This window comes from Buttiauxella gaviniae, from assembly GCF_040786275.1.
GTDB classification, from domain to species: domain Bacteria; phylum Pseudomonadota; class Gammaproteobacteria; order Enterobacterales; family Enterobacteriaceae; genus Buttiauxella; species Buttiauxella gaviniae_A.
Genome location: NZ_JBFMVT010000002.1, coordinates 3,108,326 through 3,165,996 on the forward strand (window position 1 = coordinate 3,108,326; position 57,671 = coordinate 3,165,996).

Annotated in this window: 45 protein-coding genes and 3 pseudogenes (2 of these 48 running past the window's edge); 28 read left to right on the forward strand and 20 right to left on the reverse strand. The window is 47.7% G+C overall.

The window, feature by feature from the left end:
* The 6 genes from AB1E22_RS15010 to AB1E22_RS15035 form a co-directional block, all read right to left on the reverse strand.
* Positions 1-211 carry the start of a helix-turn-helix transcriptional regulator gene (locus tag AB1E22_RS15010; RefSeq protein WP_367596037.1) on the reverse strand. Its footprint begins 449 nt before the window's first position, so the window shows 211 of its 660 coding nt (coding positions 1-211); it begins with the start codon at positions 209-211; its stop codon lies beyond the left edge, outside the window.
* Entirely contained in the window at positions 204-587 is a 384-nt protein-coding gene (locus AB1E22_RS15015) for a RidA family protein (RefSeq protein ID WP_367596038.1), read from the reverse strand. The genes AB1E22_RS15010 and AB1E22_RS15015 overlap by 8 nt, the downstream gene beginning before the upstream one ends.
* Before the next feature lie 119 nt (positions 588-706).
* Positions 707-1,369 (reverse strand): YitT family protein, encoded by a 663-nt coding sequence (locus tag AB1E22_RS15020; RefSeq protein ID WP_367596039.1) that lies wholly within the window; start codon positions 1,367-1,369, stop codon positions 707-709.
* A 252-nt stretch (positions 1,370-1,621) separates the two neighbouring features.
* Positions 1,622-3,058, reverse strand: a complete 1,437-nt coding sequence (locus tag AB1E22_RS15025; protein WP_367596040.1) for a TolC family protein — start codon at positions 3,056-3,058, stop codon at positions 1,622-1,624.
* Complete coding sequence (locus AB1E22_RS15030) at positions 3,048-4,445, reverse strand: HlyD family type I secretion periplasmic adaptor subunit (protein WP_367596041.1); 1,398 nt, start codon at positions 4,443-4,445, stop codon at positions 3,048-3,050. The genes AB1E22_RS15025 and AB1E22_RS15030 overlap by 11 nt, the downstream gene beginning before the upstream one ends.
* Complete coding sequence (locus AB1E22_RS15035; RefSeq protein ID WP_367596042.1) at positions 4,442-6,610, reverse strand: type I secretion system permease/ATPase; 2,169 nt, start codon at positions 6,608-6,610, stop codon at positions 4,442-4,444. The genes AB1E22_RS15030 and AB1E22_RS15035 overlap by 4 nt, the downstream gene beginning before the upstream one ends.
* Before the next feature lie 573 nt (positions 6,611-7,183).
* Between AB1E22_RS15035 and AB1E22_RS15040 the strand changes: the two genes are divergently transcribed.
* Together AB1E22_RS15040 and AB1E22_RS15045 are read left to right on the forward strand one after the other, a co-directional pair.
* On the forward strand, positions 7,184-10,666 hold the full coding sequence (locus AB1E22_RS15040; RefSeq protein WP_367596043.1) for a C2 family cysteine protease: 3,483 nt from the start codon (positions 7,184-7,186) through the stop codon (positions 10,664-10,666).
* 364 nt (positions 10,667-11,030) lie between these two features.
* Positions 11,031-12,584, forward strand: coding sequence for an EAL domain-containing protein (locus tag AB1E22_RS15045; protein WP_367596044.1), 1,554 nt, complete (start codon positions 11,031-11,033; stop codon positions 12,582-12,584).
* Between the two features lie 66 nt (positions 12,585-12,650).
* On the opposite strand, the gene AB1E22_RS15050 is transcribed toward AB1E22_RS15045, so the two are convergent.
* A complete protein-coding gene (locus AB1E22_RS15050) occupies positions 12,651-13,601 on the reverse strand; it encodes a LysR family transcriptional regulator (protein WP_367596045.1) in 951 nt (316 codons plus the stop codon).
* Between the two features lie 98 nt (positions 13,602-13,699).
* On the opposite strand from AB1E22_RS15050, the gene AB1E22_RS15055 reads away from it, so the two are divergent.
* Positions 13,700-14,134 carry a DMT family transporter gene (locus AB1E22_RS15055; RefSeq protein ID WP_367596046.1) on the forward strand — a complete coding sequence of 145 codons (435 nt, stop codon included), beginning with the start codon at positions 13,700-13,702 and terminating at the stop codon, positions 14,132-14,134.
* A 9-nt stretch (positions 14,135-14,143) separates the two neighbouring features.
* Positions 14,144-14,632 carry a DMT family transporter gene (locus AB1E22_RS15060; RefSeq protein ID WP_367596047.1) on the forward strand — a complete coding sequence of 163 codons (489 nt, stop codon included), beginning with the start codon at positions 14,144-14,146 and terminating at the stop codon, positions 14,630-14,632.
* A gap of 63 nt (positions 14,633-14,695) precedes the next feature.
* Here the strand turns inward: AB1E22_RS15060 and AB1E22_RS15065 are convergent, their stop codons facing one another.
* Positions 14,696-15,394 (reverse strand): hypothetical protein, encoded by a 699-nt coding sequence (locus AB1E22_RS15065; protein WP_367596048.1) that lies wholly within the window; start codon positions 15,392-15,394, stop codon positions 14,696-14,698.
* 122 nt (positions 15,395-15,516) lie between these two features.
* On the opposite strand from AB1E22_RS15065, the pseudogene AB1E22_RS15070 reads away from it, so the two are divergent.
* From AB1E22_RS15070 to AB1E22_RS15085, 4 genes and pseudogenes are all read left to right on the forward strand, one after another.
* A pseudogene (locus tag AB1E22_RS15070) lies at positions 15,517-15,826 on the forward strand (hypothetical protein); the annotation flags it as partial.
* A gap of 197 nt (positions 15,827-16,023) precedes the next feature.
* Positions 16,024-16,973, forward strand: a pseudogene (locus AB1E22_RS15075) (bifunctional helix-turn-helix transcriptional regulator/GNAT family N-acetyltransferase).
* 298 nt (positions 16,974-17,271) lie between these two features.
* Positions 17,272-17,484: a helix-turn-helix domain-containing protein gene (locus tag AB1E22_RS15080; RefSeq protein ID WP_367596049.1), complete on the forward strand. Its 213-nt coding sequence runs from the start codon at positions 17,272-17,274 to the stop codon at positions 17,482-17,484.
* Entirely contained in the window at positions 17,481-18,347 is an 867-nt protein-coding gene (locus AB1E22_RS15085; RefSeq protein WP_367596050.1) for a hypothetical protein, read from the forward strand. Before AB1E22_RS15080 ends, AB1E22_RS15085 begins: the two co-directional genes overlap by 4 nt.
* 29 nt (positions 18,348-18,376) lie before the next feature.
* Here the strand turns inward: AB1E22_RS15085 and AB1E22_RS15090 are convergent, their stop codons facing one another.
* Positions 18,377-19,837, reverse strand: a complete 1,461-nt coding sequence (locus AB1E22_RS15090; RefSeq protein ID WP_367596051.1) for an Eco57I restriction-modification methylase domain-containing protein — start codon at positions 19,835-19,837, stop codon at positions 18,377-18,379.
* A 652-nt stretch (positions 19,838-20,489) separates the two neighbouring features.
* On the opposite strand from AB1E22_RS15090, the gene AB1E22_RS15095 reads away from it, so the two are divergent.
* From AB1E22_RS15095 to AB1E22_RS15130, 8 genes and pseudogenes are all read left to right on the forward strand, one after another.
* Positions 20,490-21,341, forward strand: a complete 852-nt coding sequence (locus AB1E22_RS15095; protein WP_367596052.1) for an aldo/keto reductase — start codon at positions 20,490-20,492, stop codon at positions 21,339-21,341.
* A gap of 39 nt (positions 21,342-21,380) precedes the next feature.
* Positions 21,381-21,485: pseudogene (locus AB1E22_RS15100) on the forward strand (aldo/keto reductase); the annotation flags it as partial.
* Positions 21,486-21,692: 207 nt separating this feature from the next.
* A complete protein-coding gene (locus AB1E22_RS15105) occupies positions 21,693-22,379 on the forward strand; it encodes an RraA family protein (RefSeq protein WP_367596053.1) in 687 nt (228 codons plus the stop codon).
* Positions 22,380-22,412: 33 nt separating this feature from the next.
* The gene (locus tag AB1E22_RS15110; RefSeq protein ID WP_367596054.1) at positions 22,413-23,699 is read left to right on the forward strand and encodes an MFS transporter; all 1,287 of its coding nucleotides are present in this window, start codon (positions 22,413-22,415) and stop codon (positions 23,697-23,699) included.
* A 10-nt stretch (positions 23,700-23,709) separates the two neighbouring features.
* Complete coding sequence (locus tag AB1E22_RS15115; protein WP_367596055.1) at positions 23,710-24,723, forward strand: zinc-binding alcohol dehydrogenase family protein; 1,014 nt, start codon at positions 23,710-23,712, stop codon at positions 24,721-24,723.
* 16 nt (positions 24,724-24,739) lie between these two features.
* Positions 24,740-25,504: an SDR family NAD(P)-dependent oxidoreductase gene (locus AB1E22_RS15120; protein WP_367596056.1), complete on the forward strand. Its 765-nt coding sequence runs from the start codon at positions 24,740-24,742 to the stop codon at positions 25,502-25,504.
* Between the two features lie 23 nt (positions 25,505-25,527).
* Positions 25,528-25,845, forward strand: a complete 318-nt coding sequence (locus AB1E22_RS15125; RefSeq protein WP_367596057.1) for a UxaA family hydrolase — start codon at positions 25,528-25,530, stop codon at positions 25,843-25,845.
* On the forward strand, positions 25,842-27,029 hold the full coding sequence (locus tag AB1E22_RS15130) for a UxaA family hydrolase (protein ID WP_367596058.1): 1,188 nt from the start codon (positions 25,842-25,844) through the stop codon (positions 27,027-27,029). Before AB1E22_RS15125 ends, AB1E22_RS15130 begins: the two co-directional genes overlap by 4 nt.
* Positions 27,030-27,110: 81 nt before the next feature.
* Here the strand turns inward: AB1E22_RS15130 and AB1E22_RS15135 are convergent, their stop codons facing one another.
* The gene (locus AB1E22_RS15135; protein WP_367596059.1) at positions 27,111-27,830 is read right to left on the reverse strand and encodes a FadR/GntR family transcriptional regulator; all 720 of its coding nucleotides are present in this window, start codon (positions 27,828-27,830) and stop codon (positions 27,111-27,113) included.
* Positions 27,831-28,194: 364 nt separating this feature from the next.
* On the opposite strand from AB1E22_RS15135, the gene AB1E22_RS15140 reads away from it, so the two are divergent.
* From AB1E22_RS15140 to AB1E22_RS15175, 8 genes are all read left to right on the forward strand, one after another.
* A complete protein-coding gene (locus AB1E22_RS15140; RefSeq protein WP_367596060.1) occupies positions 28,195-28,659 on the forward strand; it encodes an SgcJ/EcaC family oxidoreductase in 465 nt (154 codons plus the stop codon).
* 945 nt (positions 28,660-29,604) lie between these two features.
* Positions 29,605-30,501, forward strand: a complete 897-nt coding sequence (locus tag AB1E22_RS15145; protein ID WP_367596061.1) for a helix-turn-helix transcriptional regulator — start codon at positions 29,605-29,607, stop codon at positions 30,499-30,501.
* Between the two features lie 9 nt (positions 30,502-30,510).
* Positions 30,511-31,485 carry a dynamin family protein gene (locus AB1E22_RS15150; RefSeq protein ID WP_367596062.1) on the forward strand — a complete coding sequence of 325 codons (975 nt, stop codon included), beginning with the start codon at positions 30,511-30,513 and terminating at the stop codon, positions 31,483-31,485.
* A 14-nt stretch (positions 31,486-31,499) separates the two neighbouring features.
* A complete protein-coding gene (locus AB1E22_RS15155; RefSeq protein ID WP_367596063.1) occupies positions 31,500-33,758 on the forward strand; it encodes a dynamin family protein in 2,259 nt (752 codons plus the stop codon).
* Between the two features lie 14 nt (positions 33,759-33,772).
* Positions 33,773-34,636, forward strand: a complete 864-nt coding sequence (locus tag AB1E22_RS15160; protein ID WP_367596064.1) for a hypothetical protein — start codon at positions 33,773-33,775, stop codon at positions 34,634-34,636.
* A gap of 10 nt (positions 34,637-34,646) precedes the next feature.
* A complete protein-coding gene (locus AB1E22_RS15165) occupies positions 34,647-37,901 on the forward strand; it encodes an ATP-binding protein (protein WP_367596065.1) in 3,255 nt (1,084 codons plus the stop codon).
* On the forward strand, positions 37,898-38,497 hold the full coding sequence (locus tag AB1E22_RS15170) for an HNH/ENDO VII family nuclease (RefSeq protein ID WP_367596066.1): 600 nt from the start codon (positions 37,898-37,900) through the stop codon (positions 38,495-38,497). The genes AB1E22_RS15165 and AB1E22_RS15170 overlap by 4 nt, the downstream gene beginning before the upstream one ends.
* On the forward strand, positions 38,494-38,901 hold the full coding sequence (locus AB1E22_RS15175; RefSeq protein ID WP_367596067.1) for an SMI1/KNR4 family protein: 408 nt from the start codon (positions 38,494-38,496) through the stop codon (positions 38,899-38,901). The genes AB1E22_RS15170 and AB1E22_RS15175 overlap by 4 nt, the downstream gene beginning before the upstream one ends.
* A 137-nt stretch (positions 38,902-39,038) precedes the next feature.
* On the opposite strand, the gene AB1E22_RS15180 is transcribed toward AB1E22_RS15175, so the two are convergent.
* The 9 genes from AB1E22_RS15180 to AB1E22_RS15220 all read right to left on the reverse strand — a co-directional run bounded on the left by AB1E22_RS15180 (position 39,039) and on the right by AB1E22_RS15220 (position 47,835).
* Positions 39,039-39,359, reverse strand: coding sequence for a TA system toxin CbtA family protein (locus tag AB1E22_RS15180; protein WP_367596069.1), 321 nt, complete (start codon positions 39,357-39,359; stop codon positions 39,039-39,041).
* 66 nt (positions 39,360-39,425) lie between these two features.
* Positions 39,426-39,761 (reverse strand): type IV toxin-antitoxin system YeeU family antitoxin, encoded by a 336-nt coding sequence (locus tag AB1E22_RS15185; protein WP_367597382.1) that lies wholly within the window; start codon positions 39,759-39,761, stop codon positions 39,426-39,428.
* Between the two features lie 13 nt (positions 39,762-39,774).
* Entirely contained in the window at positions 39,775-40,239 is a 465-nt protein-coding gene (radC, locus tag AB1E22_RS15190) for a RadC family protein (protein WP_437178418.1), read from the reverse strand.
* Positions 40,240-40,265: 26 nt separating this feature from the next.
* A complete protein-coding gene (locus AB1E22_RS15195) occupies positions 40,266-40,682 on the reverse strand; it encodes an antirestriction protein (RefSeq protein WP_437178419.1) in 417 nt (138 codons plus the stop codon).
* Between the two features lie 246 nt (positions 40,683-40,928).
* Positions 40,929-44,075, reverse strand: a complete 3,147-nt coding sequence (locus AB1E22_RS15200) for an AIDA repeat-containing protein (protein ID WP_367596072.1) — start codon at positions 44,073-44,075, stop codon at positions 40,929-40,931.
* A 70-nt stretch (positions 44,076-44,145) separates the two neighbouring features.
* On the reverse strand, positions 44,146-44,832 hold the full coding sequence (locus AB1E22_RS15205) for a helix-turn-helix transcriptional regulator (RefSeq protein WP_367596073.1): 687 nt from the start codon (positions 44,830-44,832) through the stop codon (positions 44,146-44,148).
* 226 nt (positions 44,833-45,058) lie between these two features.
* On the reverse strand, positions 45,059-45,886 hold the full coding sequence (locus AB1E22_RS15210; protein WP_367596074.1) for a DUF932 domain-containing protein: 828 nt from the start codon (positions 45,884-45,886) through the stop codon (positions 45,059-45,061).
* Positions 45,887-45,935: 49 nt separating this feature from the next.
* Positions 45,936-46,802 carry a GTPase family protein gene (locus tag AB1E22_RS15215; protein ID WP_367596075.1) on the reverse strand — a complete coding sequence of 289 codons (867 nt, stop codon included), beginning with the start codon at positions 46,800-46,802 and terminating at the stop codon, positions 45,936-45,938.
* Between the two features lie 115 nt (positions 46,803-46,917).
* Positions 46,918-47,835, reverse strand: a complete 918-nt coding sequence (locus tag AB1E22_RS15220; RefSeq protein WP_367596076.1) for a hypothetical protein — start codon at positions 47,833-47,835, stop codon at positions 46,918-46,920.
* Between the two features lie 453 nt (positions 47,836-48,288).
* On the opposite strand from AB1E22_RS15220, the gene AB1E22_RS15225 reads away from it, so the two are divergent.
* From AB1E22_RS15225 to AB1E22_RS15240, 4 genes are all read left to right on the forward strand, one after another.
* Positions 48,289-48,867 (forward strand): YagK/YfjJ domain-containing protein, encoded by a 579-nt coding sequence (locus AB1E22_RS15225; RefSeq protein WP_367596077.1) that lies wholly within the window; start codon positions 48,289-48,291, stop codon positions 48,865-48,867.
* A gap of 106 nt (positions 48,868-48,973) precedes the next feature.
* Positions 48,974-49,180: a helix-turn-helix transcriptional regulator gene (locus AB1E22_RS15230; RefSeq protein ID WP_367596078.1), complete on the forward strand. Its 207-nt coding sequence runs from the start codon at positions 48,974-48,976 to the stop codon at positions 49,178-49,180.
* Positions 49,181-49,555: 375 nt separating this feature from the next.
* Positions 49,556-53,365: an SIR2 family protein gene (locus AB1E22_RS15235; RefSeq protein ID WP_367596079.1), complete on the forward strand. Its 3,810-nt coding sequence runs from the start codon at positions 49,556-49,558 to the stop codon at positions 53,363-53,365.
* A 121-nt stretch (positions 53,366-53,486) separates the two neighbouring features.
* Positions 53,487-53,948 carry a hypothetical protein gene (locus AB1E22_RS15240; protein WP_367596080.1) on the forward strand — a complete coding sequence of 154 codons (462 nt, stop codon included), beginning with the start codon at positions 53,487-53,489 and terminating at the stop codon, positions 53,946-53,948.
* 452 nt (positions 53,949-54,400) lie between these two features.
* Here the strand turns inward: AB1E22_RS15240 and AB1E22_RS15245 are convergent, their stop codons facing one another.
* On the reverse strand, positions 54,401-57,671 hold the 3' portion of the coding sequence (locus AB1E22_RS15245; RefSeq protein WP_367596081.1) for an AAA family ATPase. It continues 1,304 nt past the right edge of the window; 3,271 of the gene's 4,575 nt are visible here — the last part of the coding sequence; its start codon lies off the right edge, out of view; it ends in the stop codon at positions 54,401-54,403.

The following is a 57,671-nucleotide window of genomic DNA, read 5'->3' on the forward strand; positions in this document are numbered from 1 at the left end:
AACCTAAAAACCCATCGTCTTCTTCAGGGCCTGCCAGGAGCGCATCGCCTTTTTTCCGCCCGCTAACATGGCCGTTAACGATGCTGATAACCGAAGCTTCTGGCCGGGTGAGATCATGTAATACCGCTTCGGTATTGGCGGGAAGCGTTGCCGCCAGTGTCTCAATTGACGCTGAGAGAACCGTAATCAGCCTTTCACGTTCATTAATCATGGGAACGCTCTGCCCGGCAGACGGCTTGAACTTCAATCTCTACATCCAGACCAAACGCCAGTTGGCTTGTGGTGACCGAACGCGCCGGGAACCCCTGGGGGAATGCCTCGCGGTAAGCGGCATTAAACTCGGCAAAATTTTCCATGCTGCTCAGCCAGACCTGCACGCGAACCACATCTTCCATCGTTGAACCGGCACGCGCTAAAACATCACGAATTGATTCCAGGGCGCGATTCGTTTGCTCAGTTACCGTTCCATAGATGGGCTGCCCATCCGCGCTCATGGACACCTGTCCTGACAGGAAAATAAAGCCATTGGCTTTAACGGCGTCAGAAAAAGGGAAGGGCTTGCTGGTGGGGTAACGAGTGATTGTCATAGCGGAATATCCTGGTTGCCGTTGATGGAAAATGAGGCATTCACGGTAGCATTGCCTCTGGGTATGTTCAACAAAATTAAACTAATCAACAAGTGTTGATTTTGCCGTAAAGATGCGGTCTATTTTGCGACGTACCACTCCTTCCGGTGGTTCCACGCCACCAAAAAATTGAGTAGCGCGGCGCCGATCAGGGAATAGAACACTAGCTGAGGTTTTAAGAAGAAAAGCGAGGAGGAGAAGAGAACCAGATCAAAGGCCAACTGGAACCAGCCCGCTTTAAGCCCAGTCTTTTCCTGAATATAAAGGGCTAATATTCCAATGCCCCCGCAGCTAGATTTATGTCTGAATAACCCTAATAAACCGATACCAATGCATAGCCCGGCTAAAACAGCGCCAACCAGAGGGTTAAAGTGGCTGTAGGAAATAAAGGAAGGTAATACCCCCGTAAGAAGAGATATTAACGTTACGGCGAGCAAGGTATTTATCGTGAATGCAAAACCTAATCTCATCGCCGCAAGCAGATAAAAAGGGACGTTAATAAGAAAGAAAACAATGCCGAAACTTGTGCCAGTGGCATAGGTTATGAGAAACGCGAGCCCTGCGGTCTGGCCGGTGATGAGCCCAAGACTGTGCAACATGGACATGCCAAACGAAATAATAATAATGCCAAAGAGTTGCCCCTGGATATTATCGATAAGGTTATGTCTGGCAGATAGCGGTGGCTCCTCCTGGACGTTTTGCGGGTTATTACCTTTGGCGGAATTTTTCATTTTAATTTCCAAATCAGTAAAAGACCTTTATTACAGATGCAGGCTACTTAGCGCTACCAGAAGGTAGGCTGCCAGGGTCACTATAATGGTAGAAATTACGATGCGTTGCTCTTTAATTTTGCTGTCAGACATGGGCATTCTCTCAATCAGCCATTCACAGACCGGGGTCATGGTCGTTAGAGACAAAATATCAACACGGAGTTGAAATTTCAACTTTATGTTGATATTTGCGGTATGCCATCTTTGATACCAACGAAATTCACTTCATCGCGTTGGCTCGGTTAGCTGACTCAAAATTCCGGTATTTGCCAGCAGGCTTAACCGGGCGGACTGCCACTCGGCAATGGCTTGAATGCGCTGCTGTTGGGCATCTGCCAGCGCCGACTGGGCGTTGAGCACTTCGAGAATATCCGCAACATCTTTATCGTAGCGGCGGCGTGATGAGTTAACGCTGGCCTGAGCGGCGTCGAGTAATTGCTGGCTTACGGTCAGCACGCCGAGGGCGGTTTTTGCATCGGCCCAGGCTTTCACCACGTCGGTGAGAATATGCTCGGTGGTATCCGCAAGCTGCGCCTCGCTCTGTTCGGCCTGGGCGCGCGCTTCGAGAATTTTGTAGTGGCGGCTAAAGCCATCAAACAAAGGGATCGAAACGGTCAGCCCGACCTCTTTTTCGGTCTGCTCTGAAGTGGATAAGCCCTGATTAGGGAAGCCGTTGCGTGAGATATGCGCCGTCATATCGACGGTCGGTAAACCCTCCGAGCGCACCTGAATGATTTTGTCTTTATCAGCCCGCCATTTTGCCCGCGCCTGCATAATCGCCGGATGGCGGGTTTGCGCCTCTTTCAGCCACTGGTCAAGATCGTGGATATCGGACGGGATCACCCGGTCGGGTTGGGCGGGTAAATGAATCGGCGTCGCAAGGTCGATGCCCATTTCCTGTTTCAGCAGCGCCAGGTTTTTCTGGTAATCACCACGGGCATGCATCGCATTAAGTTGCGCTTTGGCGAGCGCCGTCGCGGCCTGCAAGGTGTCATCCTGAGTGGTGGCGCCTTTGGCTTCGCGCCGCTCGGCAACGCTTAATGTCTGCTGCGCCAGGTCGGCTATCTGCAGACGGGCCTCCATTACCGCCTTGCTGGTCATCACTTCAAACCAGGCCTGAATCACCGAAGCCATGGTTTTTTGCAAGGCCGCGTCATGCCCGGCAATCGCGGCTAACAGCATCTGATTCGCTGCTTCGCGGTTAGCGGCACGCCCCCCGAAATCAAATAAGCGCCAGTTGAGCGAGCCGTAATACTGGTTGCCGATGCTGGTGGTGGTGGTTTGGGGATCAAAAACGGTGGCCGGGCGGGTGTTGGTGTCCCGCAGGCGGCTGACGGAGCCGGTAATCGTTGGCAGATAAGCGGCTCTGGCTTCACCCACCGCGCCGGTTTGCATTTTAATTTCTGCCCAGGTGGCGCGGATTTGCGGGTTGTTGCACAGCGCGGTATCGACAGCGTCCGTCAGCGCCAGGGGCTGAGTAAAGTCCACGGATGCGGAGCAACGGATGTGGCTGGCATCGGGCAGCGTTGCGCCGTTCTCTAATTGTACCGGGTGCGCTAATAACGGATCGTCCAGGAAACCTGTTTGCTCTTCAGCGTGAGCGGCAGGCTGGAGCCACAGCCCGAGCAGGCAGAGAGAGACTAAAACTTTGTTAGCGTTCATTCAGGCTCTCATGGGTGTGTTGAATCAGAGGCGAGAGGAAGTACTCAATCACCCGACGGCTACCGGTTTTGATTTCAATGGAGGCGCTCATGCCTGGCCGAAGCGCTGAGGGCTCGCCATCAATATCCATCGTTTTCTGATCCAGCCTGATGTGAATGGCGTACTGCGAGTTCTGCGCTTTGGGGGCGTTTTCGCCGTGGCTGGCAGGCGGGTTATCCCCCGAGTTGGCAGCCCCGGCATTCATCGCATCGCGTGAAACATAGGTCACTTCGCCCTGCATCATGCCGTATTTGGTGTAGTCGAACGCTTCGATTTTTACCGCGGCATGCTGGCCTTTATGCACGAAGCCGATGTCCTTGTTTTCCACCATCGCTTCGATCTCGACCTGATTTTGCTTCGGCACGATGACCATCAGCGGCTGCGCGGCCGTCACCACGCCACCGAGGGTATGCACCGCCAATTGTTGCACCGTGCCGTCAACCGGAGCAGTGAGTTGGAGTTGGGTTTTATGGGCGTCGGCTCGCTCGACATCCTGATGCGCTTCGGCCTGCTGGCGTAACCCTTCGTTAAGTTCGTCTTCGGTTTTCTTACGGGTTTCGGCGATGTACGCCTCGCGCTGGTGGCGGGCATCGGCGAGTTTGCCTTCCAGCTCTATTTTTTCCTGCTCTTTTTCCTGCCAGGAGCTGACCGATACATCATGGTTTTGCGCCAGATCTTTGTAGTTCTGCGCCCGCTCGCGAACCAGAGGCAATTGCAGGCTGTAGCGGTTAATTTCCCCGTCCAGATCCTGCAACCGGCTTTCCACACTCAGCCATTGGCTGGCAAGCTGGCGGCGGGCATCGGCGACTTTCTCTGCGGCGATGTTCCCGGCGTCGCTCAGTTCAGTAAATTTATTTGCTGAAAGGGAGGCCAGCAGGGCACGCGAGCGCGCCACCTGCAGGGCTGCGGTGTCCTGGCCTACTGCGGCACGCATTTTCTCGTGGTCAATAATTTGCGTATCAAGAACCAGCAGTGGGGCGCCTGCCCGCACGGTCTGCCCGTCTGTGACGTAGATTTGCGAGACGCGAGCGGTTTCCACGGAGGCGATGGTTTTGGCGTGGCTTGAGGGGATGATTTTCCCGCTGGCGGAAACAATAATGTCGACCTTGCCGAACACGGACCATAGCACCAGGAAAACGATGATCGCCATCAGCAGGCGTGCCGTCCAGCGGGCGGTGGGTGACACAGGAGCCAGTTGCAACGCCAGAGCCGCCGGGAAAAACTCCGCCTCTTCAGCTTTCAGCGCGGGCGGGGTGAGCGCATGGCGTTGTTTCCAGAAATAGGCAAAGTGCGAGCGGTAGCGTTTCACCAGTTCGCACCAGGCGGTGTGGCGTAATCTCAGGCTCATACGCAGACCTCTCTTACCGGGCCTTGTTGCAGGGCATACAAATGCGCATAGATGCCGTCAGCCTGGCGAACCAGGTCGTTATGATGGCCGACTTCGGCAATTTGCCCGCGCTCCATAACCACGATGCGGTTGGCTTCGCGCACCGCCGATAAACGGTGCGCAATGATTAGCACAGTGCGGCCTTCACAGATACGGCGCATATTGTCCTGAATGATTTTTTCGGATTCATAATCCAGGGCGCTGGTGGCCTCATCAAAAATCAAAATGCGTGGGTTCGAGATGAGGGCGCGGGCAATGGCGATGCGCTGGCGCTGCCCGCCAGACAGGCCGGTGCCATGTTCTCCGACCAGCGTGTCGTAACCTTCCGGCAGCTCGCAGATAAACTCATGCGCACCGGCAAGTTTCGCGGCTTCCATCACGGCTTCTATAGGCAGCGTTGGGTTCGTCAGGGCGATATTGGCGCGGATCGAGCGGTTAAACAGATTGTTCTCCTGCTGCACCACGCCGATCTGGTGTCGGAGCGAGGTGGTGTTGATGACCGCCAGATCGTGCCCGTCCAGCAGCACGCGGCCACGGTCGGGGATATACAGCCTTTGCACCAGTTTGGTCAGGGTACTTTTCCCGGAACCGGAACGCCCGACGATACCTATCACTTCCCCTGGTTTTATCGAAAGGCTTACCTGGCGCAACACTTCGGAAGCATCCGGGCGATAGCGGAACGTCACCTGGTCGAACTCAATGGCCCCGGACAGCCGCGGCAGCCGCGATTTCTGATCCACGACTTCTGGGTGGGTGTTCAAAATATCCCCAAGACGGCTCATGGAGATCCCCACCTGCTGAAAATCGTTCCATAACTGAGCGAGGCGCAAAATCGGCTGTGACACCTGGCCTGCGAGCATATTGAATGCCACCAGAGCCCCCACGGTCAGTTGGTTATCAATCACCAGAGTGGCGCCAGCCCACATAATGGCGGCGGTAACCAGTTTGCTGATCAGCGTAATGCCGCCGCTGGCGATGGTCGAAATATTGGTGGCTGACAGCCCGGAGGTGACGTAGCCCGCGAGTTGGTCGTCCCAGTTTTTTACCCAGCGTGGCTCCACCGCCATCGCTTTGACGGTGTCGATATTGCTGATGGTTTCCACGAGGAAGGACTGGTTTTCCGCCGATTTGTTGAATTTTTCATTCAGGCGGCGGCGCAGTACCGGGGTGAACACCACGGATAACAAAACATACAGCGGGATGGAGGCAATCACGATAAGCGTTAATTTCACGCTATAGCTGAACATCACCGCGAGAAAAACGAAGGAGAAGAGAATATCGAGCACCACCGTGATGGCATTGCCGGTCAGGAACGAACGGATATTTTCCAGCTCGCGCACTCGCGCTACCGAGTCCCCGACGCGGCGGCTCTGGAAATAAGCAATCGGCAGATTAAGCATATGGCGAAACAGGCGCGCGCCGAGTTCAACATCCAGTTTGCTGCTGGTATGGGCAAACACCCAGGTGCGAATGCCGCTTAATAAGGCTTCAAACAGGTTGGCGGCAACCAGACCAATGGCAACCACGTGTAGGGTTTTCATCGCATGGTTGACCAGGACTTTATCCATGACCACCTGAAAGAACAGCGGCGTGGCTAAGCCGATTAATTGCAGCACCAGGGAGATAAGCATGATCTCCCCTAAAATACGCCGGTATTTAATCAGGGCCGGAATAAACCAGGTGAAATCGAATTTGGCCAAGGCACCGCTGAAATTTACTTTGCTTGAGAAGTAAATAACGTCCCCGGTCCATACATCGGGTAATTCATCGATGGAAATAAATTCAGGCGGGCAGTTTTCATATTGAATCAGCAGGCGAGGTTTTACGAGATGAGTTTCATTCTTACTGCCTGGGTCATATTTCCCGAGGATAAAATATCGCCCGTCACGATGGCGTGCGACCGCCGGTAATGCGGCTTTATCCATTCGACGCGGGTCCTGGCGCACTACTTTAGTTTTAAGCCCTAACTCCTGCGCTGCCAATAATAGGGCTTGTTGGCCAAAAATGGGCTGCCCTTCAGGGGATATTTCAAGATGACCGGCAAATTTATGCTGAAGGTTTATTTTGTCGACAGCGATCTGGTGAAAGGCGCCAATGACCTGCAAACAGAAAAAACCGCTATCCATGGGATACCGCCGAAGGCAAAGAAGTCATATTTATTAACAAACCAGTCATTATCAAGGATATAAAATATGCGCGATTAAATATCACAGGCTCTGGGGGTTGTCAAAATGGTGTAGGCATTAAAAAATAAACAAAATTAGACATTTACGGGTTTTATTATGCTGCGCGAGTGTTGAAAAATGGTGCGTTACTTGTGTTCTTTCTGATAAATAAATAGTGGTTTTTTTAATTTTATTCTCATTAATTTGTCATAACAGATCAGAAAAAATACAAAGTTGTTTATTTTAGTAAATGCACGTTAATGCTTGTAAGTGTTGTCTTATTTTGAAATATCACTATTTGCTCTATTGTGTTGAAATTTTGATCAAAAATAAAAGCTGCTGGTAAAGATGTTGATTGATAATATTTATTTGAACTCATCTTTTTTCTTTCAATCAGTTAAAAGATGTGTGTCGGATTAATCTTTAACTATTTGCCATGCGTTTTATATGCAGATGGTTATTCACTTCTAATAAATATTATCCATTCCGGTAAGAGGTTCTGCTGTGCCTGATTCCATACAAAATATTCCCCCCATGCCCGACCTAAATTCGATTGGTTCATGGAGCAAATCTGATTACGAACGACTGACCGCTGATTTCGTCAGTACCATGACGGCGGACCAAATTCACGCCATGAATCATACTTCGTGGATGCCGGATGCCGCAGCGGCTGGATTTACACCTGAAATGGTGGCGAGCATTAATATCAGTATGTACTGGTTCGGTGCTGGATGGCTGAATAACCTCAGTACAGAGGCAATACAAGGGTTGACACAAACGCAAATGGCGGAGCTGACCGCGAATACGCTTTGCGGCCTGGATGCTAAACATTTATCCGCCCTGCAACCTGAACAAGTCTCGGCGATTAAGGCGAGTTTTTACTGGTTTAACGAAGAGTGGTTAAACAACCTGACGATTCCGGCCTTGCAGGCGATTACGCCCGCTCAGTTGAACGGGCTGACCGGAGCCAATCTTTCTAAGCTCGATAGTGCCCATGCGGCTGCACTGACGGCGACGCAAATGGCAAGCTGGATCACGACCTATTATTGGTTCTCTTCAACCTTCATTAACAATCTTAATACCCAGACTTTCCAGGCGATTACCGCCGCCCATCTGAATGAGCTTACTGGCGCGAACTTTAGCGCGCTGGATAAAACGCACATTGCCAGCCTTACCCTTGAAACCCTCGGTGGCCTGAATGACTCGCATCTTTCGGCATTATCCGCAGAACAGGTCAGTGCCATTACCCACCTTGAGGCATTGAGCAGTGCGCAGTTTGGGTTGTTAAACATTTCAGGATTGCCGGCTTCGACGCTGAAAAACCTGACGGAAAGTGAATACTCCGCCCTGACGGCCAGCCAGCTTGAAGCGATAAGCGCGGATAAATTTGCGGGGCTTAATCTTTCCGGGCTTTCAACCTCTGCTATTGGCTCAATGAGCAAGGCGGTTTACCAGAAGCTAACCCCTCAGCAGATTGCGACATTAAGCCCGGAGCAAATCCATGCGATGGCCCACACTTCGTGGATGTCCGATGCGACCGCCAGCGCTTTCACGCCAGAACAGGTGCAAAACATCAGTATCGGGATGAACTGGTTCAGCGCGGAGTGGTTTAACAACCTGAGCATTGCAACATTCCAGGCGATGACACCTGCGCAGGTGGGCCAGCTTTCCTCGCAGACGGTCGCGGCGCTGGATAACGAGCATTTGCACGCCCTGACCGCAGATCAGGTCTGTAGCATGAATAGCTTCGGTAAACTGAGCAGCGCGCAATTTGGCCTGTTAGATATTTCCCGAATGCCAACGTCAGTCATTGGTAATTTTAGTGATACCCAATATAAAGGCCTGACGGCAAATCAAATTGCCACGTTAAGCGCTGAGCAAATTAATGCGATGGGCCATGCGGGATGGATGACTGATGATGCCGCTTCCGGCTTTACGGCCGATCAGATTAAGAATTGCACTCAGAACTTTTACTGGTTCTCGCCTGGCTGGTTTAACCACCTGACTAAAGAAGCCTTCCAGGCCATAAAGCCTGAGAGTATGAGCCATATATTCCTCGATGCATTTAATGGTCTGGACGCCGAGCGCCGGGCTCAATTAACCGCGGATCAGGTTGGCGGGATTACCTATAACTTCTACTTCTTCTCTTCCGTCTGGTTTAACAGTCTAAGCCCGGATGCGGTGAAAGGGATTACGGCCGATCAGCTTGGCCATATTCAGACTGACAATTTCACACACTGGGATAACGACCATTTGGCGGCGTTAACGGCTGCACAAGTCGCAGTCGCTCCGCATCTGAACGCTTTGACGAGTGAACAGTTCGGGCATTTAGATATTTCCCAGCTCTCCGTTTCGTCTATCACGCAATTATCTAAAACGGAATATCAGGGGCTGACTGCACAGCAAATTGCCTCATTAAGCGCTGAACAAATTCAGGCTTTGCAGCACCTCAGTTGGATCTCACCGGCTGCGACCCAGGGTTTTTCTGCCACGCAGATGCAAGCCTTTGGCAATGATTTATCCGGTTTTTCAGGCACATTCCTTAACAACCTGAGCCTGGATGCCTTCCATGCATTAACCGCGGGGCAGTTGACGACTCTTAACCCCGTTGCGTTTGTCAGTCTGGATTACCGGCACTTCCTGGCCTTAAACAATTTCTCTGATTTGGTTGGCCTGGTGTCGTCGTTGACTACAGACCAGTTGTTAACGCTTTCCCCGATGCTCTCTCCCGAGCAAAAGGCTCTGCTGCCGGAAGGCCAGCAGGCGTTAATTAACAAATCTGTGGAGGCGGGGTTCTCACTGGTTGATAGCGTGCACGACCCGATACTGAAAAATAGCCTGCATAACGTCGTGACCAACGATCTTTCAGTGTTCAGCTTTACGACGATCGAGTCCGCTCTTAAAGATTTAGCCTCTCAGTTAACGGGTGACCTCACCGAAAGCCAGTACAACGATATAAAAAATTATGTGCAGGAAATTGGCAATGTCTGCGGGACTGACTCGGCCATCTATTCCCTGGTGAATGGCATGATTGGCACGAATGGCGCATCCGTTTACTGGAGTGCGACCGGTGACGGGGAGCGAATTGGCAGCCTGAATGTAGGTTCGTCAGCGGTGCAATTTAACCAGCTAATTTCTAACTGGTTTGATGGCGCGAACGACCCGAAATCTTCCTCAGCCGATCATGTTGATGGGCGTCCGGTGTTCGCTAAAGGTGGCCCGACAATTAATGATATTCAGCAGGGCGGGGTTGGAGATTGTTCGCTCCTGTCGGCGCTTCAGGCGGTCGTGGACGCTTCCCCTGATTTTATCAAATCAATGATTGTTCAGAACCCGAACGATACCTACAGCGTGCGTTTCTTCAAAGACGGCGTGGCGCATTGGGTGACTGTCGATGGCAATGCTTATAGCAGTGGCACAAGTTCAGCCACCTCGAGTTGGGCGGCGATTGTCGAACGCGCGAACGTTGATTTTGAAGCGACGTATTTGAATGAAACGAATGATTACTCAAGTCTGCCGGGTGGCTACGATAAACTTGAGGAGATCACGGGTGATAACTACACCACATTCAGAGCGTTATATACCACCGAGGACAAATGGAACACCACGGATTATGAGCTGTTGAAAACCGCGGTGCTCAACGGGCAACCGGTGCAATTTTCCAGTTGGGAGAGTTCAAAAAATGCGACTACCGGGCAAACCAACTTTGTCAGTGGACACGCATTTGCGATCATCGGTTTTGATGACGTAACGAATGATTTTATTCTTTCCAACCCATGGGGCGCGTTCCGGAATGACAATGTTCAGGGAACATTTGAAGCGTCAATGGACCAAATGTGGCAGGGCGGTAATTTCAGCACGGGGATTTCCATCGTCAATTCAAATGGAGCACCTGACGCTGCCGGGCAGCTTGTTCACGCCATGGCGGCGGTGAATCCGTCACCTTCCGCAGCACTCGATACCCGCGCATTGGCACTCAATGTGAATAACGGCAATCTCGCGGCTTCGCACGCTTAATCGCTAAGGCTTAATATCCCTGCTCGTTTGAGCGGGGATATTATTAATTCAGGCTTGGTGCCCCAGCGTTACTAATTGAATCGATAATTTTTCATAGCTATCATTTTTCATAACTATCAACGCATTGAAGGCCCGATCCAAACGAGGTTATACAGAGGAAATTGTGTAAAAAAGCACATTTTTCACGATTGCCATTATATTGACGTACTGATAATGTGGTTAATTATGCATTTAAAGTACACATTTCCGCAGTGAGTTTTTAAGCAAGTCTTTCGCCCATTCCGTGTGTCAAACGTGCTTTTTTTAGACTGTTTAGATGAATGAAAAAAATACAAAAACTAAATACAGTCCATTCAGAGATACCATGAGCAATCCCTTAGTCAGACCCATTATCATCAATCCTTATGCACGTTTATTTATCTCACTACTTTTATTCATTGTTCTCATCAGTTCCGGTCTCTCGTTACTCCACTACCAGTTTGTAAAAACGATGAAGGCAAGCACTTCTGATTTAGCGAATCAGTTAATCAATAAAACTGAAAATATTCTTGTTCATTCAGAAAACACCTCTCTTTTGATCAGCGATCTGCTGGGTAAGCCCTGCACTAAAAAGATGATCGAAAAGATGCAAAATGTGGTGGCTGAGGGGCTTTATCTGCGTAATACCAGTGTTTTTCGGGACGGGAAAATTTACTGCTCATCAGCACCGGAGGTGGTGGGCATGCCAATCCGTACTGCTGATAAATTTTACACACGCCATATACTGTTATTTACCGATCGTTTCGTCACGAAAGGGGTGCCGTTATTTGCTCTTCGTATCGATAGAAATAATCTGGGTATTGTCACGATTATAGATGGTCGTTACGTGCAAAATATGCTGGAAATAATGAATAACAGGGCGGGTAAATTAGTTTCGTACTTAAAAGTCGGCGATAGCTGGATTGAAGGAAGTGGAGAAGTGCATAACACAATTTTACCGGAGCTTAATTTTGTCACCTCATTGCAGGGGCGCAGAATGCCGGTGAATATTATTGTGGGTGTTAAAGGTTCGTCCTTATGGAAGCAATTCTGGTCCGAATATTGGTTCGTAATAAGCAGCGTTGCCCTGGCAAGCCTACTGTGCGCAATATTTATATATCAAATTTTATCGCGCCCCTACAAGACAAAAACAGTACTTCGCAAGGCATTAAAAAGAAATGAATTTATGCCATGGCTACAGGGTGTTGTAGATAAAAACGGCAAAATTTGTGGGGCTGAAGTATTGATGCGCTGGCAAAACAGAGACAATAAAATCATCAGCCCGGATATCTTTATCCCTGCCGCAGAGGAGAGTGGCCTGATCGTGCCGATGACCTCTTCTTTATTGCAGCCATTACAGCATTTCTTATTACAAAATCTGGAGGCTCTTCCTGCGGATTTTGTTCTCAGTATCAATATCAGTAAGTTTCATTTTCAAGATATGAGGCTTGCAGAAGAGTGCCGTAACTTCCTGAATCCCTTCCCTGAAAAGGCTATTTCACTCTGTCTGGAAATAACGGAGCGGGAACTGATTGAGCAAACCCCACTGACGGATGAGCTTTTAAAGCAGTTACATAATATGGGCGTTAAAATAGCCATTGATGATTTTGGTACCGGCCATGCTTCATTTAACTATTTGAAAGCCTTTAAAGTCGATTTTCTTAAAATCGATCGCTCATATATTAATACTATTGGTACGCCATCGGTTTCCGCTTCTTTAGTCGATATTATTATCAATATGGCAAAAAAACTGGAAATAGATGTGGTTGCCGAGGGTGTTGAAAATAAAGAGCAGGCTGATTATGTGATAAAACACAGCGTGAATAAGCTACAGGGCTTTTACTACCACAAGCCGGTTCCTTTATTGAAGTTCGGTGAATTACTCAATAACGATTTGTAACGCCTCAATAAATCGGTCATGTCATGCCCGGCTGGAAGCGTTTGCAAACTGGGGGCAGAGCCCCGTTCACCGGCGAGCACCGACCTCTGATTGCCAGTAAAGAGGCTTACCGAAGACGTCAATATAGTAATCTATAACCGCCCTGACGCTCAGAGGCGGGTGCCGCGCGTTGGGATAGATCGCCGCAATGTTCTGTGGCTCCGTCTTGATGGAGGTGTCCATATCAGGCAGGAGTTCAACCAACTCGCCGCTTTGTAACCGCTCCCCAATTAACCAGTCCGGAAAAAGTACGATGCCCATGCCGCCCAATGCCGCGATAAGCAGCGTTTCTGCATTGTTGGATAACATCAGCGGCGAAACAGGATAGTGAACCCACTCCCGGCCAGGCTGTCGCGCCAACCAACGATTAGGGCCAGAAGATCCTCGATAGACAAGGCATTTGTGGCGATTAAGGTCGTCCGGACTCTCAGGCGTACCATGCTTACGGAGATACTCTGGAGATGCCGCGAGGTGATAAAACTGCTGCCCGAACACGCGCGCGTGAAAAGAGGAGTCAGTAAGCATACCGATGCGAAAGATCACATCGGCTGCATCTCTGTGGGGATCGATATAATCATCGGTTAACGTAAGGTCGATACTGAGCCGGGAATGACGTTCTGCCAGGCCGGGAAGAGCGGGTGCTACGTGCCTTTGCCCGAAAAACACCGGAGCGTTGATTCGGATTAAGCCGGAAGGCTCCAGCGATCTCTCATCCAGCTCCCGTCGTGCGTCCTCAAGATTACTCGCCATCGCCCGGGCATGCCGGATAAAGAGATGGCCACTCTCCGTTGGGATGATGGCCCGCGTGTTGCGGTAAAAAAACTGCTGACCGAGTGCATCTTCAAGCTGATGAATGACGCGTGAAACCTGCGAGGCTGAAATTCCCTCCCGGCGGGCAACCACGGAAAAATTCTGCGTTTCGTACACATCAATAAAGATAAGCAGCGAGCGAATACTCATGTTTCTGATGTCATACATTGATGCATATCCTGCACAGGTGTTTCTTACATTATGGCATTTTTTTCATATAAGAATCTGCGTAGTCTTCCCCGCCTGAATAACGAAGAGTGTTAGCTATGCAACTTATATTGATTTTAATGGTTATCGCTGGAGGCATGGGGCTGTCCGTAGAAGCAGGGTTGCTGGGGCCGCTGGGCGGGAAGGTCGGTGATTTATGGGCAACGTTCAGCGTCTTTGGGGTGGGGGCGGGACTGACATTTCTCCTGATGCTGTTTTTCAGCCCGCGCAACAGCCCGTCATTTTTTTCACAACCCTCATGGCAGTTGTCAGGAGGCGTACTCGGCCCTATTTACGTCATCATTTTAACCGTTGTCACCCCCGCGATTGGTATCGCCATGACGATGATTGGCATCCTTGCAGGACAGGTATTTAAAAGCCTGATTATTGACCACTTTGGCCTGCTGGGTACGCCACAGCGGAAAATTGACAGCAAACGCATCATCGCGCTGGTTTTCATCATTGCGGCGCTGGTTCTGGTTGCACAAGGGTAAGGTAACAATATGACAATAATAATGATTCTTTTAGCGGTGATGGGCGGAGCCACGTTGAGTATTCAGGCCGCCATCAACGGGCAATTGGGCAGCAAAGTCGGGGTGTTCAAAAGTGCGTTCCTGACGTTTTCCGTCGGGGCATTGGTTACGGGTCTGCTGATCTTCTTCTTTGAGCCTAAACATGCACTCACCCTGATGGATGTCCCGAAATGGCAACTGCTGGGGGCCATGTTCGGCGTGCCGTACATCGTTATCATGGTCCTGGCGGTGCAGCGTATTGGCACGGCGGTCGCCACGGTCGCGGTGATTTTCGGTCAGTTAACCATGAGTATGCTTATCGATAATTTTGGCTGGCTGGGAAATGAGCCGATACCGTTTTCGATGAGCCGCCTCGGCGCCATCGTCTGCCTGGGTATCGCGCTGTTCTTTATCTACTCCAGCAGCCGAACGATAGCCGCAAAGGAAAAGACGTTTGGTCAGGCAGCCATAAAGGACTAGAACATCTTTTTGTTGGATACCGGGCCGCTAAGAGAGAGCAGATCTCGATCCGTTCACCATGAATTATTTTGCCAGAGCGCTAACATTGACAGGATAGAATTTTGTCCAGTTATAGTTGCTTCTGGCTAATATCAATTCACCCGAAACATCTCCGAAATTAATCGCTTTGTGCGTAGAAAAAAAATCGCGCAGCACGACGGGTAAGTATGCCGCTCTGTAACGCAAAAGGGTGCTGTGCCAGAACGGTGCTGGTATGGCCTGGCCGGCGTGACGTTGTAGCAGCTCATTTTTCCATTCAGACGCTAAAATTTCCTCACAGAATGACTGGCGCATGGCAATCGCTGGGTCATCGGGGATACCCGCAAGTAATAACTGGCTGGGTAATGCAACCAGCCGTAGCTGCCTGATAACAATGTGTTTTGCCTGGTATCGACGCCAGAGGCCTGTCAGGTGCTTCACTTTAGCGGGGAGTGGCCCGCTTTCCTCGTATATCGGTAGGGTCAGGGGCAAGAAGGTAAAATGGAAACCACTGGCAGGAAGAATATCGGCAAGCCCGTCATTCCCCATAAGCTGTTCTAATTTGCGAATTAGATTTGCGATGGGGTAGGGCATATGCGGTTGTATGCCTGTTGCAAGTGCAAACTTGACAGGATCGTAGTCACTCTCTTTTTTGATTTCGCCAATGTCAGGGTTTTCCCGCCAGACCGCACGTGTTTTCTGATTAGCAGAATGGTATTCGCTTTGTAGACTGATGGCGTTCATGACAGACCTACTGATATGTATTTGAGTACAGGTTTTAATATTAAATCACGTTATGGGAACGGGGCGGGTCCTAAAAAAATAGCCTCGTAAATATCAAACGCGATGAGACCGTGTATTCAGGTGGATTCTCAACTTATCTTGTCGATCAACCGCGTCGGGGCGGGGTATTTTAAATACGTTCAGTTCTCTCACGACAAAGATGCACTCAATCAGTATTTCCGCCAGATGACTCCGAATACAGGGCCATTTGATATCAATGTTATTTCTGATGCCATGTCTGCCGTAGTGGATAAATCCGGCCCGGCTGTGACGGTTATGCATCTCCCTGAAATAGGGATTAAAGGAAATACCCACTTCCCGCTTTCTGATTTAAATAATGTGCAGATGGCAGGTTTAGTCAGTAAATTCCTGAAGGAAAAAGATTTGCAGTAGAAAAACGTAGTATTGAGCCTTCAGTGTTGAGCGCTCAAAACAATCATCAGCTTTATAAAAATAAAGCGGCCTAATCCTGGCGAAACGCTGCTGAACGTGACGGTCTGGTTTGAGGGAGGAGCGGACATGAAGTGAGGAATGACAAACCCAATAGTCAAATGGTTGTATGGTGCAACTATTATTTTTGGGTTAAGTAAATGACTTCAGAATTACAGACCATAAAAAACATACGCGCGGCTTCACGTTTAATGGTGCGTGAACTGGGCTTCATGAACCAAAATCTAGCTGCAACTAATTATCCCCCCTCAGCTGTCCACTCTATGCTTGAAGTTGAAACTCATGGGGCAATGACAGCCGCTCAACTGGTGCAAATTTTGGGACTGGAGAAGTCCAGCGTCAGCCGTATGCTCGCTAAACTTGTCGAGGCCGGAGAACTTGAAGAAACCCCTTCCGTTAACGATGCCAGGACGAAGCTATAAGTCTCACCGGTAAGGGTCGAGAGACAGTACAGAACATAAACGCTTACGCTGACCAACGGGTAGCCGCAGCACTCGGTAAGCTTGATCCGTCTACCCAAGTGGCTGTATCAAAGAACCTTTCTTCATATGCCATTGCGTTGAAAGCCTGTTGCGAAAACTCAGTAGAAAAAGTGCAGAACAACTTCAAAATAGTCTCTGGTTATCATGCAGGTATGATTGGCCGTATTACTGATATGCATGGCAGCTATTACGCCAGAGAGTATGACTTGGGCAATTTTTTTGAAGCGAAGGTTGCAGCAGGGCTTGCTGATTTTTCGGGGCGATTAGATAAGCCATGTAATCAGATCTGGCTGGCAATGGTGAACGAGCGCATAGTCGACTCAGTTGCTATTGACGGTGAGGATCTGGGAAATAATGAGGCGCATCTGCGCTGGTTCATCCTTGACGATGGCTGTCGTGGCAGTGGACTGGGCAGAAAACTCATTGTAGAAGCAATGCGTTTTTGTGATGAGCAGAAGTTCACTTCGGTACAATTATGGACGTTTAATAAACTTATCGCGGCAAGACGATTGTACGAATCATTCGGATTTGAATTGTCGAAAGAATGGGAAGGCGATCAGTGGGGCAGTACCATTACTGAGCAACAATTTACTCGAAAAATTAACTAAACATCGCTAACCAATTACTCTTTTGGACGTGATGTTTTTGCGGAATTGTTTCGACTAGTCACTCATTCCAAACTGGTCATGTCCGTTCCTGGTACTAACGTGCCTCTCGAAAATCTTGGGCTGCTTTGAGCGAGGAGCGGATATTAACATATTTGTCCCGGTAACCAAATGTAGTGCGCCATTACAAGTCTGGTACTTTCCTAGGCTAAATTCCATAACCTTTGATCCCCCATTTTGCACTTCAATGCTACTCATAGTCTGTAGACTTATTGTCATCTTTTAGATGTAATCGATTGTTATGAAAAAGAATGATTATCAAGTTTGTTTTGGTTTAGCTGTCAGAAAGCAACGAAACAATCGGAACTTAACACAAGAAGAACTTGCAAGCTTATGTGACTTGGACAGGACTTACATAGGTAGTATAGAGCGTGGAGAAAGAAACGTCAGCCTAGTAAATATCCATAAGATTGCCTCAGCTTTAGATATAGAAGTTAAGGAACTTTTTGAATGAATTACACTCAGTTGAAACAAGATATTTTTGCCTATTTTCACTCAAATTTAACGGTTATCACCAGAAATATACAAGCTCAAAATATTCCACATGGTGGAAAGTCAACACTTATAAATCAAGCGGTTGAAAGTGTGAAAAATGACTTAGGAAATATATTACCCATTCAATATTCACATTTAGATCGTTCAAAATTATTTATGCTTCTCCAATATTGTTATTCAGTTATGAGCTTTGAATATCGGAATGTCGTTTGGCCATATGAGTATATGGCATTTTCACGACGGAATGGAGAGTTGTGGGAGCGTTTTTGTAAAGCTGCATGGGATCATTCTCTATTGCCAAATCTATATCGTATTTCAGCACCAAGTTTCCATGAGGTTAGAAATAGCTTTAGAGACCGCATAATAAATTACACCCAAGGGAATCAATATCAACACCATATCGTAAATGATGTAGATAGTGTTTTTGAACTTGTAGGTGAGATTAATATGATTGAAGATGAAATGTTCAATCTAAATGGACGAAATCATATTATAGACTTTAAAAGTGGCTTTGGTTCTAATGAAAAAGGAAATACACTTCGTTTGATTGCCGTCGGACGAGCTTACAAACATTGGGACCCAAATGTCAATTTACTATTTCTTGTTAGACAAAACGAAAATAATAACTATTTAGAGACTATTCGCAGAAGTAACCTTTGGGAAGTTCATTGTGGGGATGCCGCTTATAGAAAAATCGATGAACTGACAAATGCAGGGATATGCGAAATTAGACGAGAAGCCATTGATTTTAGGAATGACCTATCGCCTAACTTTTGGAACTACTTAGTTAATAACAATCTAGCTCATTATTTAGATTGGTAATATTAAAAAGGTGCATATAGTGCACTTTTTTAAAAGACTGAGGAAATAAAATCATTTCTTTTGTCTTCTGTTTTTTCCCATCCTTGCACTTTCGCTAACTCGACTATTTTGCTTGCTTCTAACAGCTCAGCTTCGGTCAACTTAGGAACGTTAATTCTCTTCAAATAGTTTGCGGAGTTATTAGCCCCTGGTGATACTAGGGACTTTTGTTCTGTTGCAAATGGGTGATTTAGGTAAATCAATAAAAAATCATGGTAGCTTGCACTTTTAGCGAAAACACCAACAACACCTTGGTCAAAAATGCAGTTATCCATTTCTGAGGCTGTTAACCTTCCAGAGGTAACCATAGGTATAGCAAGTCCCTTTTTAAAATAAAAATCTTTGTTTTGAAGCCGAGCCTTCTTATCTTTATAATAATACGCGACAGCTTCATGATCCCATCGAATACAGCTATTTGTATCTTCAAAGATATTTCTATGCCCTCCTCGAAAAAAAGGCACATAAGCGATATCTGAATCTATACCATGTTCCTTCTCAAACTCAGTTGGAGTTATATTTACTAGGCTCCAATCAACAGGGTGACCATTGATTCTTTTAGGAGGATTTTCGGAGTCATATCCACAAAATCTTTGGTTATCTCCTGTATAAATTCCTGTTTTGCACTCAGCAATCTCACCCAGAGTTACAGTTTCGCGAGATATCTTAATTAATTCAAATAATTTTGGATTAATCCAAGCTTTGTCCACGTTATTAATAAAATAATCACCACGAACAATAGTATGATCCGTTTCTAGCAATTGTAAGAGAGGTTGGTTTGAGTCAATTGCATCGATCCAATTAACTTCGCTATCAGCACTAAGGGTGGCCACATTACCAGCGATAATGCACATGTTACAGTAACCGAAGTTAACAGAGCCGAATCGCTTGCTTTTAAACTGAATGATATGACTTGGTTTAGCTGATTCAAGTATAAAATGTCTCATAGACCTCAAATGCGTGCTCGTAAGGAAGGTATCAGGGATAATGAAAACATATCGCCCTCCTTTTTTTAATTTCTGCAAAGTAAAATAGAAGAATAAGGCATAAGATTCTTTAGCATACACATCAGGGAATGCTTTTTTTATCAGTTTTCTATACTCTTGTGAGAATTTTAAACCGTAAGGTGGGTTGCAAATAGTTGAATCATATTCAGTATTAGGCAATACAATTTTACGATTATTTGGTTGAACAAAATAATCGATGAAATCGGCGTGAAAATAATTACAGTTTTGTATCTTTAAGTCATTTAAAAAATGATTTTCATCAATATCAATAGCATCAATATTTTTAGGATTTCCGATTAGGTTTTTTATAAATGCACCCTCGCCGAAGCAAGGTTCAATAATATTTTGATTAGACACATCCCCCAACAAAGTAATCATTGTATTTCTAAGGTCATGGGCGTCTGTAAAAAAACCTTGAAAAGATTTATCCGTAATATGTTGGTGCATTTTTATCGCTCAATCTTAAGTGTGCTACTTTTAGTCGTCATTTTACTGTGTTTTTTATAACTTTCAAGTTTATGATAACTTGGTTACTTTATGCTGCGTATTTCAACCCCGCGAGTACCCCACACTGGAACAGGCCCTTCTCAAGCTGTACTAGCAGTATTTGTATCTGTTGATTTTAGTATGACGCTACTTTGACAATGCCGTATCCCTTGGCGATTTCACCGCGACTCAAGCTGCCGCGAAAAACAATCTGGCGGTAGTCTTTGTCTGTTCGATCCGCAGACCACGCGATAAATTCCTCACCGCTTTTTCTCCAGAGTATGATCTTTGGTAGTCATAAAACCCATCATCATATGCTCATACCCACCAATAGTGGACACGGGCTAAGTGAGTAAACTCTTAACTAGAGGTACTCATGACAAAACTAGTAGCAACCACCAAAAATCCCAACAAACAACACCGTTTTTTCGGGGGGATTAACACGGCATGATAGCTTTCCAGAATCACTGAATGTCAGCTCCTTGTACCAGGCAGCCTGTAAGACACCTGCAATTAATGAACACACCTAATAAGCCCTAGCGATTTACCCCATCTAATCGAATAAATCGCTTTGCGTTATGCTTTTCCAATACAACAGCTAAAGGATAACGTCATGCAAACGGTAAAACTGAACAATGGGATTGAAATGCCCCTGCTGGGCTTTGGTGTATTTCAGATGACGGATGCCGCTGAATGCGAAAGAGCCGTTATTGATGCCGTCGAAACGGGCTATCGTCTTATCGATACCGCGGCTTCCTACCAGAATGAAACCCAGGTTGGGAACGCGCTGAAACAGGTGGGTATCGCACGCGATGAGCTCTTTGTAACCACTAAATTATGGTTGCAGGACACCAGCTACGAAGGTGCTAAAGCGCAGTTCGAACGTTCATTGAACCGTCTGCAAATGGACTATGTTGATCTCTACCTGATTCACCAGCCTTACGGCGATGTTCACGGCGCGTGGCGTGCGATGGAAGAGCTGCAACAGGCAGGCAAAATTTGCGCCATTGGCGTCAGTAACTTCCATCCTGACAGACTGGCGGATCTTATGGCCTTCAACAAAGTTGCCCCTGCGGTGAACCAAATTGAAGTGAATCCCTTCAATCAGCAATTGCACGCCGTTCCGTGGATGCAAAGCCGTGGCATTCAGCCTGAAGCCTGGGCACCGTTTGCAGAAGGTAAAAATGGTCTGTTCCAGCACCCTGTATTAGCGGAGATAGGTCATAAATACGGTAAAAGCGTGGGCCAGGTTGTTCTGCGGTGGATTTTCCAGCGCGGCGTCGTTTCTCTGGCAAAATCAGTGCGAAAAGAGCGCATGGCAGAGAACATCAATATTCTCGATTTTGAACTCAATTCTGAAGACATGCTGCGAATTGCCGCCCTTGATACTGCCACCAGCGCATTCTTCTCCCACCGTGATCCGGCGATGGTGGAGTGGCTGACTGGCCGCAAACTCGACGTTTAAGCCAGGATAAAAGGGCCTCATTAAATGTAAAAACGTTATCTGGGTAAATCCGGACTCGAAGTATCAGCGCCTGGGCTCGGTTGCTTGGGGCTCAGCCACGGCTCCGGCCCGGCGACAGATGCCCGTCAGGCTATCAAACTCATTCCCCGCACCAGAAACTCCCGCCTTAAATTTGCTATCGATAAGTTAATTGATGTTAATTGATGTTGTTAAATTGTGATCGATGATCGGTTTCTTATTTATTACCCTGTCAACCTGTTTGACAGGTTGATGGCTATACACCTACTCTTTGTTCATCTTGTAAAAAACGATGCTTTTAACGTTTTGATGGCTGACTCAGGAGTTAAGGTAATGTGGAACAACGACAGTGAATTATTTCATCTAATGCGCAGCAAACTATTTACGGCAGTGGTTGGCGATATTCTCGATACGCTCGGTTATTTACACCAATTTGTTGCTCCGCAAATAAAACCACTCCATGTAGATATGGTGGTCGCAGGCCGTGCAATGCCCGTTCTGGAAGCGGATGTATATGAAATTTCATCTACTTCCGGGCGGAGTGAAATAGGCACAAAACCGTTTGGCATAATGTTTGAAGCACTAGATTCGTTACAGGAAAACGAGGTTTATATCACTACCGGTAGTTCGCTGCGGTATGCGCTGTGGGGCGGTTTGATGACGACTCGAGCGATGCACCTTAAAGCTGCAGGTGCCGTGTTAGATGGATATGTCCGTGACTCTAACGAAATTCTTGAGTTGGCTTTCCCTACTTTTTCGCATGGGACCTACGCCCAGGATCAAGGGCCGCGCGGTAAGGTGATTGATTATCGAGTACCGATTGAATTCCACGGCGTGCGTATTAATCCTGGAGATATCGTGTATGGCGATCGCGACGGGTTGCTGATTATTCCACAGCAAGTTGAAAAACAAGTCATTACTCTGGCCCTGGAAAAAGTCGCCACGGAGAGTGAAGTCCGCTTAGCTATCCGGGATGGCATGAGTACCGTCGCTGCTTTTGAGAAATTCGGCGTGATGTAATTTGGCTTAGTGTCGCTCGCGAGGAATTATGTCATGTTCAAACGACAGCATTCGAAAATAGTCTTTCTATTATTTATTGCCGGGGTTATTAATTATCTTGATCGGGCGGCATTCTCTGTAGCCATGCCTTATATAAAAGATCATCTCGGCTTGAGCCCTACAGAAGTAGGACTCATGCTAAGTAGTTTCTTTTTCGGCTATGCATTGTTTAATTTTGTTGGCGGTTATTTATCGGATATTTTTGGCCCGAAAAAAGTCTTCACTATTGCCATGCTTTCCTGGTCCTTATTTTGTGGGCTGACCGGGCTGGTATTCAGTTATGGGGCTCTCTTTGTCGTGCGTGTGCTGTTTGGTATGAGTGAAGGGCCAATCAGTACTACGATTAACAAGTCGATCAGCAACTGGGTTCCACTCGATCAGCGAGCACGCGCAGTCGGAATGGCTAACTCAGGGAATCCGCTGGGGGGCGCGATTGCCGGGCCCATTGTTGGTTTTATTGCAGTGATGTGGAACTGGCGTATAGCGTTTATTATTTTAATGTCGCTAGGTTTTATCTGGACATTCTTCTGGTTGAAATCATTCACCGATAAACCGCATGATAATGCAGAAGTTTCCGCAAAGGAAATCGCTGAATATGATGAAGCACAGAAAGGTGTATTGTTTAGTCCCTCTGGAGATAAAAAAACACCCCTGTCGTTTTATTTAAAACAGCCGATTATTATTTTCACCGCAGTCGCTTTTTTTGCCATTAATTATATTTTGTATTTCTTCTTAACCTGGTTTCCCAGTTATTTATCCATGGCAAAAGGCCTGGATATTAAAGAGCTCAGTATTGCATCAGCCATTCCCTGGATTATTGGCAGCATAGGTATGGCATTAGGTGGAATGGCATGTGATGCGGTGTATAAAAAGACGCGAAATCTGTTGTTATCGAGAAAATTAATTATTTCATCTGGGCTGGTTCTGTCGGCTATTTGCCTGGCAGGCGCGGGGAATGTGCAGTCAACGGTTGGGGCTGTCGCAATGATGGCGGTTGGTATTTTCTTTATGTATCTGGCAGCGGCGGCTCCGTGGGCTATCGTTTCTGACAATGTTGACAGCGCAAGTGTGGGGAGTGTCGGGGGATTTATCCATTTGATTGCCAATACTGCAGGGGTGATCGCTCCCATTGTCACCGGAATGATCGTTCAGTACAGCGGTAGCTTTGTTGCGGCATTTGTACTTGCGGGCGTTGTTGGGCTGATTGGTGCGCTAGGTGTGGCACTGTTTATACGACCCGTTACTGTACGTTCTCACACAGAAACCACACCGCTTGCATGAGGTTAATAGTATGAAAGCATTAGTAATAAATCAGGATAAACCGGCTCATTTTACCGAGATTGCAGAACCGCAGTGTAACGAAAGCGAAGTGTTGGTTGGTGTCGAGTATGTGGGTCTGTGCGGTTCCGATTTGAACACCTGGCGCGGGGGGAATCCCTTAACTGTCTATCCGTGTATTCCCGGCCATGAAATCGGCGGCGTGGTGCTGCAAGTCGGCCATGGAGTAAGAAGCTGTAAAACGGGCGATCGCGTAGTGGTTCTGCCTTGCACCGAATGTGGAGCTTGCAGTGCATGCTTGAGTGGGCGACCCAATGCTTGCCAATTTAACCAGACGCTTGGCGTGCAGCGTCAGGGCGGTATGGTGAAAAAATTGGTTATGGCCGCAAATAAAGTACTGGTCTGTAATTCACTCAATAGTCAGCAACTGGCATTGATTGAGCCGCTGTCTGTCGGCCTGCACGCCGCGAGGCGGGCACAAATCAACGTTGGCGAATGGGTTGTGGTGATGGGGTGTGGCGTCATTGGTTTAGGCGTTATTACTGCTGCGGCATCAATGGGTGCGCGTGTTGTGGCCATTGATATTGATCCGCGTAAGGAGGCGGTCGCAAAAGCATGTGGTGCGACACAGTTTATTAACAGTCAGACGGAAGATGTTGCCGCGTTACTTGGCAAACTCAATGATGGCCATGGCCCTGCGGTTGTGATTGAAGCGATAGGGCTTGCCAGCACGATTGAGCAGGCCGTCGATGTAGTGGCGTTTGCTGGGCGAGTGGTTTATGTCGGTTATGCAAAAAAGCCGGTTACTTTTGACAGTGCCCGCTTCTTACTCAAAGAGCTGGATATTCGGGGCTCACGTAATGCAACGGTCACAGATTTTCGGGCAGTGATCGCGTTGATGGAGCAAAACCGCTATCCGGTAGAAAAGATCATCAGCGCTTATTATCCGTTAGATCAAGCCGATCAGGCTTTTACCCGTTGGGCTGCTGATCCGGGTTCTATCACCAAAATTCTTATCGAACTTTAATCTCAGGAGGCAGTTAATGTCAGCGAATAAGATATTTTCTTTAGATGGCAAAACAGCGCTGATTACTGGAGGCTCCAGTGGATTGGGGTTTGCTATCGCACAATGTATGGTGGCAAGTGGTGCTCGGGTCATTATTGCTGCGCGTAATGGCGAACAGGCACAGGCTGCGGCCCAACAGCTTGGGCCACAAGCGAGCTGGAGTTCATTTGATGTCGGAGATACTGATAATACCGAAAGATGGGTAACCGATTTACTCAGAGAATACGGGCAGATCGATATTCTGGTGAATAACGCCGGTAATCATTGTAAAAAACCAATTGAAGAAATGAGCGTTGCTGATTTTCAATCTGTGATGAATGTGCATGTGGTGGGGGCGTTCGCTCTCACTAAGGCACTTGTTCCACATATGAAAGAGTTGGGTAATGCCTCGGTGCTATTTACCGCCTCAATGACATCATTTATCGGCCAGCCGTGGGTGGCTGGATATGCAGCGGCAAAATCGGCATACCTTGGATTAATTCATAGTTTAACCACGGAGCTCGCCGCTGAAGGTATTCGTGTTAATGGTATCGCGCCGGGCTGGATTGATACCCCAATGTTGCGTAAAGCAATTGAAGGCGATGATGTGCGGAAGAATAAAATTCTTGGCCGTACGCCAATGAAACGCTTCGGTAAGCCTGAGGATATTGGCTGGGCGGCCACATACCTGGCGTCAGATGCTGCATCTTTTGTTAGCGGCCATGTTCTGGTGGTTGATGGCGGCGCATTAATTGGCTTTTAAATCCGTGTGGGTTGGAATAGAAGATGAAAAACAAGTTATTACAATTGCATCCACAAGATAATTGCCTGGTAGCACTGGCTGATATCCATGAAGGGGAAAAGCTCAGTTATGAAGGGGGAGAATTGCTCGCCCGTAGTAACGTGACCCTTGGGCATAAGCTTGCCATGCATGAATTATCCGCCGGAGATAAAGTCATTAAATATGGGGCTATTATTGGCTCGGCGACTCAATATATTGCCGTGGGTGAACACATTCATAGCCACAACCTGAAGAGTGATTATATCGCGGTATTTCATCACCAGGATGCTGGCTATCAGAATACAGAGGATCAAACAACATGAGAGGCTATATTCGGCAGGATGGGCAGGTCGGTATCCGTAATACTATTCAGGTAATATTTATGGTCGAATGTGCCAGCCATGTTGCCAAAAAAATTGCTGAATCGTTTGATAGATTAGATGTGCAGCATTTTGGATTTTCAGGCTGTTACCCCTCAGATTATGGTTTTCGGCTGGTAAAAAATCTCGCCACACACAGTAATGTGGCCGGAGTATTGATCATTTCCCTGGGCTGTGAAAACTTTGATCGTGACCGCTTAGCAGAAGATATATTAGCCAGCGGTAGACCATGTCATAAATTGGTTATTCAGGAAGCGGGTGGTACAAGTTCTACTATCGCCAAAGGCAAGCAATTAGTTGAAAGTATGCTGGCACAGGCATCATTGGTGCCGACTCGTGAGATTCAGTTTAGCGATCTGATCGTCGGCACTATCTGTGGTGGATCTGATGGTACGAGCGGGATCACGGGTAATCCGGCTGTTGGGCGCGCCTTCGATCAGCTCATTGCCTCCGGCTCAACGTGTATATTCGAGGAAAGTGGCGAGCTGATCGGCTGTGAACCTCATATGATGCAACGAGCGGCAAGCCAGAAAGCGCGGGATGATATTGATCGAGCGATGGACAAAGCCCAACGTTATTACGCCACGATGGGGTTAGGGAGTTTTTCTAATGGTAATGCGGTTGGTGGGTTAACCACTCAGGAAGAGAAATCTCTCGGCGCGTATACCAAATCCGGGGACAGCCCTATTTCTGGAGTCATATTGCCTACAGAGATCCCAAAACAACCCGGTTTGTATTTAATGGATGTCGTACCGGATGGTGAACCTCGTTTTGGTTACCCAAATATTAATGATACATCTGAAATTATTGAGTTAATTGCTACGGGTTGCCATTTAGTCTTATTTACAACCGGACGAGGTTCCGTGGTGGGTTCGGTTATTTCACCCGTGATAAAGGTCTGTAATAATCCGCAAACATGGCAAAACATGCATGAAGATATGGATATTAATGCGGGTAAAATCATCAGTGAAAATGCCACGCTTGATGAAGTCGCGGAAGATATTTTACAACTCATATCTCAGATAGCGAGCGGGTCTGAAACAAAATCAGAAAGCCTTGGCCATAGTGAATTTGTTCTGACTTATAAAGCGTTTGATTATGAAAAGGGTGGCTGTCGTATTGCTTGACGTAAAGAACGACAGTTTATTCAGCTTTTTATTAATCTAAAAAACCAGTGGGATGATTTATATCTACCCCTGGTTTTATGATTATATCTTTGAACTATTGATTAAAGCATTAATCGCAGAATCAAAATGGGCTTGCATCATTTTTCTGGCACCTTCAGCATCCCGGGCGCATACACAGTCGGTAATTTGTTGATGGAAATCAACAATTTGCTCCGCATGCTTTTGGCTATCCTGCGCTTGCAATCCAGCCGCAATTGATTCTTCCAGTGACGCCCGTAAGGCTTGTAATAGCAAGCTGTATAACGGGTTATTTGTCGCACTTGCGAGTATTAAATGAAATCGCGCGTCATGGATAATAAATTGCTGATGATTGCCGAAACTTATACGTATTTGCTTCATTTCTTCACGTAGCTGCTCGAAATCTTGCTCAGTGCCGTGAATCGCGGCTAACCCAGCACAATTAACCTCTAACGCGCATCGTAATTCAAGAATTTGGCTTGCACTGACCTGGCGAGTAGCCATTGAATAATGAAAGATTGTACCTAGTGCTGTTGGGTTTACGGTCTGTACCCTTGGTCGTTTACCACTGCTGATATCCAGTACGCCGAGCGTCGAGAGTGATTGAAATGCTTCCCTAATGACGCCGCGGCTAACCCCAAGGGTTTCAATCAGTTGTTTCTCACTAGGAACCTCTGTTCCGGGATTGAGTTTCTGCTCAGTGATCAGGTTTAAAATATAGGTTTTTACTTGTTCCGACAGTGTGGTTTTCTCAAGTATCGTCGCGGTAAGACTCATATCCATGCTCTCATCCTATCATACAGGATGATAGTATGATCTGAATTGCTGTTTTCGACAACGTTGGTTTTGTGTTTTTGGGGGCGTAGGTAGCGACAGCCTTGCCCTGTATCTGACCTGGCAGCGGCAGGTGGCAATTCTGATTTCTGTTATTACACTTTAAAAAAGCGATGCCAGGAAGGGCATCGCTCAATTCAGTCAATTCGAATGACTTCGTCGTAAAAACCCTTTTTTCTATACTGTTATCTCTATTTACTGCATGAAGTGTATGTAAATAATTTCATGATGTAATTATGTGTAATTTGATTTGTTCATTTATGTTATTACTGGCATCTTTGCTCCAGGAATAACTCATAATGGAATGATTTAAATGAAGAAATTACTTGGACTCGCCGTTTCTCTGACATTACTTTCCGGCTCCGTTTTTGCCGCACCAGCAACCACCACCGCACCAGAATGTGTAAAGGCCAATCAAGCTCAAATTGAAGGTCTGTTTGATAAGTGGAACGATTCTCTGAAAACGGGCGATGCGAAGAAGGTTTCTGAAAATTACCTCAGCGATGCCGTTTTACTGCCCACCTTATCTAACAAAGCTCGTTTAACCGACGCTGAACGCGTTGACTACTTTGAGCATTTCCTGGCGAAAAAACCGACCGGTAAAATTGACACGCGTACCATTCGCGTGGGCTGTAATAAGGCAATAGATACCGGGACGTACTCCTTCACGTTTGCCGATAAGTCCAAAGTTTCAGCACGTTATACCTTCACCTACGCGTGGGATGGTAAAGAGTGGAAAATCTCTACTCACCACTCTTCGGCAATGCCTGAAGCGTAATAGACCAGAACAGTGCAGGGAGTAGGCGATGGCCGCTCCCTGATTTCTACAGGCTTAGCGCCTATTTCAACATAACTTCATATTGCGGATTAAATTCATCGAATATTGGCAATGAGTCGGCACCTGACGCAGGCGTATCGCTGCCGAAGATGCCAATACGGATTCTGGCACTTTTCGGATAACGGCTGCGCACGGAATTGTACAAAGAGGTCAGGCGTTAATCAGCTTTTCAACCAGCGGTTGCGGCATCATTCCACCAATAATCACGCCCTGCGCATTAAATACACACTCCATACTATTGATTACTGGCATTGCCTGAATCTCTGGCAGAGCTGCCACAATTTGATGCGGGTAGATGTCGGTGGATGTTGAGAGAATTTCGACGCGCTAAAATCAGCCAACTCACTGAATTTCAGACATAAAAAAAGACCCTACAGGATTCGAATTGAAGCCTAATTCCCATTGTTATTACTGGTTTTTTCGCTGTTCGAAAAACTCAGGAGCCCCCAATTAGGCCCCCAGTCGTATTTCGCTGAAAAATAAGTGATTTCAAGCTTGGTGATTGTAACTGTGAATTACCGCGCCGCCAACATCTCTGGATATGGTCTTATTATCCAACAAATGTTGATTTTCCTTAATCAGTTTCATGGCTGTGGTCTCTGTTGAGACGCAGGAAAAATCTATTCACCAGCGGTACCTACGGGGTGGGCGCGATACCATGATTATGAAATCCACCCTTCATCCTTCAACTCCATCCTGTTGTACTGGATGACGTCAGCGGTAAGATCAAGAGGATATTTCGTTTAAGTTTCGTTCATAAGTGCCGATACAACTATTAACTGATCTCGATAGAATGATTTATGTCAGAGTTTTTTTATACGTGACATAACCTGTCAACTAGCACATGTAAGCTCACTAACATGATGAAAAACACGGAAGTGAAAAATGAGCAAAAAGAATCTCTTATTGGCTACACGTCTTGCGGATATTTTATTACGTTTTAACCGTGGCGAGACTTTAACGCTTAACGGTCTGGCTGAAGAATACGGGGTCCACCAGCGCACCATACGTCGTGATATCGAAGAGCGACTCGCTATTGTGGGGATAGAAAAAAACATTGATCTTAACAGCTACAGCCTGCGCCCGGAGTATTTGGGAAAGTTTGATGCCTCAAGCATCGATACCTTCGCGAAGGTGGCTGGCGTAAAAGAATTATTCCCGGTGCTGGACAGAAAAATGCTCCAGTCCATGTTTTACCCTGCACCCGCGCAGAATGTGCTGGTGATGGGTCATCGCTATATCAAAAATGAGCAACAAACCGACAACTTCACACGCTTGCAGCAGGCGATTGATGAATGCCGTCGCGTGTCATTTAGTTATTACAAGCGTGCCGAACAGCGAAACTACAGCGTTGAACCCTACCAGTTAATTAACCATAACGGAGTCTGGTATCTCGCCGCGCAGCATGACCAAAAAATGAAGAAGTTCACGCTCGGTAAAATATCTACCCTCAATTGTACCTTCGATCTCTTTGAGCGTTCGCCAACGCTATTAGAGGAGTTGAAAAATGAAGAGAGCGTGTGGAGTAACGAGCGGAAGTTTGAAGTGGTGATTAAAGTTTCCCCTGCAGTGGCTGAGTATTTTCTACGCAGGGATTTAGTACTGGGACAGGTCATCGAAAAAGAGTTGACAGATGGCGGTTTAATTATCTCGTCTCATGTGTCGCATAAAAATGAAGTCTTGCCTGTGGTGCAATACTGGCTCCCTCATTTGCGAATTATTTCACCTGAAAGTTTGCAGCAAGAAATGGAAGCAGAGATCAGAGGTTATCTGGGAATATAAGGGAAGGACATGGCAGAAAAGAAACTAGGTAAAAAAGAGTCCGCCAAGAAACTAGTTAGTAGGTCTGAACATTGTAATGTAATTATTGCGGCTACCATGAGTGCAGGGAAAACGTCGCTTATTAACGCGCTACTTGGCAATGAAGTTCTTTTTTCAGCGAATGAAGCAGCAACGGCGACGCTGACGCGTATTACTCATAATCGAAATTTACGTCAGCGCATCGAAGGAGTGAGCTACACCCAACAGGGCGAATGCCATGAACGTAGTAATAATGTGCAAAGTGCGACTCTCAAACAGTGGAACGACCATCAGGCGGTGAAGTATATAGAGCTGGATTGCCGCATTGAGAGCCTGCGTAAGACCGCAAAGCCGCTGGTGATTTACGATACTCCAGGGCCGAACAATAGCCAAGATGCCAGCCATAAATCCCTGCTGGATGCGGCGCTGACGCTACCGGGTAAAAAACTGCTGGTCTACGTGCTCAATGCAACCCAGTTGGCGACGCAAGACGACAAACAGCTGCTGCAGGAGATAAAAAATAGCCCTGCCTTGGCCTCAGGTAACCAGATTATTTTTATCCTCAATAAGGTGGATCAGCTCGATGAAGAGCGCGGCGAGACGATCGAGCTTTTCCTTGAAAAAACCCGAAATTATTTGGAGCAAACAGGATATTCACGGCCGGTGATTATCCCGGCGATGATGCAAACATCCTTAATTGCCAAAAAAGTTCTCAGTCGTAAAAGCATTACCCGAAATCAAAAGCATCGCCTTCAGGCTGAGCTTCAACGATTCAGGGAGAATAAATTTAATCTTAATGAAGCGTCACAAATACCTCTCGCTATTAAGCGCCAGGTTCGTTCTGAATTAAAAAGAGGTCAGCCTGAAAATGCTTATCTCGATACTTTTGATAAAACTGAGCTAACACAGTTTATAGCCTACAGCGGTATCCGTACCCTTGAGATTTTTCTTTCACAGCATAATTAATTACTCGGAAAACTATGAACACTATCTATCTGGAACATAACCCTTTTACCGTAGAGTCAACATTCTTGGTCAACGGCGTAGAGCCTGCATCAGGCTGTAAACTCTCCAGCTATAAAGAAGCTCGTTTGCAGCTTTGGGTGGAATCTCTGTTTGCCGAGTTACAGGCGCTGTTGAACGGCGAAACTCAGCTTGACGTACAGTTCAAAGGCGTTGAATCCGACTTTATGGACGTACAGGATGCCGCCTCTGTAGCCCGTAAAAGCGGTATGGAAATCAATCTGAGCTGGCAACCGGTACGGGCCACGGAAGATCGTCTGGACGAAATTAACGCGCTGATGGAGGAGGCGAAGCTTAACCCACAGTTCAATGACTACATCGTTAATAACGAGCAGGTACGTAACGATTTTCGGGAGGCATTTAACAACGATTTTAACGTGTATGTGGTAGCGACCATGTCTTCGGGTAAATCAACGTTGATAAATGCCATGCTCGGACAGGATCTGCTGCCTGCAGCGAACGAAGCCACCACGGCGACTATCGCGCAAATTTTTGATGATAAAACAACGGGAAATAATTTTGCCGCGCGCCGTTTTTCCAGCAGCGGTGAGGAACAATCGCTGCCCGAAATTAATGCCGATATCCTCAAAGAGTGGAACCAACTGCCGGACACGCAGGAAATTGAGCTGCGTGGCAATATTGTGGCGATGCAGCCACGCGACCATGTTCGTCTGGTGCTAACCGATACGCCGGGGCCAAACAATAGCCAGGACGCGGATCACGCGCTGAAAACGATGAGCTTCATCAAGGATTCGAAGCGTAACCCATTGATCCTCTACGTATTGAATGGTACTCAGCTGGGCACCGACGATGATAAAAGGTTACTGAGTCTGGTTGCGGAAACCATGAAAAAAGGCGGTAAGCAAAGCAAGGATCGCTTTATTTTTGTGGTGAATAAGATGGACGAATTCGACCCGGAAAAAGGCGAGTATGTCGGTGCAGCACTTGAGAGAATTAAAGAATATCTTGAGAATAATGGCATCAATAATCCGCAAATTTACCCTGTTTCCGCGCAGTTAACTTACCTGCTGCGTAAACATCCAGACGGTCTGACCCGTAAAGAGCGAAGTGATTTAAACGGTATGGCGGAGCTTTTTCTTGAAGAACCCACGATGAACTTCCCGGAATACATGCCGCTCACCTCGCGCGTGCGCCGCAGCCTTGAAGAACGAGGGTTCACCAATGTGCTCAAGCGCAGCGGCCTGCCGGCCGTGGAAGTGATGATTGATGAATACATCGATAAATATAACGTACCCACGCGTCTGAATCGTGCCTATGCCGCACTGCATCGTGCAATTGGTCTGGGCATGAAAGAAACCCAGCTTGCCGAGCAGCTTAAGAAAGATGAGAAAGAGTTGGCGATGATTAATGATGAAATTAATCTTCTACAGGAACGGCATAAAAAGGGGCTGGATACCGAAGCTTATAAAGAAAAGGTTCGTCGTGAAGGGAAAGGATTACCGGCGTTCATTGCTGATAAATTCACCCATGAAGATAAGAAGTTCCGCCGCCTGTTAAAGGAACTGTCTAATGAAATTAGCGCCCAGGGTGAGGTGGATATAAACCGTGCAAAAATTGAATTAGAAAATGCCGAGCGGAAACTAACTTTTGCCAGTAACGATCTTATCAGTAATTTTGAAATCGCCTTCTCGGATGGGCAGCAGCATATTAAAGATGAGTTGCAAAAAGAGTATTTGAAATTTATCGCCGATATATTTGATGAAGCCCGCACGCTGGCTTTGCCTATGCTGCAGGGCCTCAAAGAGAGTATGCAGGATATGTCGCTTAATCTTAGCCTCAACGATCAGGACGTTAAAACCAAAGAGGAACGCTATAACGGCCGCGAGGTCAGCGATTCTAGCTGGTATAACCCTTTCTCCTGGGGGCGCAAACGTACCATATACGATTATCGCACCGTCGAATATGTCGATATGAATGAAACCTGGAAAGAGAAACGGACCATTATTGAAAGTGAGTTTAATGACTTCCGGACAAAAGCGATGAAAAAATTTGAGTCTGATAAAGATAAGCTGGTGAAAAACTATCTGGCCTTTATTGAACGTGAATTTAATGAGAAATTTGAAGCTTTGATTAGCGTGATGCAAGAGCAGTTAAACAATAAAGAGGTTCGCGAGCAAACTATTGCTGAGGCAAGAGAGCAGCAGCAATGGATTATCGAGTTTAAAGCGAAGCTTGATAACACGCTGGCCATTTAATGAAGGGAGTCATGATGGACGATAAAGCTAAAAAACGGCAAACCCTGCGCCAGAATTTACTGGAGCAGTTAACCCGTAACGAACTGGAAGCAGATGAAATACATCAGATTGTCGCTTCCAGCTCCGCTATTCCTGATTTCTTTGATGGATACCGGGTCAACGAGATCTTCGCTGCCATTGAGCCGGATGCGCTTGACTGGAACGCCGGGTATTTCGACCGCCAACGTAAGCTGGCAGAGAACAACTTCGCTGAGAAACGCATCCGTCATCTTATTGATGTCCGTGAGCATCTTATTCGGAATGGTATTGCTGGGTTTGCAAAAACGCCGATAACCAAACCTATAGAGGGAACTGATAAAATGAACATGCAAGGCTATTTACCCGGCATCAATCTGGGAAGAATGGTTGAACAAGGCGTTATCAGCATGGTGCGTTCGGCCTTAATCAATGAACTTGAAAACAACCGTTTGGCAGATAATGAAATCAACAAAGCCGTCGCCTGGGCTGAGGCCAGGGTCGCTGATTTATTTGTAGGTTACGAGGAAAACTCTCTGGCAGGAAAAATGAATAACGACCCCGCCCAGTGGGATGCTGATTACTACGACCTGCAAACTTCTTATCTGAATAGCAACTTTGCCAAAGTCCGTTTCGAGCACTTGATAACGGTGCGAAATTCGCTGCGTCTGCGCGGAGTGAAAGGCTTTGAGCGCATTATCATCAAGCCAAAAGCTCAACCCCAATTCCAACAGGAGAATGGAGCTTCTCGCCCGCAATCTGATTCATCTTCCGCTGCCTCTCAGCCGGGCTTTTTGCGCATTGCGCTGATGGCGGGTGGCGCGCTTGCTGTATTAGCGGCGCTGGTGATTTCTTTACTCTAAAGGGGGATTTATGTCTCAAAAAATCATAACGCCGTCGCGGCTTAAAGAGCTTGAGCAGCGCACGGATGTGACTTTGCAATCAGCAAGAGTGCTTATCAACCGCAGTTATCTTGCAGAGATGAAAAACTACCCTCTGCAGTCCGTCTCTACCCAGACGGGGCTACCGGTCAACCGTGCAGGGGATATCCGTATATTCCGCATCGAGCGCATCGTACAGGAAAACAAACAGTCGGTACTTGAAAGCACCACGGCTGCCTATACCGCATTGGGTGCAGCCGGTTATGCCGTCTTCCTGTTCCTGAAGTCCGATGGACGAGAAACCAATTTGTACATTGGTACGCGCGGTACGCCGGGAAAAATGCTGGGGCATAATTCTGGCGAACTGCTCAAAGAAACTTTCAAGGGACATTTTTCCGGCAGCAGCCTGGTGCCGCTGGCGGCAGGTGACACCGACGAACTGCTTGAAGGGGCGCTGGCGCAGCAAGATGAGCCTTCGGCAACTATCACCGCTGTGACTGGCGTGCCGTCCTTGTCCACGGATAATCATGAACATTTCATGCAGGGGCTAGAACATTTTATCGATGCTGCGGAAAGTCGGGTTTATCAGGCTCTGATCCTCGCGGAGCCGGTTTCGCCACAAAATTTGGAAGTGATCCGCACCGGCTATGAGCAGGTGGCGACCCAGCTTTCATGCCTGGCGAAAAGGCAATACTCGTTTGGCGTCCAGGACAGCGAAAGCGTAGGTTTGAGCATCAGTGAAGGGCTAAGCCAGTCGCTGGGCGAAAGCCTGGGAATGACCGAAACTAAAGGCACTTCGGACACTACTAGCAAATCGACCAGTAAAAGCTGGGGAGAGTCGCAAACTGTCAGCACGTCCGACGCTTTCACACGCACCTATGATGAATATCAACAGGCACGCGTTCAGGGCGATAACGTGGGGATAGCCCGTGGCATCGGCAGCCTACTGAAAAACACACTGTTACCAAGAAATATTTCTGGCAGCATAAATAGCGGTGGATCGGAAAGCCTTTCCGAAAGTCATACCGAAAACTTGTCGCATGCCCATAGCACAACAACGAGTAAAACCGATACCACCAGCCGTACCGACAGCCACTCGCTGAACAAAACCCAGGGAAGCAGCCAGCAAATCTCGTTGGAAGTTAGCGACAAGACCATCGAAAAGATGCTGGAAAAAGTTGACCATCATCTGGAGCGCGTCAACGAAGCGCGCACTTACGGTGGCTGGCAAACTGCAGCTTACTTTATCGGCGACAGCGCAGCCTCGTCTGAGTCCTTAGCCAGCATTTTCCTCGGTCTGATGCGTGGCAGCCGTTCAAGCACCGAAGACTTTGCCCTGACTACCTGGCAGTCGCAAAACAAAAAGGTGGTGCTTGACTGGCTGGCGACGCTCAGGCATCCGCGCCTCACACCGGCCTTCTCTGAAGGCATCAATATTGATTACCTGACGCCTGCGACGCTTGTATCGGGCAAAGAAATGGCGATTCAGCTTAGCCTGCCGCGCCGCTCTACCTCCACCGTGGCGGTGCTTCAGACCCAGGCTTTCGGGCGTAAAGTTCAGCGTCTTGACAGCAGCGGCGAGAGAAAGCGTGCCGGTCGTGAAATCTGCCTCGGCTCGATACGCCATCTGTGGAACGACCTGCCGCAAACTATTAATTTGGATGTCAACCAGCTGGCGAGCCATCTTTTTGTCACGGGTTCAACCGGCGCCGGGAAAAGTAATACCATTTACGAGCTTCTTTCCCAGCTAGGCCGCCATCAGGTGCCATTTATGGTGATTGAGCCGGCGAAAGGTGAATACAAACATATGTTTGGCCACCGTAGCGACGTCCGGGTGCTGGGCAGCAATGCGAAGTACAGCGAGCTGCTGCGCATCAACCCCTTCCGCTTCCCGAATGAGACTCACGTCCTTGAACACATCGATCGGCTGGTGGAGATCTTCACCATGTGCTGGCCGATGTATGCCGCGATGCCCGCCATTCTTAAAGAGGCCATTCTGCAAAGTTACAGCGAATGCGGTTGGGATATGGTCAGCTCTGTTAACCGTTTCACTCCGGCTTTGTTCCCGACGTTCAACGATCTGCTGGTGCAGCTGAAAGCCGTGATCGATGATTCCGCCTACTCCCAGGAGCTTAAAAGCAACTACACCGGCTCACTGGTGACGCGCGTGAAATCGTTGACCAATGGTCTGAACGGGCTGATTTTCTGCGGGGAAGAAATTGATAACTCAGAACTGTTCGACAGTAACGTGATTGTCGATCTCAGCCGCATTGGTTCTCAGGAAACAAAATCTCTGATCATGGGGATCCTGGTGATTCGCCTAAGCGAACACCGCGCCGCGTTTTCAGGTATGAACCAACCACTAAAACATGTCACGGTGCTGGAAGAAGCACACAATATCCTTAAGCGCAGCACCTCTGGCGGCGGTGGGGAAGGAAATGACATTACGGGAAAATCGGTGGAAATGCTCTCTAACGCCATTGCCGAAATGCGGACCTGGGGAGAGGGATTTATTATTGCCGACCAGTCACCTTATGCTGTTGATATTTCTGCGATTCGTAATACCAACACGAAAATTATCATGCGTCTGCCGGATGAATCCGACCGACGTATTGCGGGGAAATCCGCTGGATTAAACGACGAGCAACTTGATGAGCTTGCGCGCCTGCCCAAAGGGGTGGCGCTGGTTTATCAGAACGACTGGCTGGAGCCTGTGCTGTGTCGGATTAATAAGTTTGCCGGGAAAGAAGAGATCTACCGCTACGAAGCCGCCGCCGTGAATACGTGTCGCCCCCAGCTTTTTAACCAGCAGCTGATTGCCTGGCTGATGGCTACGCGCCTGCGGCAGCCGCTGGCAATTCCGTTGGAAACGCTGGAGGCCGGACTGGAAGGCAGCCTGCTGGCAACCGGGCAAAAAATTGTGCTGAAAACGCTATTTGAAGAGTTTCGCGCAACCGGAGAAATCAGCCTTCAGAACGAACAACATTTTGCTCGTTTGGCAAAGCTGGTCGTTAACCTGCTGGATTGCACCACCGCCATTGAAAGATGCGTTCGCACCACGCCTGGTTTTGATGAACTGGCGCACTCGTTCCGCCAGCTTATCGTTAAGCAAACCGGTGAGTTGCCCGCTGGACTTGAACTGGCGGTACAGCAGTGCTTTTTGCGCGAGTTGGCCAGCAGAAATGATGAATACCTGAAGGTCTATGCCGCATGGCGTAAACACGTCACCCCGGAGATAGTAGCATGATCGAGATGACAGTTTTAAAAGAGCTGGCAGCGGAATCGCTGGGCGAGCTGTTGGAAAGTGTGAAGGAGATACGCATTGAGGAAATTAATGTTGAAAAACTCGACAGGCCAGTTGACCTGGAGCTTCCACGTAACGAGTTGACTCCGCTTTCTGAAGAAACCAAAGAGGTTTTAAGTGAGGGGGGTTACAGTGATGAGGTGATCGAAAGTATAAACAGTGAAGAAGAGGCGGCGATTTACCAGGATGCAGGTCTGGAATGTCATACCGTTAACGGCAATGATGCGTTAATTAATAACGAAATCGACCTGGATCAAACCGATGCATTAGGTGATACCAACCTCGAACGTATGGAAAAGGGCAAGCCACCGTTGGATGCCAATGGTAGGCCAATCGAGTTGCATCACGTCGGGCAGAAGGCAGATTCCCCGCTGGCGGAACTGACGCACGCGCAGCACATGGAAGGTGGCAATAACATTATTCTGCACGACACTACTAAAGAGTCTGAAATCGATCGTGGCGCGTTTGCCAAAGAGCGTGAAGCGCATTGGAAAGCACGAGCCGAAGAGATTAAACAACGTCAGCAGGAGGCAGCATGAAGAAGTTAGCTCAGCAGGTTGCAGCAAAAGGTGCCGATACTCGCCCTGCAAAAGAGAATGAAATTAGTGCTGCGGAACAAGCGCTACGGATGCATTTTTCAGAGGAATATAAAACCTATTTGTCTGAGTTTGGTTTGATTGCCTCCGGGGCTACGGAGGTTAACGGCCTTGGGGTTCCTGCGACGTCACATCTGAATATTCTGAGCGCGATAGAACCACTGCGTGACGGCAAGGACTATCCGCCGCAGGCCGTCCCGCTTTGTGATATTGGCGATGGTTACTATTACCTTTATGACAATCAGCAGTGCAAAATCCTCACCTGGTCGATGATTAACGGCGTGGTGGAAATCAGTGATGAAATACTTGAAGCCTTCCTGCTACGTACCATTTTTGACGTTAAGTAATAAATGACAAATACCTAGACTTCCGCTTTATTAGTTCATGAAACAAACCCGCCAGTTGATAATAATTGGCGGGTTATGCTGTGAATGAAAAGAGTGAAAAGTGCAAAGGTAAAAATCAGGAATGAAGCTCGAAGAATTTATGTATTCATCAGCCCGGTAGCTCGTCTGGCTCTGAGAATATCTGTAGCGGTCAGAAATGGCGTCTGTTCTTGCCATGTAAATCCTTTGCGGTCAGTGCGTATCAGTTCATAGCGTTCCACAAGGAAATTCACCGCATCAGCAAGCGTAATTCCCGCTTCGATGTGCTCATGAATAGCTGAATCATCGTGGAATGGCGTGTCGTTGAGTGTGAGGCCGTAATGGTGTTCCAGTAGATACGTTAACAGTTGTTGCCACACCTGTACGGGCGACAGGCGTGACGTAACCGGCACAGTGGCCAGTACAGTTGAGATTTGCATGAGTTGAGTCTCTTAATAAAGGAAGAAAAGAATTGAAGGCTTACAAAGCTGAGATGATGCTGAGGATTAGTCTTTAAGCTTATTTGAGGGATAAATTGCGATATACACATACCCATGACTGCCCAGCGTATCAGCTTCACAGGTCAGTCCGTTACGGTAAAGCGTGACGCCGTGCGTATATCGGGGATTTAGCTCACCGGAGATCAGCATCAGTTCCATATGCGCAACAAAATGTAGAAAGGCTTCATTCAGTTGTCGGGCCTGCATCTCGCTGAACGAACCGTTGAATCCTGCCCGATCCGCCAGAAAATGCAGACGGTGACCGTCCTGCACCAGCCGCGCTCCGAAACACGGTGTGATATCTCGTTTAAGACCCCAGACTTGGAAAGCGTCTTTATTCATCATTTTATTCCTGTTAAAGAAGGCCATGTTCGGCGAAGGAGAATATCTGCCTGCCACCGACAATCAGGTGGTCGGGCACGCGGATTTCCACCAGCATCAGCGCCTGTACCAGTCGTTGGGTAACGACCTTATCTGCCTGGCTCGGAGTCACTTCCCCGGACGGGTGGTTATGGGCAAAAATCACTGCCGCTGCGTTAAAGTACAGGGCGCGTTTTACCACCTCGCGGGGATGGACTTCGGTATGACTGAGGGTGCCGGTGAACAGCGTTTCGTGGGCAAGCAGCTGGTTCTGGTTATTGAGGTACAGCACGACAAATTCTTCACGCTCAAGCGTTCCCATCTTCAGCCTGAGCCAGTCGCGGGCCGCCTGTGTGGAGGTGAATGCCACACCCGGTTCGCGCAGGTGCTGGTCAAGCAGACTCAGGGCGCGTTTAATCGTGCGTTGTGCCGGTAACGATAATTCCGGTGAAAACAGCATCAGTTGTTTCTCCATGGCAAAGCCCCTTAATCGATGATGGCGAGAATGGCACTGGATTCGGGATGACCAAGGGCGTAGTCCCGCAGACGGTAATAATGTTCGGTCATGGCATCGCACTCCGTACGACAGGCATGATGGCTGTACTCAATCAGGCACACCGCAATGCCCGCTGCTTCCGCGCTCATTTCCGCACGGTTGCTATTCATGTTGTTAAACAGCGCCCATTTCTCATCACTGTCAGCTTCGGGGGCCATAAACGCGCCACCGTTGCTGAGTGTGTGGAAATGCCAGATACCGCCGCAGTAGTCTTCGCAGAAGCGGTCCATCCAGCCGAAGATGCGGGGCTCGATAAGTATCCACTGCGGAATGTGCCCGAAGTGCTGCGGCCAGAAGTCCAGACGTTGTTCATCAGATACCGGGCTGGCGGTAATGGTGTGATTCATTTGTAAATCAGTAACCGGTTCGCAGGTGATATCCGTTTGTATGGTCATGGTTTTACTCCAGATATAAAAAAGGCAGCCGTCAGGGCTGGCTGGCGTGAGATGAGTAATAAAGAAAATACTGAGATAAAGCGGGTAAGGCTGAGGAAAGAAAGCGGTATTGCGCCTGCATGAAAAAAACCCCTGCTGCGTGAGCAACAGGGGCCTGGTGTGGTGATGCAATGCCCCGTCGTCGGGGCCAGTGAGTTATCAGAAGGCGACGTTCAGCGTCGCCTGACCGTTGTAGCCATCTGCACTGTTACCGCTGACGCTGCGGGTATAGCCACCCTGCACACCCAGCGTCACGTTCTGACGGATACGGGCATCAAGACCGGCCTGCAGGTCAACTGAGGTCCCATCCTGAGACGGGGTGAAGCTGACATTGCTGCCAGCTGTTGCGGTGCCCATGCTCATCTCGCCATCACTGCTGAAGGTGCGGATAACGGACGGGCGCACCCACCAGTTCACCGGCAGTTCGCTGACACGCTGCTTCATGCTGTCAGCAAAACCAGCCGTTGTGGACATGCCTTTGCCAAAGTCCATCTCTGATGAACGGCCAAAACGGAGCCCGGCCCGCACATGCTGTGCACTGCCGTCGCCAAAGTTCACATAGCCGCCATTATCATGACCATTATCCAGAGACAGGCCCTGCCAGACGTACTGCAGTTGCGGCTCCAGCACCAGACCGTGGCTGATATTAAACGGCAGACCCGTTTCCACCGAGCCCAGCCAGCCGGTTCCCCGGGTGTCGAAACGGTTATCATCTGAAACAGCCTTCAGGCTGTGATGTGAACCCTGCGCCACCACATCAGCCCACAGACCAGTGGAGCCATGAACCGCCGTCAGATAGCCGCCGAGACTGTAAACCGTGTCGCGGACATCACCTGCAGCAGAGCGGTCATCGTTTTTCACCTCAACTGAAGACTGACCCGCTGCGCCATAAAGACCCGCAGTCAGCGAAAACGCACCAGCGTTGCGTTTCAGCAGGTCTCCGCCGAGCTGGATAAAGCCGTAGCTGCCGCTGCTTTCCGGGGTATCCCCCTGTGCAACCCCGCCATTACCCTCATGCCCGGTATGACCGCCCTGAATACGACCCCAGAGCCCCTGGCCAGTCACCGCGCTGCTGCGCTGGCTGTAGGTGCCCGCCAGTGCGCGGTCATAATCCATGCTCTGTGCGTACAGAGAGGAGTAGAGCGCCACTTCGGCACGGTAACCGGTCTCACTGGTGAGATACCAGTTTTCATCCGCGCTGCCGTGGTTCAGGGTGTAGTTGTAGGCACCGGCCTGCAGTTTACGGCCCAGCGCAAAGGCTCCGGTATCCGTGGTCGCCCCGTTAATTGCATCCACTACTTTGATACCGTTGCCCGTGGTCGCAAGGCCCAGCCCGGCATCGCCGGTGTTGGTGAAGTTCAGCCAGGTTTTACCGGTTGCCGTACCGCCGTCAATCACCAGCATATCGGTCGGGAAGGTCGGGTCATCCAGTCGGATGGACAGGTTGATGGTGCCGTTGCGGCCCGTCAGATGAGTCACCGTCAGCGTTTCAGGCACAAACTGATCCTGCGCAGGGGTGAAACTGATGGTTCCGGCGTTATCGAGGTTGTCGAGAACCGATTTCACTGCGGCACCGCGCTGAATATTCCAGCTGGCACCGCTGTCGAGCGTGACATCGGTCGGGTCGATTGCACCGTTCATTACCGAGTTGCCCGTCAGGCGCACCTGCGTACCGGAGAGGGCAATAATGTCGCTGTTAATCACAGCATTGTTCAGTGCCAGCGTCCCCTGATTCAGGGTCACCTGTGACTGGGACAGCGTGCCGTTACTGACGGTCAGGGTGCCTTCACCCTCCTTGAGTAACTGACCATCGCCACTCACTGAGCCATTGATGGCGGCATTCTGTCCGCTACCTGTGCTGATATGGAGTTGCCCGCTGTTGGTGGCATTCCCTTCAAGAGTGGCGTTGTCATTAAGGGTTGTTGTGCCGGTGAGTGTACCGCCCTGTGCCACCTTCAGTGTGCTACCTGCCCCCACGGTGGTGTTATCTGCACTGCCGTTGCCCAGGACGGTAAACTGACTGCCATTATCCAGACGAAGATTGCTGGCTTTGCCGGTTGCCGCATCAATACCGAATGCACCTGAAGCATTAGTCCCACTGACCGTTGCGCCGGTATCGGCTATCAGCACACCGCCATCGTTCATCACGATGTTCTGCGCCTTACCACCGGATGCGACGGCCAGAACGCCGCCCTGGTTGACCGTGGTGGTATCGGCGCTGCCGTTACCCAGCACATCCAGACGACCGCCGTTTTCCAGCAGTACGTTACTGGCACTGGCTGTTGCCGCATCCACACTGAAATCTCCCAGGCTGTTGGTCCCGGACACGGTGGCCGCGGTACTGGTGACCAGTGCCCCACCGGCATTCATGGTGACATCGTTGGCGGTGCCACCGGCGTTAACCTGTAGCTTACCGCTGTTATTTACCATGGTGTGGTCTGCTGTCGCACCGTCTTTTACCACCTGCCAGCCGTTGGCATTAATCACCGTATCCGATGCCGTGGCACCGGCATGGACGTACTGATTACCGCCATCCAGTCGGGTGTGTTGCGCATGACCATGCACACTCTGGTCGCCCCCGGCTTTAATCACCGTGCCGGTGGCAAGGCCTCCTGTCGCAATAATCTGCCGACCATTCTCATTAATGGTGGTATCGGTTGCATTACCGGCAACCCACTGACCGTCACTGTTCTCCGCATCCGGCCCGCCCTGTGCCCCCGTATTCACTACGGTACCGGTCGCCAGTGCCCCAGCTTTTACCAGCTGAGTCCCATCTTTATTAATGATCGTGCCGGAGGTAATACCGCCGCTGTGTACCCACTGCGTACCGCCGTCAAGTGTGGTATCTGAAGCCTGTCCATGCACACTCTGACCACCACCGCTATTGACCGTGGTGTCTGTGGCGCTACCACCAGCCAGTACACCCTGCAGCCCGTTATCGCCAATGGTGGTCTGGTTTGCCACGCCACCCGCCTGTACAAACTGACCACCGCTATTCGCCTCGTCATCCTCACCGTGTTCCAGACCGGTATTAATGAATGTGTTATTCGCTACACCAGAAACCAGCTGGGTGTCGTGGTTACTGATAACGGCATTGTTCATCACGTCGCCCGCAGCGATAGTACTGGTGTTGCCCGGCGAATCATCAGCCAGCGCCGCAGGGCTTGCCACCAGCCCGGCGACAGCCAGTGCCAGCACCGCGCCGATGCGTTTTCCTTTTGCTTTCGCCAGCTCAGAGACCACAACAAATGCGCCCAGAACTTCATTCCATACCAGCCGGTAACTGGTGTTCAGGTTTTGCTTCATCGTATTAACCTTATTAAATAAAGAATAAAAAAGACCCACATCCGCAAAACGGATGTGGGTCGGTGAAAAATCAGGGTAAAGACAGGGACTTCAGGGACTGTTGAATACAGCGAAAATGTGGCAGGGCCTGGATAAAAGTTGCCTCCTCCACCAGTCGGTAAAGTCGCCCGTTACGCGTGAATGTTTCTTTCGTGGGCTGGATGGTATGGATTTCATCCAGGGTGAATACCACCGGATGCCGGTGATGTTCAGCAACCAGATACCATGTGCCGTCTTTCGCAATCAGCCGGTAAGGAGCCAGCCGTTCACAACGCTGTCCGTCAGCCAGTAGCGTCACGCGCTGGCAGGTGGTGATAGCTTTTATCAGACGATAAAAAGACAGCGAGGCGGAAGGGGAAATGCCACTGATACTGTCTCCGGTCAGGCAGGGTACGTCATCACAGGCAAGCAGCAGGCTCACCAGACGGCGATCGAGACCGGGAAATAAACCCGCCATTCCCGTGCGATGGGCAAATGTCAGTACATCCAGCTCTGCCTGTGCACCACCGCCACCGGTCCGTAGACGGTAACAACCATTGCGGCATTCGAGATCCAGATACATCAGGCGTTCGCGAAAATCCCGGTACAGGGTACGTGCGGATACACCAAACTCTGCGGTCAGTCTGCGCATATCTAACGTTTCACCCGCGACAAGGCGACTGATAATCAGCGACAGTCTGATCGCCAGCCTGTCGTGGCGGCGCTCTGTCTGTGTCATTATCATTTCTCCATACGAGCTAACTGTCTGAAAGGAATATGATTCTAGAGAGGGGGGGTGACAGGGTGTGTCAACTGAAGGGATTATTTCTTAACACCCGGAAGTTCAGTGTTAACAGGGGCTGCAGCCAGTTCTGGTTAATTAATCCTCACCGACGGACCGGAAAACTGACAGGGTGTGTCATTCTTTAACGTTGCCTTAACGTTTTTCAGTGCAAACTGTGAGTTCACGCATTCTGAAACTGCGACAGCATTGTCTCTGCCATCACCCACAGCGCACGATTGAGCTTCACATCGCCATCAATACCGCGCACCGCCCGGGTATGTGTGCGACTCCCTTTCGCATTGCGCCCACTCAGACCACCTTTGATCAGGTTTTCCTGAATGCGCTGATAGGTGGTCCACAGGTCATCACTATAGTCTTCGTAGCGGCGGGGAGTCAGGACCTGCGCTTCGGTTACCGGCTGGTAGTCCTCGCCAAAGCGGTACGTGATAGCGGCTTTGGCGAGTGCCTGACGGGTCGGAGGTGGTAGCATCAGCGACTGCATGGCATCGCGCTTTTCCTCTACCCGGTCAAAAATCCCCAGTACCTCATACACCCCTTCAATCACCTGACTCACCACGTCCCCCTTGTGCGGCACCCGCACCTCGCCAAAGGTCTCACCGCAAATCAGCCCGTTCTGGCAAACCTGGCGAAACAACCCCGGCAGCATCTGGTACGAACTGGTGCCATCGTGCGAGTTGAGTAGAATGATTTCCGGCACCTGATTACCGATGATTTGCCCGGTACGACGCAGCCGCAGCATATGCTTGGTGTGCTCACGGCGCTCAGGATCTCGAACCCGGGTCTGACAGGCAAAGAACGGCTGAAAGCCTTCGTAACGTAGGCTGTCCAGCAGGGTAATGGTCGGGATGTATGTATATCGCTCACTGCGTGATTCATGTTTTTCCTGGCTGAACACGCTGGGCACAAAGCGCATGAGTTCATCATTGGTTAGCGGACGGTCACGGCGAACGAGGTTCGCCGCTCCAAAGCGGGAAGCTAAACGGGGCATATAACACCTCAGATATCTGAATTAACAACAGGAAGTAAAAGAAGGAAACTCAGAAGAAGAAATCCCACACGGCGCGGGCTACAGAGACCACAGTGTCACGCACGGCACGTATCACAGTGCGCACCGGGGCGGGAAAAAGGGGAACATTGCACACTATATCCAGCGCGGCCCCGACTGTTTCACCAAAATCACTGCGCGCCTTTTCCTTTACCTGTTCAGTACGAAATGGGCGCTGAAGCTGAGCCACCACCGGACTGCTGGCCACACGCGGGAGGCTGCGGACCATACGCTCTGCCATAACCTTGAGTCCCCACTTCGTGCGCACCGATACTGCACAAACCGGATGAACGGGCTGGAATAGCTCATGCAGAGTAACGATTTTACGGCTGATGCTGCGCTTCTGGGCAGCAGATAACCCACCACCGAGGCTGTCTGTAGGTTCAATCTTGTCGGCCTGACTGATAACGAACAGCACTCTGTGCCGGTACTGCTCACCAATAACCTGGTGGTAAAACTGCTCATCGACTGCCAGTGCACGGTCATCGGCTTTAATCAGCCACAGAACCAGGTCAAGCTTAAGTAACTGCTTGTGGTAGAGTGTCGCGTACTCTGTATCCCGCTGTTTGTTTTCACCAACACCCGGTAAGTCGACTAATAACATGCTCCGCTCACCGAGCGTCAGACGGAAGCGCAAGGGTTCACGGGTACAGGCCGTCACATCACTGATGGGTGAAACTTCGCCCTGAAACAGGGCATTGCAGAGAGATGATTTACCGGCACCTGTTTTCCCCATAATGCCGATAACCGGTTCGTAGTTTGTGAGTTGACGAATCTGCTGCATGACCCGCTCTGATGCCCATTCTGGTAAGCCCATAAGTGAGTCCTGCAGGGGTTGCAGGCCATCCTGATTTTTCATGACATCTCCTGAGACAAATAAAACAAAAAAACGGCAGAACCGTTAGGTTCTGCCGCTAATGAAGTATGTTCAGGAGAATAATATCTATCTGAAATTATTTAGATTGCATGTCATGTTACTTTTTAGATTTCTTGTACGATTTTGATGCCTGCCAGGCATGCTTCATCTTTTCAATGAATTCCAGTTTCTCATACGGCGAAACATTCCAGACGTCAATCGCAGCAATTACCATGTCATATCGCATTGAAGTATTATAAGGGCGAAGATAGTCTGCTATCCTGTTTTTACCTTGAAGATAGTCCCACAGATACAACAGCTGATTTTCATCATCCCGGGAGATCCATTCAAAATCCCTGAGGAAAAAATTATATTGCTCCAGCCAGCACTCATGTAGTTTTCTGAAATAAGAGATTTTATCGCCAAGCGTTCCTGCAGCATCGTCAATATATCTCATCACTCCGTTAATTCGTTCACGCTCCGTGACTGGACTCGGGTTATATGAATCAGTACTCGCCCCATTATTAATATAGAAACAAGAAAATGAGCGCTTTGGCTTCTTCGGATTATCTGTACCGGGTTTTAGTAGCAAATCCAGGTTAAGGCTATCAGCGTCAATATCCAACGAGAAATTACTCAGGTTTGCGAAAGGTGGGGGGGCCATTAAAAGACTATTAAATACGTTAGTATCAGGAAAGGTACTTCCCAGCCCACCTAATTTTACTTCTGGTGGCATAACGGGATATTCAAAAATATAGTGGTGTGCGAACCATGTTGCTCTTGGTGTACCCTTAAAACATTCAAAATATTCTTTATCTATAAGTATCAAATCAGCCCAATATTTCAGTTTCTTACGGGCATCACTTATCCGCTCCTTATTCCCGGCAAAGTGCTGTTCAAGTATACAGGTGATTAAGTCCCTAAACTGCTCTGGTGTGTCATAGCTATTGTAGAGCAAAGAGTGGTCCGTCTTTAAAATCTCATCCAGTGTTCTCAGATACATAATTTCATAACGGACCATGTCGTAGTGCAGCATTTCTCTCTCCCTGATTTTTATACATCAGGAGGTTAGCATGCGTACCATTACGAGGTAGGGAGTCAGGTCACAGACTGAAAAAACACTGATTTATTTATGATAATTAAATGATTTTAATGTGATTTTTTACTGACTAAGTTGTGTGGGAATTCTGATGATTTATCTGCGAGATGATTGAGTACTGAAAAGACAGGTGTCATGCATCAGGAATGAACATTTGGGTTTTTAGTATAATTAAGGGGTATCCCTGCTTATACCAATGCATGTTTAGTGCTCATCCATCAGTAGATCATCTGTTAGCTGAAATACAACTTAGGGTCCCCGATTTCCCTTTATCTGACCATTTGTTAACAGGTAATGCCTTAACGAGTATCTCCCACAGGGGAAATACTTTCCACTTAAAAATTACAACGTATCCCCATCCTTTGTACACCACCTCACAAAGGATAAAAAATGAATACCCCGTACCCTTATATTGCCAGATATAAGATGAACTGGTTTCTGTTGTCTCTTCTCAATGATCACCTTAATCAGTTACTGGCCCGCTATTCCCGAATACAGGCATTAAGAATCGATCTTTTCTATCAGAAAGGTTCAGGCCGCTTCAACCACCACTCCTGGAAAGAAACTGAACGTGAAGTGCGCATTCTGGTGGAAAGAATTATGCAAGGCTCAAACCTGACAGGATATTTCTGGGTACTGGAAAGTACTTACGACCATGGCTGTCATGCCCATATCGTTTTCTATCTCGACAGGCACATTAATCAGGCTACATACCCAATAGCCGAACGCATCGGAGCAATATGGCGAGAAATAACGGAACAGGAAGGATATTACAACCGATGCACGTTTAAACCCACTTATACGGCCAATATTGATAAGCCCGTAAATTACGATGATGCCGAAGCTATTAAGGGACTGCGATACATCATCAGCTATTTGGCTAAAGAGGAGCAAAAGCACGATTGTTATTACCACGGTAGCAATGAGGTACCAGCGCCAAGCGGACTGGGGCGACCCAGACCTCTGTAAATTGGGTTCTGCACTTTTTTACATATCACCCCATTGATGTGGAAGGGCTGGTGGTTACAGGCAATCAACCACCCGCTCAGGTCAACACCCCAATGGAATACAGACAATGACAACTCAAATTTCTCTGCTTGATGACCAATTGGTGGACATGCAGTTCATTACCAGATTCACGGGCCTGACGGATAAGTGGTTTTATAAGTTGATCAAAGACGGTTTATTTCCAAAGCCGATTAAGCTGGGTCGTAGTTCTCGCTGGAAGCAAAGTGAAGTCGAATACTGGCTGCAAGAACGTATTGACGACTCCCGCAAATAAGCACCTTACCTTATCAACCAACTATCCTGACTGGCAGACTGCTTATCCGATCATTGCGGAGGTTTGCGGCTGCCTGTCATTCACTATTCAGGGATTATTCGCTCTGAAAGAGACAAAGATGCGATATGGCAGTTTGCTGGACAACTATCAGCGTTGGTTAAGTTTGTACTTTGCTTGTGGCAATGCATCTCTTGTCAGTGGCCCGTAACTCTGAACTATTTTCAGGACTTCTTGAAATTTAAAAAGCTGAATTATTTTTCATTTCTTTTGATGTATATCACTGAAATTAAAAAGAATTTATATTATTCAGCATTCATCATATCTGTGAAAATAGTAAAATAGAATAATCAATTAGCGTCTTGATAAGTTGAGCTCATGAGATTCCATGCCGAAGGTCCTGTTGTACCAGACATTCTCTTAGAACGCTGTGATGCAGGTAGAGTCGTATTTCTATGTGGTGCAGGGGTTTCGTTACCTTCTGGGATGCCAACCTTTGTAGACCTCACTCAGTACGTAATTGAATACTTTGACCCGCCACACGACTCAGAAATTATGGCTGCATTTCTCCCGTGGCTTCACGACCAATCTTCGGCGAATGTCCCTCTAGACCAAATTTTCAATTTACTTCATCTTGAATATGGCAAGGATGAAGTTAATGCCTTAGTAACAAAGCGCCTAAGTGTTTTCTGTTCTGAAAGAGTGGTTGGACGCGAACATGCCCTTATCAAACGAATCTCCTCAAATCAGAGTGGAGTTCCACAGATTGTCACGACTAACTTTGACCGACTATTCGAAGTTGACCAAGGGCAAGATGACCTAGCCCTATATGTACCGCCTGCTTTTCCAGATCTAAATTTCGGTTCGTCAATTGAGGGAATTACGTATCTTCATGGTCGTCTGGTCGATGAAGACTCTGTAAGCCATCCTTATGTGCTGAGCAGTGCAGACTTTGGACGCGCTTACCTTTCAGAAGGATGGGCAACCAACTTTATCAAGCTTCTTCTTGAGCGATATATTGTTGTTCTGGTGGGCTACCAGGCAGAAGACCCACCAGTTAAATACCTCCTTCAGGGTCTCAATCATGATGGTCAGTATGATCGTTCCAGAATTTATGCATTTGATTGTGGACTTCCTGAAGAGATCGAAGCCAAATGGCGTGATAGAGGCGTTACTGCCATAGCCTATTCCGATCATCCGTTGCTCTGGAAGAGTATGGAAGCATGGGCTGAACGAGCAGATGATCCGCGTCGATGGCGAGCTTCAGTGATCGCCAAAAGCAGGCAGGACCCGAAAATTCTGGCACCGTATGAACGTGGTCAAGTTGTTCATGTACTGCGCACAGTACAAGGTGCGAGATTATTCTCTGAAGCTGTTCCACGTCCGCATCCAGAATGGCTTTGCGTTATGGATGCGAATATTCGATCAGCTAAACAGAAGAAAAGACATAACGAGTTTGCCGATAACGATGCAGAGATTTTCGATCCGCAAAAAGCTTATGGAATCGATGATGATCTGCAGGATATATCTGACGATGAACGCAAGCGTGGAGTGAGTAACGATAATCTCCTTGAATGGCGTGATGAAGACGATAATCCGTCAGATTACCATCGCTTGGCTGGGAGTTTTGAAACAATCCCTAGAAGGCTGGGTCATCTCATGACTTGGTTTAGCGAATCCCTTGATAGCCCGGTAATGGCTTGGTGGGCTATGCGAAAAAATGGTCTTCATCCACTACTGCTGCAAAAGATTGAGCATAACATTGAGTTTTCAGGATTGACCCACAAACGTGCTCGTCATCTTTGGAGCTTAATTCTAGAACATCATAAAGATCCTCGTAATCGTCGATATGACGTCGACTGGTATGACTTGAAAGCTCGAATTAATACTCAGGGCTGGACAGCTGGTGTTCTACGTGAGTTTCGTAGAGTTATGACACCACGGTTAGAGATGAAATCGCCATATGGCTTGGGAGAAGTCAGACCGCCAAGCGGATCTTGGGAAGAGATTCAATTCAGCGAATTAGGTCATTTCGAAGTTGTGTTCACTGAAAGACATGACGACGACTTGGACGTGCCTGATAATGTGTTACGACATGTATTTAGTATCCTGGAAGAGCAATTACTCATTGCTTCAGGATTGCTGGAGGATATTGAGACTTTTTACTTCCCAACGCCAAGCTGTTATCCGGGGCGAGCTGTGGAAGGGGAAGAATATTTCGCCAAAGGTGCTGATGTATTGACATGGTTTGTCCCGCTTTTTGAGCGTGTAGCGGTGAAGTGGCCAGAATTGGCTAAAGCACATGTCACTACTTGGCCAGTAACAGAGCCGTTTTTCTTCCGAAAACTTAGACTGTATGCATTTAGTAAAACAGCCGTCTTTAGGGCTGATCGTGTTGCCGAAGAAGTTTTGTCTTTGGAGCCAAATGGATTTTGGGATAAAAATGTTACCCGAGAACTTCTTTTTCTGCTGACAGATCGTTGGAAAGAGTTCTCAGAAGAGGAGCAGAGCCGAATTATCGAGCTCATTCTGACAGATCCTTATCAATTGCCTTACCTGTCTGAGGAAGAACTCCTAAAAGAAAGGGAGGTGTTAGCTGCTAGATACGCTCGTTATCTCGAACTACAAGGCTGCGAACTAAAATCAATTTATAGTGAGCGCCTCACTGCGATGATCCAAACAATTCCTGATTGGCATGACGGCTGGGCTACCTCTGTGGTCGTCAGTTGGGGTACCCGCTCGGGCTGGGTCGGTACGGACGAAAAAACTGATTTAGTTTTAGACCTTCCTCTAAACAAGATAATCCCAAAAGCAAAAGAGGCGCTACAGCGGCAGGATTACCAATTTACGAGGAGACGTCCCTTTGTTGGTTTGATCAAAGAAAATCCACGTAAAGCATTGGCTGCACTTACGATTGCGGCGAAAAATGGCGATTACCCTAAAGAATTCTGGTCTCCAATGATAAGCGAATTACCTGCAGGGATTAAACCAAGGCTGAGACGAGTGTTCCTTAATCGCATAACGCGGTTACCATCGACAGCTTTAGTCGAACTACGACATGTATTAAGTAGTTGGCTTGAACAAAACTTAGTTATGACGATTAAGTTTGATGATGGTCTCGCTTGGGCTGTCTATGATCATGTTGTCGAAGGCATACTGGGTGGTGGGATTAATGCTACGGAAAGTGGTTTCGGAGAAATTTTCCGGAATGGAGAGGTTATTATACAGTCGAGGCGCACGTACGAACATGCAATCAATGGTCCTGTAGGTAAGTTTACCCAAGCCCTTTTTCGAGCAATATCTGGAGAAGAAGCGAAAGCTGGTTCGCTTATTCCAGATTCCATTAAGTCTCGCATTGAGAGTTTCTTTACAGCGCCCGGAGAAGGTGCGGACCACGCTATAGCTATAACGGCTCGCAATCTAAATTGGCTAATGTTTGTTGATCCTACTTGGACAAAAGAAAGGCTTATACCGATTTTGGATTTTAAGCATCCAGCTGCAGAACCAGCATGGAATGGTTATCTTCATAGTGATGGTATGCCTTCAGTTGCAGTAGCTAAGCTTATCAAGCCTGGTTTTCTTAACCTTATACCTTGGATCAAAAATCTTTCTTGGGAGAAAGATTTTTCAGTTCGAGCCTCGCAATGGCTTGGTTTAATGAGAATGTTCCATCCTGAGGAGCTATGTAGCCCTTCTGGAAATGAAATGCGTTTTGTTTTGCGCTCAATATCTGATGAGGCTAGAAATCGTTTTATTTCCTGGTTGGGTCTGGTTGGGCAGAAAAACGAGAGCGGTTGGGATAAGTATGTGATTCCATTAATCAGAGAGGACTGGCCCAAAGAACGTCGATATAGGACAACGACTTCGGTAAAGGCGTGGATTGGCCTACTTGACGATACTGGCGACAATTTTCCGGTGGTCTACAATGCAGTAAAAACACTCTTGGTGCCAATCGAGACATTTGATCACCAGTTGTACCGTTTCACTCGAGAGTTTGGTAGTGAAAAGCCAATTGCCATGCTTTTTCCTGCAGCGACTCTTGATCTAATGGATAGGATAACACCACAGAGGTTCACACGACCGCCATACGAGTTACAGAAGATACTCGGCCTAATTGAAGAGGTAGAACCAAGTCTAATCAAGGATTCTCGATACTTACGGCTTATTGAGCTTGTTGAGAAAAATTAGGGGGTATTAAAAACAGAGCACAGCATTGGGGTGTGTATTCGAGTAAACCCATTGTAGTCACATGGTTTTTGAGACTTTCTATTATAAACAATAAAAAATTAATAAGTCTGTTAAGGGGGAAATGCGCATTATTGATCTGAATGTGAATGGGGCAGAATGTTTCGATAATATCGATAGAGTACTGCACAGAGAGGCTTTCAAACAGCTTGATTTGACCTGCTCCCCATTGATTACACGTGAGACTGATATTTTAGATCTTGAGGTTTTGGAAGCTCTTCAATCGGCAACTCTTGGGTTATTACAAGAGCGGCGTGTTGCTATCGAGACCCTACCTAGTAGTAATGTGCGGATCAGTATTCATCAATCCTATAATGAACATCATGCTGTCGGTTGGTTAGGATATGGGCGAAGTTTTGGCCTAACCTCTGTTGCTATCGGGTCAGATGATCCGGGTATTTTTGCAACAAGTCTAAGAGGGGAATACGCACACTTGCTTCGTGCTTTAGATGCCAATGGAGCGGGCCATGATACAATAGAGATCCTTGAAAGCATTAACAAAACATCTAAACGCTTCCGCTTCTAAATTTTGGATCGTTGTAATGCTTAAATTACGGTTTGAATTAAAAACTCTGTTTGAAAAATAGTGAACTGAAATATTCTGTACACATTTAAACCCGGTGGCGCTGCAGTTTATTCGAACAGCAATTCCCTAAAAGGAAGGAAGTGAACACCGAAATGTCCGTTAGTCCATAATTATAGGCCCAGCGGGTGAAAATAGTTTAATTCATATTCACTATTTAGTGCGGTTATAAGCAGTAAGTTGGCTTCATAGCTAAACATTAAATATTCTAAGTATCTAGATTAGCTACAGCGAATAAAATCGAAGGAGCTAATTATTTTTGAATTCGCCTGTTATATCTACGGCCATGCAGGAGTATATACAAAGGGGAGCATGTCAGTGCACTTATTCCTTAAGTGCGTCCGTTTGTTACCCGTGATCAATATACAATACTGAATATTAAAATTTATGAGCAATCATGGCCGCTCCGCGGCTTTTAACCAGTCGTTGACGCCATCAACGCCCATTGAAAGTAGTATGTCTTGTAATGACACAACTCGTTGTAGCATTGCACCATGATCAGACTCCTCGTGCTCTTCTGCTTCCGCAAAAAGGCGAGTCATTAATTGAGTAAGGCTATCATTATGATCGTATAGGTGCTGTTTACTATGCCGGACATAGGATAGATAAATTTCTGTGGCTGCTAAGGCTTGTTCTGGCTCATGCTGTGAAATTGCGTTCAACCATTCATGAAATCTGAAAAATTGATGTTTTTTACCCTCACTACTATTATCATTTTTAAAAACTGAAAAACAGCGAGCCACAATTTCTAACGGTATAAAAATAATATCTCTACTGTCGTCGAAAATATGATCTAATTGCTTCGCAACTCCCAGTGCATGCTGATTACTTGCATTTAAACCCGTTTGAATGCCATCCATACACTGTTTGCGATGCTGTCGAATATTTTCACCGTTTGTCCAAACGGTAGTTGCGCCATGCCAGGCTTCTGTTCTATCTAGGCTATTTAAGTCCTTAATCAATTCATCAAAATCGATATTTCCGGCCAAGGCTGATAAAGCTGAAATACGTCCCCATGTTTCAAAGTCTTCATTATCTCCCTCATTATAGATGTCCGATAATAAAGGTTTTACTGTATCAAAATGAGTGTGATAAGCGTAATACAGACTTCGCTCGGCGATTTTCCAAAGCCCATGAGTATCGTTCATGGCTATATGGAACAAGTCCCAACCTAGATCGAAAGACTTATATTGCATAAATGGTAAACGTTGTAAGATCAAGGCGCGAATAGCTGGATGAGCATCGCTAGCAAAGCGCCGTAATGCTGGTACCAACAATGTCGGTAGAGTATTACCTTGTTCCAGGAATTTATTAGCTAAAATCATCAACGCATTGGTAACATCCCCTTTCGCCATATTGATGCCTATAGTGATCAAATCGACGGAATCACTTTCAATTGGATTGGCCTCATCAAGTCCTGCAAAACCTATAGCTAGAAATATTAGTCGTTCTGCCGTTTGTTGGTCTTGTATGACATTGGCGCAGGCTTCAAGCGCTTTGGCTGAATAGTCGTTGTATCGCCATTGCATTGGATGTCTTTCAAGTTCCTCAAGGATCTGATCGGCAAGAAGGATCGCATCAGGCTCTTCGAGTGGATTCCATATTCCGTTAGTCCCTAAATTGCCATAACGATGGGCCAGATAAGTAACGACTCCGCTCATGATGTCATCACGAAATTTTGAAGGTATGTTTAGCCAACAATCAGTCAATAAGCCTAAGAATCGGGAAGGCTGACGGGAAGACGCCTCACCTAACTGCCTCCCAACCTGTTCTTCTCCTCCAACAAGAAAATCATCGCGATCCCAGCGAGTATAGCCATCATAATGTGTTAAAAGCTTTATTATTCCGCTATTACTGATAGTTAGAAAAACATCATATGAAAATGGTGCTGCGACCAGACCACCCCATGAGCGAATATTAGGTTGACGTAGAAACGCCCCGTATATTTTTTCATATTCATCTAATACCTTTTGCAATTCAGAGGAACGAAGGTGGCAAGGGATCGGCACAATAAACTCTGCTTGCGCTTTCCATTTCCACTGGCTGGATTCATTGGAAACATATTCATTCCTCACAGTCAAAATAGTTTCCATTACCGCATTTTGTATCGGATCAGATAGTAAATTAAATGCTGACTGTATCAATTCACCTATTTCATATGAAAGCTCAAACTCTAGAATATTCCGGTCGCACAACATGCGACCTATTAGTTTAATATTATGTTTAGGTGATGTAGTGCACGCAAGAATGCCAAAGTACAGCAATGCACCTTCATGATTGAAACAAAGGTGCTCACAGTTTTTTTGCCACCAAACCGAGTGGGCTTTTGCATGAAGGAGAATAGTACTTTCAACTCCATTAAATAGGGTGCTCATACTATCTTGGTAGTGCATACCCCGCTTACTATGAGAAGTTTCGTAGGAAGTCTCGCTTAGGAATCCATGCCTATAACCTAAACAGGGTTTATCGTAACGTGATGCACGCACTTTACTCCAGAGTTCGATTGACTCTAAGGCTAAATCTAGTAGCTCACTGGATTGTTCCATGCGTAACCGGATAAAGTTCTCATTTTGATTTCCGAATTCATAAGTGTTGCAACGCAACTTGCGGTTTAATCTATATTCCAGTAAATCCTTATCACTGATATTGTCCGTTATATAATGCCAGAGCAAAACATCGTCCATTACTCCAGCAGCCACACAGCTAGCGATGATCTTGCCAAGAGAACTGTGCTCAGATCGTGGCATTGCAAGCAGCCTTTCGAGCAATGGAACGACAAGTACTATGCTTCCTAGCTTAATTTCTGATAAGTATCTCGCTAATTGGTCTGCAACTCCATCCCCATCAAACCAATCCAGCGCGAGAACTTCCGTCCAGAACGACAGCACCCCTGCAGTATCATCATTACTCCATTGAGCAATTCGATGAACATGCATCCTTAGGCCTTCTACATCCCTGGCGGCTATTAAATTAGGTACCAGGAAGTTTATCCAGAAATGATGCCATTCAATAGAGCTGCCTGTGGCATAAATCACCTGAAAAACATCGCGGTGATTTTCGCGTAAATCTCGGATCAAAGACCAGTCATCATCGTGTGGCTTCTGTTCGGCAAATGATTCAGCGACCAGACGCCTGACATGGAAAGCAGCGTCACTCGCCAACACTGTTCTGAGTTGTTTTCTGAATTCACGACGGTCACCTAGTAACAAATGTGCAATAAAACTGCGGATACTCGGACGTACAAATGGAACTGGCGGAAAACCGCGAATGAACTCATTCAGCGTGACGCGATGACGTATGGCTCGGCTAATAACAAGCACATCCAGTAGAGTTTGATGTCCAAAGGTCAGCTTCCCATCCTGAGTCTCCTGTAATACGTTGAGACTACATAGTTTCCGCTGAATGTCCTGAGAGGCAGGAAAGCGTTGATGTGGCACAACCAAACTTCGCAATTGCAACATTTCGAAGGCTATAGCCTCAATTGCTTGTATAGCAATATCACCTAACTCTCTTTCGGCAAGCACCACAGTATTTATATACCGTTGAGCAAGTTCTTGGCTGGTCACCACATTGAAATTACCTCCTCGAAGAGCTAGTTCGACAAATAATGCCAACTCACGCGGATTGCGTATCAGATCGCGGGTGACAGCATCAATATCAGAACTC

Excerpts from the sequence above, each read along its gene's own strand:
- AB1E22_RS15015 (WP_367596038.1), bottom strand. The coding sequence starts at position 587 with ATGACAATCACTCGTTACCCCACCAGCAAGCCCTTCCCTTTTTCTGAC.
- AB1E22_RS15025 (WP_367596040.1), bottom strand. The coding sequence starts at position 3,058 with ATGAACGCTAACAAAGTTTTAGTCTCTCTCTGCCTGCTCGGGCTGTGG.
- AB1E22_RS15030 (WP_367596041.1), bottom strand. The coding sequence starts at position 4,445 with ATGAGCCTGAGATTACGCCACACCGCCTGGTGCGAACTGGTGAAACGC.
- AB1E22_RS15035 (WP_367596042.1), bottom strand. The coding sequence starts at position 6,610 with ATGGATAGCGGTTTTTTCTGTTTGCAGGTCATTGGCGCCTTTCACCAG.
- AB1E22_RS15040 (WP_367596043.1), top strand. The coding sequence starts at position 7,184 with ATGCCCGACCTAAATTCGATTGGTTCATGGAGCAAATCTGATTACGAA.
- AB1E22_RS15045 (WP_367596044.1), top strand. The coding sequence starts at position 11,031 with ATGAGCAATCCCTTAGTCAGACCCATTATCATCAATCCTTATGCACGT.
- AB1E22_RS15050 (WP_367596045.1), bottom strand. The coding sequence starts at position 13,601 with ATGTATGACATCAGAAACATGAGTATTCGCTCGCTGCTTATCTTTATT.
- AB1E22_RS15055 (WP_367596046.1), top strand. The coding sequence starts at position 13,700 with ATGCAACTTATATTGATTTTAATGGTTATCGCTGGAGGCATGGGGCTG.
- AB1E22_RS15060 (WP_367596047.1), top strand. The coding sequence starts at position 14,144 with ATGACAATAATAATGATTCTTTTAGCGGTGATGGGCGGAGCCACGTTG.
- AB1E22_RS15065 (WP_367596048.1), bottom strand. The coding sequence starts at position 15,394 with ATGAACGCCATCAGTCTACAAAGCGAATACCATTCTGCTAATCAGAAA.
- AB1E22_RS15080 (WP_367596049.1), top strand. The coding sequence starts at position 17,272 with ATGAAAAAGAATGATTATCAAGTTTGTTTTGGTTTAGCTGTCAGAAAG.
- AB1E22_RS15085 (WP_367596050.1), top strand. The coding sequence starts at position 17,481 with ATGAATTACACTCAGTTGAAACAAGATATTTTTGCCTATTTTCACTCA.
- AB1E22_RS15090 (WP_367596051.1), bottom strand. The coding sequence starts at position 19,837 with ATGCACCAACATATTACGGATAAATCTTTTCAAGGTTTTTTTACAGAC.
- AB1E22_RS15095 (WP_367596052.1), top strand. The coding sequence starts at position 20,490 with ATGCAAACGGTAAAACTGAACAATGGGATTGAAATGCCCCTGCTGGGC.
- AB1E22_RS15105 (WP_367596053.1), top strand. The coding sequence starts at position 21,693 with ATGTGGAACAACGACAGTGAATTATTTCATCTAATGCGCAGCAAACTA.
- AB1E22_RS15110 (WP_367596054.1), top strand. The coding sequence starts at position 22,413 with ATGTTCAAACGACAGCATTCGAAAATAGTCTTTCTATTATTTATTGCC.
- AB1E22_RS15115 (WP_367596055.1), top strand. The coding sequence starts at position 23,710 with ATGAAAGCATTAGTAATAAATCAGGATAAACCGGCTCATTTTACCGAG.
- AB1E22_RS15120 (WP_367596056.1), top strand. The coding sequence starts at position 24,740 with ATGTCAGCGAATAAGATATTTTCTTTAGATGGCAAAACAGCGCTGATT.
- AB1E22_RS15125 (WP_367596057.1), top strand. The coding sequence starts at position 25,528 with ATGAAAAACAAGTTATTACAATTGCATCCACAAGATAATTGCCTGGTA.
- AB1E22_RS15130 (WP_367596058.1), top strand. The coding sequence starts at position 25,842 with ATGAGAGGCTATATTCGGCAGGATGGGCAGGTCGGTATCCGTAATACT.
- AB1E22_RS15135 (WP_367596059.1), bottom strand. The coding sequence starts at position 27,830 with ATGGATATGAGTCTTACCGCGACGATACTTGAGAAAACCACACTGTCG.
- AB1E22_RS15140 (WP_367596060.1), top strand. The coding sequence starts at position 28,195 with ATGAAGAAATTACTTGGACTCGCCGTTTCTCTGACATTACTTTCCGGC.
- AB1E22_RS15145 (WP_367596061.1), top strand. The coding sequence starts at position 29,605 with ATGAGCAAAAAGAATCTCTTATTGGCTACACGTCTTGCGGATATTTTA.
- AB1E22_RS15150 (WP_367596062.1), top strand. The coding sequence starts at position 30,511 with ATGGCAGAAAAGAAACTAGGTAAAAAAGAGTCCGCCAAGAAACTAGTT.
- AB1E22_RS15155 (WP_367596063.1), top strand. The coding sequence starts at position 31,500 with ATGAACACTATCTATCTGGAACATAACCCTTTTACCGTAGAGTCAACA.
- AB1E22_RS15160 (WP_367596064.1), top strand. The coding sequence starts at position 33,773 with ATGGACGATAAAGCTAAAAAACGGCAAACCCTGCGCCAGAATTTACTG.
- AB1E22_RS15165 (WP_367596065.1), top strand. The coding sequence starts at position 34,647 with ATGTCTCAAAAAATCATAACGCCGTCGCGGCTTAAAGAGCTTGAGCAG.
- AB1E22_RS15170 (WP_367596066.1), top strand. The coding sequence starts at position 37,898 with ATGATCGAGATGACAGTTTTAAAAGAGCTGGCAGCGGAATCGCTGGGC.
- AB1E22_RS15175 (WP_367596067.1), top strand. The coding sequence starts at position 38,494 with ATGAAGAAGTTAGCTCAGCAGGTTGCAGCAAAAGGTGCCGATACTCGC.
- AB1E22_RS15180 (WP_367596069.1), bottom strand. The coding sequence starts at position 39,359 with ATGCAAATCTCAACTGTACTGGCCACTGTGCCGGTTACGTCACGCCTG.
- AB1E22_RS15185 (WP_367597382.1), bottom strand. The coding sequence starts at position 39,761 with ATGAATAAAGACGCTTTCCAAGTCTGGGGTCTTAAACGAGATATCACA.
- radC (WP_437178418.1), bottom strand. The coding sequence starts at position 40,239 with ATGCTGTTTTCACCGGAATTATCGTTACCGGCACAACGCACGATTAAA.
- AB1E22_RS15195 (WP_437178419.1), bottom strand. The coding sequence starts at position 40,682 with ATGAATCACACCATTACCGCCAGCCCGGTATCTGATGAACAACGTCTG.
- AB1E22_RS15200 (WP_367596072.1), bottom strand. The coding sequence starts at position 44,075 with ATGAAGCAAAACCTGAACACCAGTTACCGGCTGGTATGGAATGAAGTT.
- AB1E22_RS15205 (WP_367596073.1), bottom strand. The coding sequence starts at position 44,832 with ATGACACAGACAGAGCGCCGCCACGACAGGCTGGCGATCAGACTGTCG.
- AB1E22_RS15210 (WP_367596074.1), bottom strand. The coding sequence starts at position 45,886 with ATGCCCCGTTTAGCTTCCCGCTTTGGAGCGGCGAACCTCGTTCGCCGT.
- AB1E22_RS15215 (WP_367596075.1), bottom strand. The coding sequence starts at position 46,802 with ATGAAAAATCAGGATGGCCTGCAACCCCTGCAGGACTCACTTATGGGC.
- AB1E22_RS15220 (WP_367596076.1), bottom strand. The coding sequence starts at position 47,835 with ATGCTGCACTACGACATGGTCCGTTATGAAATTATGTATCTGAGAACA.
- AB1E22_RS15225 (WP_367596077.1), top strand. The coding sequence starts at position 48,289 with ATGAATACCCCGTACCCTTATATTGCCAGATATAAGATGAACTGGTTT.
- AB1E22_RS15230 (WP_367596078.1), top strand. The coding sequence starts at position 48,974 with ATGACAACTCAAATTTCTCTGCTTGATGACCAATTGGTGGACATGCAG.
- AB1E22_RS15235 (WP_367596079.1), top strand. The coding sequence starts at position 49,556 with ATGAGATTCCATGCCGAAGGTCCTGTTGTACCAGACATTCTCTTAGAA.
- AB1E22_RS15240 (WP_367596080.1), top strand. The coding sequence starts at position 53,487 with ATGCGCATTATTGATCTGAATGTGAATGGGGCAGAATGTTTCGATAAT.